Below are 56849 nucleotides of genomic sequence, written 5' to 3' on the forward strand. Positions count from 1 at the left end.
GTTCCTGTCCGGTCCCGAGGTTCCCGATCAGCAGGATCAGCGCGACCCCGAGTTCGTGGTGCGCCTGCTCGCCGAGGAGGAGCGCCTACTGCACCGCGAGGTGCCCGCCCCGAGGCTCTCCGAGCAGCAGCGTGTGCGGCGGCGCAAGCTCACCGCGATGGAGGACGCCGGGATGCCGGGCTATCCGCCATCGGTGCCGCGGACGGCCTCACTCGCCGAGGTGCGCGAGCGACTGACCGGGCTGGCCGCCGATTCCGCCACGGGGACGCAGGTCTCGGTGACCGGGCGGATCCGCGGCATCCGCGACTACGGCGGCGTCACCTTCGTCGATCTGCACGAGGGCGGTGCGCGGCTGCAGGTGATCGCCGAACGCGGGCGCACCCCGGACGATCGGCGCGCCTTCTGGCGGGAGTCGATCGACATGGGCGATCTGGTGTCGGTGACCGGGGAGATGGTCACCTCGCACATCGGTGAACTGTCGGTGCTGCTGCAGGATTGGGCGATGGCCGGCAAGTGCCTGTCACCGGTACCCAAACCCCGTGTCCGCCTGGGCGAGGAGACCAGGGCCCGCAACCGCTCGCTCGACCTCATGACCGATGAGGGCGCGGTCGATCTGCTCTACCGTCGCTCGCGCGCCGTCGCGTCGATGCGGTCCACCTTCGCGGGGCACGGCTTCACCGAGGTCGAGACGCCGATGTTGCAATCGGTGCACGGCGGCGCCGCGGCGCGCCCGTTCACCACCCACATCAACGCCTACGACATGGATCTGTACCTGCGCATCGCCCCCGAGCTGTACCTCAAGCGGTTGGCCGTGGGCGGGATGGGGAAGATCTTCGAGATCAACCGGAACTTCCGCAACGAGGGCGCCGATGCCACCCACAATCCGGAGTTCACCTCGCTCGAGGCGTATCAGGCGTACGGCGATTACACGACGATGCGCACCCTGACCCGCGAGGTGATCCTCGCCGCCGCCGTCGCGGTGAACGGGCGCCCGGTGGCGATCCGGCCCGACGGCGAGGGCGGCACCCGCGAAGTGGATCTCACCGCCGAGTGGCCCGTGACCACGGTGCACGAGGCCGTCTCCCGCGCGACGGGTACCTCGGTGACTCCCGACACCGAGGTCGAGGAGCTCGAGGCACTGTGCCGCCACTGGCACGTGGCGACCCCGACCGGGGCGTCGGCGGGCAAGCTCGTGATGGAGCTGTACGAGGGGCTGGTCGAGAAGCAGACCGAATTTCCCACGTTCTACTGCGATTTCCCGATCGAGGTCTCACCGCTGGCCCGCAAGCATCGCCGGGACCCCCGGCTGACGGAGCAGTGGGACCTGGTGGGTTTCGGCGCCGAACTGGGCACCGCGTACACCGAGCTGACCGACCCGATCGACCAGCGCGAGCGGCTCACCCAGCAGTCCATGGCCGCGGCGGCGGGCGATCCCGAGGCGATGGAGCTCGACGAGTCCTTCCTCGACGCGCTCTCCTACGCGATGCCGCCCACCGGCGGCCTCGGCATCGGCGTGGACCGCATCATCATGCTGCTCGCCGGCGTGAACATCCGTGCCACCCTGGCCTTCCCGTTCATCAAACCCCAGGACCGCTGATCCGGGTCGCGCTCGATCTGCGCACCGGCGAATTTCGTGTGATGCTCTAACTATGTCGAGACGAGCAGTGGTCACCGGTGGCGGAACGGGAATCGGAAGGGCCATCGCACAGCGGCTGGCCGAGGACGGCGACCACGTTCTCATCGTCGGGCGCAGGCAGCAGGTGCTCGCCGATACCGCCGCGGCCATCAACGCCGCAGTCGGTGCCGAGCTGGTCTCGGTCGTCGCCGCGGACCTCACCACGCCCGAGGGCGCCGAGGCGCTGGCGGGCGCCGCCACGCAGCAGGGCACCGTGGACGTCCTGGTCAACAACGTGGGCGGCAACCCCCGGCGCTCCCCCACGACGCTCACCGAGCTGGCCGATCTCTACACGGAGGCCTTCCGGCTCAACGTGATCACCGCGGTACTGACCACCGAGGCACTGCGACCGCACCTCACCCGGCCGGGCGCGCGGATCGTCTCGATCAGCTCGATCGCCGGTCTCCGCGGTCCGGGGGCCTACGGGGCGGCCAAGGCGGCGCTGCACGGCTGGTCGCTGGGCCTGGCAACCGAGGTCGCGGCCGAGGGCATCACCGTCAACGTGGTGGCCCCGGGGTTCGTGCCCGACACCGAGTTCTGGTCCGAGCGGCTCACCACCGAACTGGCGGAGAGCCGCATCGCGCAGATCCCCGCGGGCCGTCCCGGCACCCCCGCCGAGGTGGCAGCCGCAGTCTCCTACCTCGCCGCGCCCGACGCGGGCTGGACCACCGGCCAGATCCTCCAGGTCAACGGCGGTACGCTGCTCGGCCGCGGCTGATGTCAGTCGACGGTGATCTCGGGCCTCCCCGAGGGGATGGAGATCACCGCGCGGCGGTGCAGCGGCAGTCCACGGCTGGCGATCGAATCGGCCACGCGGAACTCCGCACGCCACTGATCCCGGGACAGCCGGTTGAGCACGTAGCCGCGCTGCGCGTTACCGAATTTCACGTGCGGTGAGGCCGCCTTGATGGCCTTATCGGCCTCGTCACTGTCTTTTCCGTCCTTGCCCGAGGCGATCGAGGTGCCCGCCAGTTCCACGCCGACCGTGGGAGCCTCACGCGTGTAGGTGGACTTCAGCTCCGAGACCACGTTGCGATGGATGTCCCCGACGATCGAGACCAGGTTGGAGACCCGGCGCTGCGCGGCCCCGTCGAGGATCCGGGACCGCGATGCCTCGTAGCCGCTCCAGCCGTCCATCGAGACGATCCGCCGACCGTCCGTGTTCCGCGCGAGATCGGCGATCGTGGTCTGATGCGCGAGCACGTTCCACTGTGCGCCGCCCGTGGCGAGACCGTCGAGGATCCACTTCTCCTGCGCCGCGCCCGTGATCGTGCGCGCGGGATCGGCCGTCGCCGCATCCTGCGGGCTCGCCTTGTCGTCATTCGCCTGATCGCTGCGGTACTGCCGAGTGTCGAGCACGCTGAACCGGGCCAGATCGCCGAAGTCGAAGCGCCGGTACATCCGGATGTCCGGACCGTCCGGACGCAGGGCGGCGCGCACCGGCATGTTCTCCCACCAGGCCTTGAAGGCAGCCGCGCGACGCACGATGAACTCCGACGGCGATTGCCCCTTCTCCGGAATCCCCGCGGCCCAGTTGTTCTCGACCTCGTGGTCGTCGTACGCGCAGATGAACGGTGCCGCTCGGTGCGCGGCCTGCAGGTCGGGATCGAGTTTGTAGAGCGCGTAGCGGTCGCGGTAATCGGCCAGCGTGGTCATCTCGGTCCAGGCCGACTGGGGCACCTCCGTGGTGGGCCGGCGCACCGTCGCGGGCTTGATCTCGTACTCGTAGACGTAATCGCCGAGGTGGAAGACCACATCGGGCGCCGCGGCGGCCAGATCGGCGAAGGCGTTGAAGTAGCCGTCGGTCCAGGCCTGGCAGGAGACGACGGCGAAGGACAAGGCGCTCACCCGGGCCCCGGCCGCGGGCGCCGTTCGGGTCCGGCCGATCGGCGAGACATCGGGACCGCTGCGGAATCGGTAGTAGTAATCGGTGGCCGAACGCAGGCCCCGCACGTCGACGTGCACGCTGTGGCCGTCCTGCGGCACGGCGGCGGTCTCGCCGCGCTGGATCACCGAGCGGAAACCGCGGTCCGCGGCGATCTCCCACTGGACGGCGACCGGCCGGTCGGGCATGCCGCCACCGGGCTGCAACGGACTGCGTGCGAGTCGTGTCCACAGCACCACGCCGTCGGGCAGCGGATCGCCCGAGGCGACCCCCAGCGTGAACGGGTCACCCGACTCGAGCGGCTGCGCTGCGGCGATGGGCCCGCCCATCAGCTGCGGGGTGAAGGCGACTCCGCCCACCAGGCCCATCCAGGTCATGAACCGGCGGCGGGAGGTACCCGCGGCGAGGCTGCGGTCGGGCAGGACATCGAACGTGGCTGATCGTTGCGACATGGGTACTGGTGTTACCGGGCCAATGTGACCCGGGCGACACCCCGAGGTGGCCGCCGCGACCCGGGGAGGTGAAGGACCGATGAACCGCACCCGGAGGTCAAACGCCGACGGCCCGCCCCCGAGTTCCGGGAGCGGGCCGTCGGTGAAGAACTCTTAGCGGCGCAGGCCGAGACGCTCGATGAGCGTGCGGTAGCGGTTGATGTCGACCGAGGCGACGTACTTCAGCAGACGGCGACGACGGCCGACGAGCAGCAGCAGGCCGCGACGGCTGTGGTGATCGTGCTTGTGGGTCTTGAGGTGCTCGGTGAGGTCGACGATGCGCTTGGTCAGCATCGCGACCTGGGCCTCGGGAGAACCGGTGTCGGTCTCGTGCAGGCCGTACTCGGCGAGGATGGACTTCTTCTGCTCAGTGGTGAGCGCCATGGATCGGCTCCTTGTTTCAGTATCGCGTCGCTACATCCGTGCCGCCGCCGCGAACCACAGCAGGCACGATCAACCAACTTACCAGAGGTCAGGCGATTCCCAGAATCGTCCGGGTCCTGTCGACATCGCCGCTCATGGCTTCGAGCAGCTCGTCGATCGAATCGAAGCGCACCATGCCGCGCACGCGCTCCACGAAGTCGACCGCCACGTGCTGGCCGTAGAGGTCGGCGGAGGTGTCGAGCACGAAAGCCTCGACGGTGCGCGTGCGCCCCGAGAAGGTGGGGTTGCTGCCCACCGACACGGCGGCGGGGTACCGCTCCCCCGGCGTCACCTGGCCCACGACCGGGCCGGCGCCGAGCACCGTGAACCACGCCGCGTACACGCCGTCCGCGGGGATCGCGGCGAACATCGGCGGCGCGACATTGGCGGTCGGGAAACCCAGCTCCCGGCCGCGGCCGTCGCCGCGCACGACGACGCCCTCGACGCGGTGCGGGCGCCCGAGCGCCTCCGCGGCGGCGGCCACATCGCCCGCGTCGACACAGGACCGGATGTAGGTCGACGAGAAGGTCACGGCGTGCTCGGTGAGCAGCGGCACCGAATCCACTGAGAAGCCGAATTTGCGGCCCAGCGTGGTGAGCATCTCGACGTTGCCGAGGGCGCGGTATCCGAAGGTGAAGTTGTCGCCCACCACCACGGCGGCGGCGTGCAGGCGCTCGACCAGAACGGAATGCACGAAATCCTCGGCCGGCTGCGCCATGACGGTGGCGGTGAAGGGCATCACGCAGAAGACGTCGATGCCGAGCTCCTCGGCGAGTTCGGCGCGCCGCGTGAGCGTGGTCAGTTGCGGCGGATGCGATCCGGGCCGCACCACTTCGGCGGGATGGGGGTCGAAGGTCATGAGCACGGCCGGCAGGCCGCGGGCATGCGCCTCCGCGGTCGCCCGTGCGATCAATTGGGCGTGTCCGCGGTGTACACCGTCGAACACGCCGATCGTCACCACACAGCGTCCCCAGTCCGCGGGAACGTCATCGAGCCCTCGCCAGCGAAGCACGCACTCACCCTATCGGACCGCCTATGGTGGACGCGTGAGTAAGCCTCCCCTGTCTGATTCGCGGCCCGCCCCCGCCCGGCCCGTGAGCGAGCTGTCCGCGGTCACACAGGACTACCTGAAGCAGATCTGGACCGCTCAGGAGTGGTCCGATGTGAAGGTCAGCACGAAGTCGCTCTCCGATGCGCTCGGCGTCTCCGCCTCCACCGCGTCCGAGGCCATCCGCAAACTCGCCGATCAAGGTCTGGTCAATCACGCCAAGTACGGCGCGGTGACCCTGACCGATGCCGGCCGGGCGGCGGCCACCGCGATGGTGCGGCGCCACCGGCTCCTGGAGACCTTCCTGGTGTCGGAACTGGGCTACGGCTGGGACGAGGTGCACGACGAGGCCGAGGTCCTCGAGCACGCCGTCTCCGAGCGGTTCCTGGCCCGGCTCGACGAGCGGCTCGGCTTCCCCGAGCGCGATCCGCACGGCGATCCGATCCCCCAACCCGACGGCACCGTCCCCACGCCCGACGCCCGGCTGCTCTCGGAGCTCGGCGCGGGGCAGACGTGCACCGTGGCCCGGATCTCCGACGCCGACCCGGAGATGCTGCGCTACTTCCAAGAGGTGGGCATCGCGCCCGACGCACGCATCGACGTGGTGGAACTACGCAAGTTCCTCGGGACGATCGCGGTTACCGTCAACGACGGTGCGCCCCTCGACCTGGGAGATGTGGCCGCCCAGTCGATCTGGGTCCGGGACTGACCAGGCGCCGCGCCGGGCGTACGCCCAGCCGGCGGCGCGCAGCACCATGAGGAGCGTGACCGCGTTGTGCGCGTACTTCGGCGCGGCACGGTGCGCATGCCTCCACCATGAAATCAACTGACCCGACAATCAATCGTTGATTCGTTCCCACACGCCGCGGGCGATCGCGGCGACCGCCTCCAACTCCACCAGCGGGACGCCCTCGCGGGCCGCCTCGGCGAGCCCGTTGAGCGAACTCATCGTGAATCGGGCCAACGCCTGCGGATCGACATCGGCGGGCAACTCGCCGGCGGCGACGTCGCGCCGGATGCGGTCCGTCAGTCGCGCGACGTTGGCCGATCGCATCGCGATCATCCATCCGGCGACACCCTCGTCCGCGGTTCCCGCGTCGCCACTGACGACCAGACAGCCCCGCGGCAGCCCGTCGCGGGTGTACCGCGCCGGCCCCTCGGTGAGCAGCCGGATCGCGGCGTCCCGCGCCGTCGCCCCCTCCGCGAGCGCGAGGTCGATGAATCCGCCGTACCGACGGTCGTACTCCCCGACCGCCTCCTCGAACAGGCTGCGCTTGTCACCGAAGGCGCGATACAGGCTGGGCGCCTCCACCCCCAGCCGCTCCGTGAGGTCGCGCACCGAGGTCGCCTCGTAGCCGCGTTCCCAGAACAGCTTCGCGGCCGCATCCAGCGCCGCATCCCGATCGAAGGAACGCGGTCGCCCGCGGGTCGAGGTAGCCATGCAAGACATTCTATAGCGATCGCTACGTAATCTGCTACGGTACTTCCGTAACGATCACTACGTTATTGGAGGAGCGACATGGAACAGGACCTGACCGGCAAGTCAGCGCTGGTCACCGGCGGCGGGCGCGGGATCGGCAGGGCGATCGCGGAGAACCTCGGCGCCCGCGGCGCGCGGGTCGCCGTGCACTACGGCAGCAACGCCGACGCCGCCCGGGAGACCGTGGAGCGGATCGAGGCCGGGGGCGGCGCCGCGGTGGCCATCGCGGCCGAACTGGGAACGACGGGAGACGCCGAGACGCTGTGGACCGAGTACGACGCCCACTTCGACGGCGTCGACATCCTGATCAACAACGCCGGCATCCTCGGCGGGCGGCTCCCGTTCCAGGACGTCACGGTGGACGCCTTCGATCTGGTGCACGCGGTGAATGCCCGCGCCCCCTTCTTCGTGACGCAGCGCGGCCTCCCGCGCCTGCGCGACGGCGGCCGGATCGTGAACATCTCCACGCGCTTCACCCACGGCTCGTACAACCCCTCCCTCCTGCCCTACGCGATGTCGAAGGCCGCGGTCGACGCACTCACCTACGCCCTGGCCAAAGAACTCGCTCCCCGATCGATCACCGTCAACGCCGTGGGTCCGGGCGGCACCGCGACCGAGATGAACGCCGCCCGGCTCGCCACCGAGGAGGGACGCGCCGCCATGGCAGCCGACTCACCCCTCGGCCGAATCGGACAGCCCGCGGACGTGGCGGGCATCGTCGGCTTCCTGGTATCCGACGCCGCCGCCTGGGTGACGGGACAGTGGATCGACGCCAGCGGAGGGTCGCTGCTCTGATGCCCCTCGCCATCGTGATCCTCGGATTCGGCATCTTCGCCCAGGGAACCTCGGAGATGATGCTCGCCGGGCTGCTGCCCGAGCTCGCCGTCGACCTCGGAATATCCATTCCCCGTGCGGGACTCCTGATCTCGGGCTTCGCCGTCGGCATGATGGTGGGCGCACCGGTGCTGGCGCTGGCCACCCTGCGCTGGCCCAAGCGGCGCGCGCTGCTGGTGTTCACCGCGGTCTTCGCCGTCACCCACCTGATCAGCGCCGCCACGGACTCGTTCGCGGTGCTCCTCGCGATGCGCTTCGCGGGCGCCTTCGTCTACGCGGGCTTCTGGGCGGTGGCCGCCACCACCGCGATGGCGCTGGTCCCCGCGGACCGGCGCGGGCGGGCGATGAGCGTGATCGCGGGCGGGCTCACCGTGGCCACCGTGATCGGCCTGCCCGCGGGAACCGTGCTCGGACAGCACGCGGGATGGCGGGCGACCTTCCTGGCCGTCGCGGTCGCCACCGCGGTGGCGGGAATCGCGGTGGCCGTGACGGTGCCGCGGGACGTCGGCGGTGGCGCGTCGGCGCGCCCCCGGGAGGAGATCCGGGGACTGCGCGTCCCCCGGCTGTGGCTCTCCTACGCCATCACTGCGACGTCCGTGGCGGCACTGTTGATCTCGTTCGGCTACCTCGGCGCGATGCTCATCGACACCACCCGGCTCGCACCGAGCACCGTCCCGCTGGTGCTGGCGCTGTACGGGGTCGGTGCGGTCGGGGGCATCGCGCTCGGCGGACGCATCGCGGACCGGCACCCGATGTCGACCCTGGTCGCGGGTACCGCGGCCCTGGCGATCGTCTCGCTAGTCCTGGCGGCGGCTCTCCCCCAGGCGATTCCGACTGCGATCGCGGCCGGGGCGCTCGGCGCCGCGGGCTTCGTGACCAACCCGGTGTTGAACTCGAGGATCTTCGGATTGGCTCCCGGCGCACCGGCCCTGGCGCCCGCCTTCACCGCCGCCGCCTTCAACGTGGGCATCGCCTTCGGTCCCTGGTTCGGTGGCGCCCTACTCGATCAGGGACTGGGCTACCGCGCACTGCCGGTCGCCGGTGCCGTCCTCGCGGCGGTTGCCGTGGCGCTGGTCCTGGCGGATGCGCGGATGCAGCGTCAGAGGTTCTTGAGCGCCTCGCGTGTGGACAGCCCGCTCAGCACGTCCTCGTGTTCGGCCACGTAATCGCGGACCCATGCGGGATCGGTCTTGGCGTGCTCACGCAGCGCCCACCCGATCGCCTTGCGGAGGAAGAACTCCGATTCGGACAGGGCCGGTTCGATCACCTCGGTCAGCAGCGCGGTGTCGAGCCGGTCCTTGCGGCCGAGCTGCGAGATGATCGCCAGCCGGCGCAGCCACAGGTTCTCGCCCCGGCTCCACAACCGCACGGCATCGGCGGTCCGGTCGGGGTACTCGTCGTGCAGATCAGCGATGTGGCGGGCCACCTCGTCCACGTGATCCCACCAGGCCCCGGTGACCGCGATGTGCTCGTGCAGCGGCAGCAGATCGAACCGGCCCTTGGTGAGCCGCCCACGGAGCAGGTGCTGAGCGGCGTAGCGCTCCTCGCGGTAGGCGGCGCCGTCCCACAGGTCGTTCACGGTGCCGAGCAGATCGTCGAGATCGGTCGGTGTGTGCTCGCGCCGGGCCGCGGAGGTGATCGAGCGTGCCAGCGGCGCCGGAACACCGAGGAAGGGCATCGTCGATTTCATGTAGGCCTGCATCTTCGGCGCCCGTTCGGGATCGGCGGCGGCGCGCAGGTCCGCCCGGATCGCCTCGGCCAGTGCGGTCATCGCTCTCCCCCGCTGTTCGATCCGCGCCACCGCAGCGGCGCCTCGTCGTACTCCTCGGCGATGTGCGCGGCCATCCCCACGGTGCGACCGTACTGGAACAGCACCTCGCCCGTCTGCGGCGGCAGTTCCAGCGTCAACGCGACGACCGCACCCGCGAGATCGATGTTGATGCGGCGGTCCACCCGCTCCGCCACCGCGGCGAGCGCCGCGAGCGCGGGTGCCTCCGGCCGCTGGGCGCGCACCAGGTCGAGCACCACGGTCGCCCGCGGATCGTGATCGGTGTACACGATGTGCCCGAACCCGGGGACGGCTCCGCCACCGGCCGATTCGGCGATCACCTCGTCCACGTCGTCACCACGCAGCACCCTCTCCAGCAGCCGGTACGCCGCGAGCGGGGCACCGCCGTGCAGCGGTCCGGACATGGCGCCGTAGCCGGCCACGAGGGCGTCGAGCAGGCCGGCCCGGGCGGAGGCCGCGACCCGGGCCGCCGTGGTGGAGGCGGCGAGACCGTTGTCGATGAGACAGGTCGCGAGTGCATCGATCCACGGATGATCGAGCCGCACCTCCGGGACCAGGTCCGCGAGTACGGGGAGCAACCCCAGCGCCCGCTCAGCCACCGAGGAGCGGTCCGCCCGCAGCGGATCGTGTGCGGCGAGTAGCGCCACGGCGAGTGGGATGCGCCGCTCCAGGCTCACGGCCCGCGCGACGTCGAGCGCCACGTCCGGCGGTGGGTGCGCCACCGCGGTCTGCAGCACGAAGCGGGAGGCGCCGCCGAAATCCATCGCCGTGCACACGGATTCGATCGACCGTCCGCGCAGGAACAACCGATCGTCGCGCAACGCCGAGACCCGGGTGGTCACGGCCCGGAACCGCAGTAGCCGCTCGGCCTCGCGCCGGCCGTCGTGTTTGGCGGCGGCCAGCGAATCGATCTGCGTCCGATCGAACAGCGACTCCGCCTGCCCCGGCATCCGGCGCGAGACGAGCACGCCGCGGCTCACGTAGGAGTACAGCGTGCCGCGCTTCACCCCGAGCCGCTGCGCGGCCTCCGTCGTGGTGATCCAGGTGTCCACAGGGTTGATTCAATCAACATTGCAGACATTGATCAACATCGCCAGACTCGGGGCATGACCAGTGCGATCACCGCCCCGCGCGGACTCAAGAACGTCGTCGTGGCCGACACCGAACTCGGTGACGTCCGCGGTGAACAGGGCTTCTTCCACTACCGCGACCGCGACGCCACCGTGCTCGCCCGCACCCGCCCGTTCGAGGACGTCTGGCAGCTCATGCTCGACGGCGCACTCCCCACCCCCGAGCAGTCCGCCGTCTTCGCCCGCCGCATCGGCGAGCTGCGTGCGATCCCCGGCGGCACCGTGGACCTGCTGCGCGCCACGGTCACCGAGGGCGCCGACCCGCTGCGCGCCCTGCGGATCGCCCTCTCCGCGCTCGGCCTCGACGATCGCCCGATGCTCGACCTCCCGGAGGAGGCCCGGCGGGAGGCGGCGCTGCGCTACGCGGCGGCCTTCCCCACCATCCTGGCGGCGGCGCACCGTCTGGCGAACGGACTGGACGTGCTCGACCCCGATCCGGAGGCGGCACACGCGGCCGACTACCTGCGGATGGCCACCGGCGCAGCGAATCCGAGGGATGTGGCCGCCGTGCAGACCTATCTCGTGGCCACGATCGACCACGGCTTCAACGCCTCGACCTTCGCCGGACGCGTGATCGCCTCCGCCGGATCGGATATGGCCTCCTGCCTACTGGGGGCGGTCGGCGCCTTCCTCGGCCCCCTGCACGGCGGCGCGCCGAGCCGCGCTCTCGCCGCACTCGACGCGATCGGCGACCCGTCGAACACCCGCGCCTGGGTGCGCGAACGGATCGCGAACGAGGAGAAGATCATGGGTTTCGGGCACGCCGTGTACCGCACGCACGACCCGCGCTCGGAACTGCTCAAGCAGGTCGCGATGGGTTACGACAGCGCGCTGGTGCGGCGGGCCACCGCGGTGGAGCGCGAGATCGAATCGGCCATCAACGAACTCAAGCCGGGCCGCAGGCTATACGCGAACGTCGAGTACTACGCGGGGGTCGTGATGAGCGAGGCCGGCCTGCCGCCGTCGATGTTCACCCCCACCTTCGCAGTGGCCCGCGTGGTCGGCTGGACCGCGAACATCCTCGAACAGGCCCGCGACGGCAAGATCATCCGGCCGTCCGCGCGCTACGTGGGCCCCGCACCGATCCCGGGCGTGTGATTCAGGCGGCGGGCCGCACCACGAAGACCGAGCTCGCCCGCTTGCCGGACTCCTCGAGCAGTGCGATGGCCCGTCCGCCGGGCGCCACGGCGGCGTACACGCCGGGCATCCCGATCGGTTCGAGCCACCGCCCCAGCGAGAGGTCGACGGCCTGCTCCTCGGTGATCTCACGCACCGCGAAACCCGTTGCCACGGCGGCGTCGATGTCGTACGACAGGCGCGGCTGCTCGAAGAGATCGTCGATCGTGATCGCCTGGTCCAGCCCGAAGGGCCCGACGCGGGTGCGGCGCAGCGCGGTCAGGTGGCCACCCACGCCGAGCGCCGCGCCGAGGTCCCGGGCCAGCGCCCGCACGTAGGTGCCCGATGAGCACTCCACGTGCACATCGACATCGAGGAAATCGCCGTCGCGCCGGAAGGCCGACGCCGAGAACTCGTCGACCCGCACCGGGCGCGCCTTGAGCTGCACGTCCGCTCCCTCCCGGACCAACTGGTGCGCCCGCTTACCGTCGACCTTGATGGCGCTCACGGAGGACGGCACCTGCTCGATATCGCCGGTGAGCGGCACCATGGCGGCCAGGACCTCGGCCTCCGAGATCCCGGACGCCGCGGCGCCGCCGGTGATCTCGCCCTCGGCGTCGTCGGTCGAGGTACTGGCCCCGAGCCGGACGGTGGCGGAGTAGGCCTTGGTGGTGAGCGCGAGGTGGCCGAGCAGTTTCGTGGCACGTTCGATGCCGATCACCAGCACGCCCGTCGCCATCGGATCGAGTGTGCCCGCGTGGCCCACCTTCCGGGTGCCCATTGCGCGGCGGCAGCGCGCAACCACGTCGTGACTGGTGAGGCCCGCCGGCTTGTCGACGATGATCAGTCCGGCGCCGTCCGGTTCGAGATAGGCCACCTCACACCACCGCGATCGAGGTCACGATGAGGCCGTCGACGATGCGCCACCGGCCGTCGAAGGAGGCGACCGGAGCCCCGCCGTCCGTCGCCTTCCCGTCGATCAGGATCCGCGAGTGGAACGTTCCCTCGGCGGCGTCGTCGGTCCGCGCACCGAGCTCGAAGGTGATCTCCGCGTCCTCGAAACCCAGCCACCGGCCCGTGATCGGGTTCCAGGCCTTGTACGTGGCCTCCTTGGCGCAGAACAGGAGCCGGTCCCAGTGCAGGCCGTCCTCGGGGCGGGCGGCGAGCACCTCGCGCTCGGACTCGACCGACACCGAGGGCAGCACCTTGTCCGGGAGCGGTAGGTGCGGCTCAGCGTCGATCCCGATGGTGCGCACCCCCATCCGGTAGCCCACCACCGCGCCGCGGTAGCCGTCGCAATGGGTGAGCGCGCCGACCACATTGCGCGGCCAGTCGACACCGCCGCCCTCGCCCTTGACCAGCACGGCATCGCCGATGCCCAACTCGCCCAGCGCGTCCCGCGCCAGATAACGCACCGTCGCGTACTCGGCCTGACGCTTGGGGACCGCCTTGGCGATCTGCGCGGCCTCCCGCGGATGCAGCGGGGCGTCCACATCGGAGTGGGACTCCCGTGCCACCACTCCCCGCGGCATCATCGACTGCAGGATCACTTCTTCCCCTCCCGGGCCTCGCGCGCCGCCCGGCGCTCCGCCACGCGCTGCCGCGCCGCATCGCGCATGTTCGCCACTCGTTCCCGTGCCTTCGCCGCCTCCGCCGGATCCACGGTGAAGTGCACGCCGTACTCGCCCAGCGATTCCTCGGTGTAACCGGGGGCGGGCAAAATCTGCCGCAGGAAGGGCTCGGGCAGCCCGCGCTGCTTCCACTCCCGCGGATAGCCCACCGACACCTCCTCGAACCGCACCCCGTCGTACCAGGTGGTGCGCGGAATGTGCAGGTGCCCGTACACCGCCGCCTCGGCGTTGTACCGCACGTGCCAATCCGCGGTCTCGACCGTGCCGCACCACAGCGCGAAGTCCGGATAGAACAGCACCTCGGTGGGCTCGCGGCGCAGCGGCCAGTGGTTGATCAGCACCGTCTTCGTGTCCGCGGGCAGCGCGGCCAGCCGGCGACGCGTGTACTCCAGTCGCGCCCGGCACCAGGCGTCGCGGGTGGCGTAGGGCTCGGCCGAGAGCAGGAACTCGTCGGTGGCCACCACGTTGTTCTCGCGCGCCGCGGCCAGCGCCTGCAGCGCGGTCTTATCGGCGTCGCGGAAGGTGTAGTCGTAGAGCAAGAACATCGGCACCAGCGTCACGGGTCCGAGCTCGGGATCGTCGAAAACGGGGTACGGGTCCTCCGGCGTGAGCACGCCGTGGCTGCGGCACAGGTCCACGAGATGGTCGTAGCGGGCCTCGCCGAAGACCTGCATAGGGTCCTTCGCGGTGGTGTAGAGCTCGTGGTTGCCGGGCACCCAGATGACCTTCGCGAACCGCGGGGCCACGGCGGCCAGCACCTCGTCGAGCGCATCCGTGCGCTCGCAGATGTCACCCGCCAGGATCAGCCAGTCGTCCGGCGACTCCGGCTGGATCCGCTCGACGATCACCTCGTTGCCGCGATGCCCGACGTGCAGGTCACTGATCGCAAAGAGCTTCGCCACCCCTCCACGCTACCGGCCGGTGCGTCGCGCCACCGACGCCGCACGGCGATGCGATCCCAAGAATTTAGGCAAGGTAACCCTAATGTCCGAATGCTAGGGTCTCGATCCATGACCACCGCACCGCGGCCCACGCGCCGCCGTTTCCTCGCCGCCTCGCTCGCCGTCGCGACCGCCGCCACCCTCGTCGCCTGCGGCTCGAGCGATACCGGCACAGCGGCGCCCACACGCACCGTCGACCACGCGATGGGCCGGACGAAGGTGCCCGAGAACCCCACGCGGATCGTGGTCATCGACTCACCGCACCTGGACGCGCTGGTCTCGCTCGGCATCAAGCCCGTGGGCGCCTCGGAGTCCGCCGCGAAGGCGGGCTTCCCCGGCTACCTCCGCGACAAGCTCGACGGCACCGAATCCGTGGGCCTGACCACGAGCCCCGATCTCGAGGCCATCGCCAAGCTCAAGCCCGATCTGATCATCGGCTCGAAGGTGCGCCACGAGAAGATCTACCCGCAGCTCAGCGCCATCGCCCCCACCGTCTACTCGGTGGACACCGGGACGAACTGGAAGGAGCAGGCCACCATCACCGCACTCGCGGTGAACCGGACGGACCAGATGAACACGCAGCTGGCCGACCTCGACGCCCGCGCCGCGGAGGTGGGCAAGCAGGTGGGCGCCCCCGGCACCTCCGTCTCCATCGTCCGGTTCCGCGCCTCCGGATTCCGGCTCTACGGTCCCGACACGTTCTCGGGCTCCGTGCTCACCTCGATGGGCTTCACCATCCCGCCGAAGCAGTGGAACGAGTACTCGATGATCGAGACCTCGCTGGAGAACTTCGGGGAGATCAACGGCGATTCGATCTTCTACACCCTCGGCGCCAACGCCGCACCGTCCGCGCAGACCGTCACCCAGCGCTGGGGCGCCCTGCCCGCCGTGGCCGCGAACCGCGCGCACGCGGTCGAGGACGAGACGTGGATGGTGGGCATCGGCGTGATCGGCGCCGGCCGGATCATCGACGACGTGCAGCGCGTCGCCACACCGAAGGCGTGACCACCCGCCGCGCCGCTCAGTAGTCTCGGAGGCGATGACCGCTACCGCAACCGAAGAACTCGGCGCGTACCCGCGCAAACCGCCCGTCCTGTGGACCGATTGGGCCATGGTCGGCCTCGCCGTCGTCTCCGTCGCCCTGATCGCGTGGATCAGCTTCTTCGACGTGGCGAAATCCACCGAGACCACCATCTTCATCGTCGACGGCGTGATCTGCGCGATCTTCGCCGCCGAGTTCCTGTGGCGGTGGCGGCGCGTGGGCTGGCACCACAAGTTCCTGCTCCACAACTGGTACGAGGTGCTCGGCATGGTGCCGGCGTTCGTGCTCACGGCGCCGTGGTTCCGCGCCTTCCGCCTGCTGCGCATCATCGTGGCGCTGGCCCGGCTGGCCCGCGCGATCGACCGGGTCTACGGCGACCGGATCACCGCCGCCGTGGTCAACCGCGCCACGGGCACCGTGGTGGAGGCGGTGAAGCGCCCGATCACCGTCGCGGTGCTCGACGAGGTGGCCGACGTGCTGCGGACCGGCAACTACACCGCCAACATCGCCGCGGCCCTCGAGGAGAACCGCGGCGAGATGGACGAGATGATCCTGGAGACGGTCAAGAACGACCCGCAGACCAAGCGGGTCAAGTACATCCCGTTCCACGACGACATCATCCGGCTGATCACCGACACCGTCTTCCGGATGGTCTTCCAGGTGCTCAAGGATCCGCGCACCGACGAGCTGGTCTCCGACGTGCTTCGGGAGAACATCGACCAGATGCGGGCGGCGGTGCAGCGCAAAGACGATCAGGACAAGCGGGCCGCGGCGACGGCGCAGCTCACTGCCGGAGCCGGTACAGGATCTCCGCATGCCCCTGCAGGAAGGCCTTCTCGTCCAGGCGCTTCCGGCGCATCCACCCCGTGACCTCGGAATTGCACTTGCTGGCGTTGCACGAGCGGCACGCGGGCACCACGTTCTCGCGGGTGTAGCGGCCCCCGCGGGAGATGGGCAGTACGCAGTCCTTCTGGAAGGGCCCCGGCGCCCCGCAGTAGGCGCAGGCACCCCACAGTTCGACGAGCAGACTCCAGTCCTGCGGGGTCAGATCGTTGTCGGCGGCGGCCACGCGGCGCGCTCGGCGCCGCGCGATCACGGCCTTGCGGCTGCGGCTCTTGGGTGGCATCGGCGGTAACGCTACCCCCGGACCTGATGGAAAACCTGCACGGATCGGGTAGCACCGATACGGTACTAAACATGCCGACCTACGAATTCCGGTGCCGCAGTTGCGGACCGTTCGACGCGGTCTTCTCGATGCGCGATGTCCCCGATGCCACGGCGTGTCGCTGCGGCGAACAGTCGCCCCGCGGCATCACCGCACCACGACTGGGCGCGGGCGCCTCGGGCGCGATGCGCCTGCTCGACGCCACCAAGGCCACCGCCGAACGGCCCGCAGTGGTCAGCAGCCCGGGCCCGCGGTCCGGCGGCGGCGCACCGTCGAACCCGCGGCACGCAGCGCTCCCCCGTCCCTGAAACACCCACCGAAGAGAGGCTCGTCCCATGCCAGAGGTCGTCTTCCCGCTCGATTCCTCGAAGAAGTTCACCGACCAGGAGAAGGTGGGCCACAACCGGTGGCACTACGCCATCCCGCCCGCCGTGACCGTGAAGCCGGGAGACACCTTCCGGGTGCACTGCCGGGAGTGGTTCGACGGTGCCATTCACAACGACGACTCCGCCGAGGACATCCTCAACGCGCCGCTGTCGACCGTGCACACACTGTCGGGGCCGATCGCCGTGGAGGGCGCGAAGCCGGGTGACCTGCTGATCGTGGACATCGTGGACGTGGGCCCGATCCCGCAGGAGGACAGCGGCCCGCTGGCCGGCCAGGGCTGGGGCTACACCGGCATCTTCGCCAAGGAGAACGGCGGCGGCTTCCTCACCGATCAGTTCCCCGACGCCTACAAGGCCGTCTGGGACTTCACCGGCCACACCGCCACCTCGCGGCACATCCCGCACGTGAGCTTCACCGGGATCGTCCATCCCGGTCTGATGGGCACCGCACCGTCGAAGGACCTCCTGGCCCGCTGGAACGCCCGTGAGGCCGCGCTGATCGCGACCGACCCCGACCGCGTGCCGCCGCTCGCGCTCCCGCCCGAGCCGAACGACGCGATCCTCGGCACCCTCACCGGCGACGCCTTCACCGCGGCCGCCGCGGAGGGCGCGCGCACCGCGCCGCCGCGCGAGAACGGCGGCAACCAGGACATCAAGAACCTCACCCGCGGCACCCGCGTCTTCTACCCGGTGTTCGTGGACGGCGCGAACCTCTCGGTGGGCGATCTGCACTTCAGCCAGGGCGACGGCGAGATCACCTTCTGCGGCGCCATCGAGATGGGCGGTTTCATCGACCTGCACGTCGACATCATCTCCGGCGGCATGGAGACCTACGGCGTCAGCGAGAACGCGATCTTCCTGCCCGGCGGCGACGTGGGCCCGCGGTACGAGCAGTTCCTCGCCTTCTCCGGCACCTCGGTGACCCTGGACGGCGAGCAGCGCTACCTGGACTCGCACCTGTCGTACCAGCGCGCCTGCCTGCACGCGATCGACTACCTCACCAAGTTCGGCTACAGCCCGGAGCAGGCCTACCTACTGCTGGGAGCGGCACCGATCGAGGGACGCCTCTCCGGCGTCGTCGACATCCCGAACTCCTGTGCCACCGTGTACATCCCGACGTCGATCTTCGACTTCGACGTGACCCCCGGCAAGGACGGCCCCACCCGGATCGATCCGGGCCAGGGCGCCCCCCGCGCCTCCCGCTAGCGCGGGAGCTGCGTGGGGAACCCGGGCGGCAGCGTGATCGTGGGCGGCACGCCCGGGGGCAGCTGGATCCCCGACGGCAGCACGATGGTGCGCGGGATCGTGGGCTGCTGCGGCTGCGTGGTCTGCGGCACCGGGGTCTGGGTGGTCTCCGTGGCCGTCGGGTACGGCGTCTGCGGATAGGTCGTCTGCCACGGCGTGCTGCCGCCCTGCGTGGGTGCCGGCGCAGGGGCGGCGGTCGTCGTGGTCGCGGAGGCCGACGACGACCCGGACGCGGACGACGAGGCCGAGACGGTGGCCGGCGCCGACGGGTTGACGGTGAAGGACGGCATCGACCCGCCGTCCGAGGGGGAACAGGCCACCACGGCACCCGCTCCGGCCACCGCGGCCGCGACGGCGAGCAGCCGGCGGACGCCGGACGTGCCGAAGTTCACAGTGTTCATCATGTGTGACATACGAACGTATTTCCGGCGTCATTGCAAGCCAGCCGCTCAGGCCGGTGCGCCCACCCGCTCCCACGCGGTCCCGGAGAACCGGACCACCACCGTCAGGCAGCGCAGGGCCATGAAGGCCGCGAGCCCCGACCAGATGCCCGCCAGGCCCCACCCGAAGGCGTACGACAGCCAGATCAGCGGCAGGAAGCCGATCAGCGCCGAGGCCATCGTGGCGGTGCGCAGGAAGGCCGCGTCCGACGCACCGAGCAGCACACCGTCGAGGGCGAACACCACCCCCGCCACCGGGATCATCGCCACCAGGAACCACCACGGCACCCGCAGCGCGTCCAGCACCGCCGGATCGGTCGTGAAGACCCGCGGCAGCACCCCGCTCGACGCCGCCAGTGCCGCCGCGATGACCACCGCGAACCCCGTGGACCACACCGTGACCCGCCACCCGAGCCGTCGCGCACCGATCCGGTCCTTCGCACCCAGCGCCGCACCGACGAGGGTCTGCGCCGCGATCGCCAGCGAATCCAGCACCAGCGCCACGAAATTCCACAGCTGCATCGCGATCTGGTGCGCACCCACGTACTGCGCACCCGCGCGGGCCGCCACGGCGCCCGCCGAGATGAAGCAGATCTGGAACGAGAGGCTGCGCACGATCAGGTCGCGGCCCAGCACCAACTGCGCGCGCACGATCGCCGGCCGCAGCCGCAGGGACGGCGCGGCACGCGCCACCGCCCCGAGGAAGAGAACTCCGCTCACCGTCTGTCCCGCCAGGTTGGCCCACGCGGAGCCCACCAGTCCCAGCTCCGGAGCGCCCGCGAGGCCGTGCACCAGCACCGGGCACAGCACCGTCGACAGCCCGAGCCCCACCAGCACGAAGACCAACGGCGGCCGGGGCCGTTGCACGCCGCGGAGCCACCCGTTGCCCGCCATGGTCAAAAGGATCAAGGGGATGCCGAAGGAGGCCACCCGCAGCCAGGACTCCGCGGCCGCGGCGATGTCCTCGCGGCCGGCGATCGCCCGCGTCACCGGTCCGGCGAAGATCTGCACGGCCAGCAGCAGCAGGCCGCCGACCGTGAGCGCCAGCCACGTGGCCTGCACTCCCTCGGTGACGGCACCGTCGGTGTCGCCGGCGCCGTACCGCCGCGCCGACCGCGAGGTGGTGCCGTAGGACAGGAAGGTGAGCTGGGTGGACACCGTGGCCAGGATCAGTCCGCCCACGGCGAGTCCGGCGAGCGGCAACGCGCCGAGGCGCCCGATGATGGCGGTGTCCCACAACAGGTACAGGGGCTCGGCGGCCAGCACGCCGAGCGCGGGCAGGGCCTGGCCGACGATGCGTCGCCCGAGACCGCGGGTCGAGGTGGTGGCGGCCTCGGTCACACGCGCTCGAGGAAGGCGCGCACCACCTCGTCGGCCGTGCCGCGAGTGGTGTATCCGGCGGCCAGACGGTGCCCGCCACCGCCGACCTCGCGGGCGAAGGCGGAGACGTCGACGAGGCTGCGGGCGCGGAGCGAGGCCGACCACACGCCCGGCTCCCCCTCCTTGAACAGCGCGGCGACCTCGCAGTCGTCGGCGGTGCGCAGCAGGTCGATGAGGGATTCGGCGGCATCCCAGCGCAGGTCGCCGCGGTCGGCGGCCGAACACACCGCGTACACCGCGCCGAGCCCGCCGAAGGCGTCGAGTGCGGCCCGTGCCGAACCGAGCACCGCCGCCGCCATCGTGAACCAGGCGCGGGGGTGGGTGTCGAGCAGCTCGCGGGCCAGCTCGCGGCCCTCCGCCCCCGCCTCGAGGAGTCGGGCGGCCATGACGTGCCCGGTGTGCGTGGACCAGCGGAACGAGCCGGTGTCCGTCACCAGGCCGGCGTACAGGCAGTCGGCGGTCGGCGCGTCGATCGGCACGCCCAGCGCGTCGGCCACGGCGAGCACCAGCTCGGTGGTGCTGTTCGCCGCGGGGTCCACCAGGTTCACAGTCCCGAAGCCGTTGTTGGTGGCGTGATGGTCGATCACCACGCGGACCGGTGCCGCGAGGAAGGACTCCTCCAGATCGCCGAGCCGCTCGGAGCTGGCGCAGTCGACCGCCACGGCCACCTCGGCATCGAGCGGGGCACGGAAGGCGTCGTCGGTGATCAGCCGGGTGATCCCCGACGGCAGCGACGGGCCGGGGTGGGTCACGGAGACCTCGGCGCCGAGCGCCCGCAGGATCCGGGCCAGTCCCAGTCCGGATCCGATGGTGTCCGCGTCGGGCCGGACGTGGCAGTACACGGCCACCCGGCGCGCACCATCGAGCGCGGCAGCGACGGCCGCGAGGCCCGAAGTCACCTGTCCGCCTCGTCCTCGTCCGCCGGGAGATCGGCGTCGTCGTCGTGCTTGTAGGGATCGGCCTCGCCGGCCGGCGTCGCGTTCGCGGCCGCAGCGGCCACCCGCTCGTCCTGCTCGCGGGCCTTGGCGAGCAGCGCCTCCATGGTGGCCACGGCCTCCGGGACGGTGTCCGGTTCGAACCGCAGCGTGGGGGTGAACCGCACGCCGGTGCCGGCCCCGACCTTGGTGCGCAGCTGGCCGCGGGCCTTCTCCAGGCCGGCCGCCGCGGACTCGTAATCGGGTTCGGTATCGAGGGTCGGACCCATCACCGTGTAGTACACGGTGGCGTCGTGCAGATCGTTCGTCACCCGCGCGTCGGTCACGGTGACGAAGTCCAGGCGCGGGTCCTTGATGTCGTGTTCGATGGCGGTCGCGACGATCGTCGCGATCCGCTTGGCGAGCCTCGCCGCCCGGGCCGGATCAGCCATCGATCAATCCCTCACTCTCTCGAACTTGCATGCTGCGCGATTGAGCGAGCATATACACACCTTGTTACACGACTGAGACACAGTGCATCCTCAGTCCTCCGGACCGAACAACCGGCGGCGCACCGACAGCAGCTCCACTTCGGGATGCCCCGCGGCGGAGCGCTCACACCGGTCCAGGATCTCGACGACGTGCGCGTGATCGGGGCCGACGACGCCGACCCCGATCACCGCACGGCGGTGCAGGTCGTGGTGGCCCACCTCGGCCGCGCTGACGGAGAATCTCCGCAGCTCGGCGAGGATGGGCTTGACCACCGACCGCTTCTGCTTGAGCGAGTGCACGTCCCCGAGCAGCAGATCTATCTCGAGGGCGCCGATGAACACCGCGGTACCCGTCAGGCGCGCGGCTTCTCGACCAGCTCGTAGGTCTCGATCACGTCGCCGACCTTGATGTCGGAGTACGAGAGCGTCAGACCGCATTCGTAGCCCTCGCGGACCTCCGTCGCATCGTCCTTCTCGCGCTTGAGCGAGGTGACGATGAGGTTCTCGGCCACCACGGTCGAGTCACGCAGCAGGCGTGCCTTCGCGTTGCGGCGCATGATCCCGGACTGCACCAGGCAGCCCGCGATGTTGCCCACCTTGGACGACTTGAAGATGGCGCGGATCTCGGCCTGGCCGAGCTCCTTCTCCTCGTAGACCGGCTTGAGCATGCCCTTGAGCGCGGCCTCGACCTCGTCGATCGCCTGGTAGATCACCGAGTAGTACCGGATCTCCACGCCCTCGCGGTTGGCGAGCTCGGTGGCCTTGCCCTCGGCACGCACGTTGAAGGCGATGATGATCGCGTTCGACGCCGACGCCAGGTTGACGTTGGTCTCGGTGACGCCACCGACGCCGCGGTCGATGACGCGCAGCTGCACCTCGTCGTCGATCTCGATGCCGAGGAGGGCCTCTTCGAGGGCCTCGACGGTGCCGGAGTTGTCGCCCTTGAGGATGAGGTTGAGCTGGCTCGTCTCCTTGAGCGCGGCATCCAGATCCTCGAGCGAGACGCGCTTGCGCGACTTCGCGGCCAGCGCGTTGCGCTTGCGCGCCGCACGCCGGTCGGCGATCTGCCGGGCGATCCGGTCCTCGTCGACCACGAGCAGATTGTCACCTGCGCCGGGCACCGACGTGAAGCCGATGACCTGGGCCGGACGCGACGGGGTCGCCTCCGTGATGTCGTCGCCGTTCTCGTCGACCATGCGCCGGACGCGACCGTAGGCGTCGCCCGCCACGATCGAATCGCCGACCCGCAGGGTGCCGCGCTGGATGAGCACGGTGGCCACGGGGCCACGGCCGCGGTCGAGGTGGGCCTCGATGGCCACACCCTGCGCGTCCATGTCCGGGTTCGCCCGCAGGTCCAGCGAGGCATCGGCGGTCAGCAGCACTGCTTCGAGCAGCGCCTCGACGTTCGTACCCTGCTTGGCCGAGATGTCGACGAACATGGTGTCGCCGCCGTACTCCTCGGGAATGAGGCCGTACTCGGTGAGCTGTCCGCGGATCTTCTCGGGCTGCGCGCCCTCCTTGTCGATCTTGTTCACCGCCACCACGATCGGCACATCGGCCGCCTGCGCGTGGTTGATGGCCTCCACCGTCTGCGGCATGACGCCGTCGTCGGCCGCGACCACGAGGATCGCGAGGTCGGTGGCCTTGGCACCGCGGGCACGCATGGCGGTGAACGCCTCGTGACCCGGGGTATCGATGAACGTGATCAGACGCTCGTTGCCGTCGAGCTCGGTGAGCACCTGGTAGGCACCGATGTGCTGCGTGATGCCGCCGGCCTCGCCCTCGCGGACGTTCGCCTTGCGGATCGTGTCGAGCAGTCGGGTCTTACCGTGATCGACGTGGCCCATGACGGTGACCACCGGCGGACGCTGCTCGAGATCGTCCTCGTCGCCCTCGTCCTCGCCGTAGGTGAGGTCGAAGCTGTCGAGCAGCTCGCGATCCTCGTCCTCGGGGCTGACGACCTGGACGACGTAGTTCATCTCCTCGCCCAGCAGCACGAGGGTCTCCTCGTTCACCGACTGGGTCGCGGTGACCATCTCGCCCAGGTTGAACAGCGCCTGGACCAGCGATGCGGGGTTCGCGTCGATCTTCTCGGCGAAGTCGCTCAGCGAGGCGCCGCGAGCGAGACGGATGGTCTCGCCCTGACCACGCGGAAGCCGAACGCCACCGGCGATCGGAGCCTGCATGTTCTCGTATTCGGCGCGTTTCGCGCGCTTGCTCTTCCGGCCACGACGCGGTGCGCCACCGGGACGGCCGAAGGCACCGGCGGTCCCGCCGGGACGGCCACGACCGCCACCACCGGGACGTCCCCGGAATCCACCCGCGGGTGCACCGGTTCCGGTACCACCGCCGGGTCCACCGCGGTAGCCGCCGCCACCGCCGCCGGGACGACCGCCGGGCCCACCACGACCACCGGGGCCGGGACGGCCCTGAGCGGCCGGACGCGCAGCGCGCGAGGGCATGGCGCCGGGGTTCGGACGGGGAGGCATGCTGCCGGGGGTGGGACGGGGCCCACCGGGACCGGCCGCCGGGCGACCACCCTGGGGACGGGGGCCACCCTGGCCGGGAGCCGGACGCGCGCCACCCTGAGGACGCGGACCACCCTGGCCGGGAGCCGGACGGGCGCCGCCCTGCGGACGCGGACCACCGGGGCCCGGCTGCGGACGCGGCGCACGCTCGACGGGAGCCTGCGACGAGAAGGGGTTGTTGCCGACGCGCGGGGTGCGCGGGCCGGGCTTCGGGCCCGCCGGACGCGGACCGGGACGCGACGGCGCGGCCGGACGATCCTCGGTCGACGGTGCGGGCGCGCTCGCAGCGGGGGGCCGCGGGTGCGGCCGGTGCTGCGGGCTCGGGTGCCGGCTCCGCCGCAGGTGCGGCGGGGCGGGGACCCGGACGGGCCGACGCGGGCTTGGGGGCCGCATCGGACGACGGGGCGGGGGTGCTCGCGGCCGCGGGGCCGGGCTTCTTCGCCGGGGCCGCGGGCCCCGGCTTCGCGGCGCCGTCGGACTTGGATCCGTACGACTCGCGCAGGCGTCGCGCGACGGGTGCTTCCACCGTCGACGACGCGGACTTCACGAACTCGCCCTGCTCACTGAGCCGTGCGAGAACTTCCTTGCTGGTGACACCGAGCTCTTTAGCCAACTCGTGCACACGGGCCTTGCCTGCCACTACTCTCCTCATCTGCGAGGTCGAGGGCACTGGAAAGGTCCCGCCGACCTCGGTTAGTTACACCGATTGCCGTTCATCGCTGGTGCTTCACGGTTTGCTCATGTCTTCAGCTCGATTCCTTCGATTCTTCCGTACGGCGGTCACTGCAAGACCTGCCGTCTTCAGACCGTTGTCAATACTAGCGCGTCGGGGCAAATCGTTTCGCCGCGCGGTCGCCGGCGGCCCGCAACCAGCGCGCCGGATCGGCGAGTGACTCCTCCGCGGTACCCGCGAGATCCGTCAACGAAAGCGTGTGAACTGGCGTTATCCCGGTCTGCGGGGCGATCGCGACCTGCCCGGCGACCACGACGACGGGGGTAGCCGCGGCCCGGCACCGGTCGACGATCCGCCCGACGACCTTGCCGGTGAGGGAGGTGGCGTCGAATCTCCCCTCCCCGGTCACCACGATGTCGGCGGTCGGCAGGTTCTGTGCGAGCCCGGTCAGCTCGGCGATCCGGTCCGCCCCCGACGTCGCGGTGGCGCCCCAGCACAGGAGACCGAACCCGACTCCACCGGCAGCGCCGGCGCCCTGGGCACCGACGAGCGCGGGATCGCATCCCGCGGCGGCGAGCGCGGCCGCCCAGGAGCGGAGCCCGTCGTCGAGCTCGCGCACCTGGGTGGAATCCGCGCCCTTCTGCGGTCCGTAGACCTGCGCGGCCCCGTCGGGGCCGTACAGCGGGATGTCCGTGTCGACGAGGAGTTCGACGCCGCCCGGAGGCAGGGAACGCAGATGGGTCAGATCGACGGCGGCGACGTCGCGCACCGTCGCCCCCGTCCCGAGCGCACAGCCGCACCGGTCGAAGGCACGCAACCCGAGGGCGCGCAGCGCCCCGAAACCGCCGTCCGTGCTCGCCGATCCGCCCAGCCCGATGCGGATGCGGGTGGCGCCCTCGTCGAGTGCGGCGGCGATGACCTCGCCCAGGCCGTCGGTGGTCGCGGTCATCGGCATGAGCTGCTGGACGAGGGCGATCCCCGAGGATTCGGCCAGCTCGATCACCGTGTCACCGCCGCGCGCACGGGTCCAGCGCGCCCGCACGGGACGCCCATCGGGGCCGGTGACCTCGGAGGATCGGTTCAGCCACTGCGGGGCCGCGGCGATGGTGGCGACGGTCCCCTCGCCACCATCGGCCTGCGGCAGGGCGATCACCTCGTCATCCGGCCGGACGCCGAGCCAGCCGTCGCGAAGGGCCGACGCCGCCTGCTCGGCATCGATGGATCCCTTGAACGAGTCCGGCGCGATGACGACTCTCACGCGCCGACGGCGAGACCCGGCAGCACCAGGTCGCGGTAGCGTCGCTTCATCGTCTCGACCACGGTGGCGGGGTCGGCGTCCCAGATCTCCCGATTGAAGATCTCGACCTCGATGTCGCCGCGATATCCCGCCGCCGTCACCTGCTCGGTGAGCGGGCCGAAGTCGATCACACCGTCGCCCATCATCCCGCGTGAGAGCAGCGGATCGGCGGCGATCGGTACGAGCCAATCGCACACCTGGTAACTGCTGATCCGTCCCTGCCGTCCCGCTTCGGCGATCTGATCGGCGACATCCGGATCCCACCACACGTGGAAGGCGTCCACGACGACGCCGACGTTCGCGGCCGGATGCGGTGCCGCGAGGGCGAGCGCCTGGCCGAGCGTCGAGATCACCGCCCGATCGGCGCAGTACATGGGGTGCAGGGGTTCGAGCGCGAGGCGCACGCCGCGCTCGGCCGCATGCGGCACGAGCTCGGCGATGCGGTCCGCGAGGCGCTGTCTCGCCGAACGGAGATCGCGGTCGGGCATACCGCCCGCCACGATGATCAGTTCGGGAGCGCCGACCGCGGCCGCCTCGTCGAGGGCGCGCCGATTGTCGTCGAGCGCGGCATCGTCGTGGTCGGTGAGGAACCCGCCGCGACACAGGCTGGAGACGCGTATCGCGTTGTCGTGCAGGATCTTCACCGCCTCGTCGATGCCGGCCTCCGCGAGCCGGTCCCGCCACAGTCCCACCGCGGGGAGTCCGGCGGCGGCCGCGCCCTCCACCGCTTCGCGCAGGGTCCAGGATTCGGTGGTCCGGGTGTTCAACGACAACCGATCGAAATCCGTCATGCCGAGACTCCGTTCAGATCGAGGTAGCCGCGCATTCGGTGCGCCGCGAGACCCGGGTCCCGCAGGAGTCCGGCCCGGTCCGCGAGCACGAAGACCTTCGACAGATGCTCCACCGACCGGCCGCTGGCCAGCCCGTTGACCATGGCGAAGCCCGGCTGCTGGCCGTTGAGCCAGGACAGGAACGCGATCCCGGTCTTGTAGTAGTAGGTGGGCGCTTCGAACACCACCCGCCCGAGCTCGCGAGTGGATTCCAGGATCGCGCCGGCGCGGTCCACGTCCCCCGCATCGAGCGCCTGCAGAGCGGTGGATGCGGCGGGATAGATCGCCGCGAAGATCCCGAGCAGCGCGTCGGAGTGTCCGCGCTCGTCGCCCACGATCAGTTCCGGGTAGTTGAAATCGTCTCCCGTGTAGAGCCGAACGCCCGGCGGGAGCGCACGGCGGAGGGCGATCTCGTGCTGCGCGTCGAGGAGGGACACCTTGACGCCGTCGATCACCGCGGCGTGCTCGCCGATCAATTGCAGGAAGGTATCGGTGGCGGTGCCGAGATCGGTACTGCCCCAGTAGCCCCTGAGGGCGGGGTCGAAGACGTCGCCCAGCCAGTGCAGGATCACGGGGCGATCCACCTCGCGGAGCACGGTCCGGTACACCGCCAGGTAGTCCTCGGCGGACCGGGCGACGGCCGCGAGCGCACGAGATGCCATGAGCACCACCTGCGCTCCCGCGCCGGCCACCACATCGACCTGCTCCCGATAGGCGTCGCCGATCGCGCTGAGGCCGGCCGCGCCCGATGGGAGGACGCCGAGATCGAGCTGATCGGTGCCGGCGCCGCAGGCGATCCGCCCGCCCGCCGCATTCGCCTCGGCGGCGCTGCGCCGGACGAGTTCGGCGGTGGCGGTCCAGCTCATCCCCATACCGCGCTGCGCGGTGTCCATCGCGTCCGCCACCCCGAGTCCGTACGACCACAGTTCACGCCGGTAGGCCAGCGTGGCGTCCCAATCCAGATCGGCCGGGGCACCGGGGGTGTTATCGGCGGTGACACGCGGGATGACGTGTGCCGCAGCGAAGGCGATCCGTGAGGTGATCGGAGCGGTCGGACGATGCCACGGCCCGGGCTCCCCCAGGCGGTGCGCGTGCAGTCGACCGTCGATGGGGAGGACCAGATCAGCGCCGGGCCCCGCCGTGACGCTCACAGCGCGATCTCCGGCACCTCGAGGCGCATCCCGCACTCGGAACTCTGCAAGCCGAGTTCGGCGAGTTGCACCCCGCGTGCGGCCGACAACAGGCCGAAACGGTGGGGCCGCTCGGCGATCACATCGCGCAGGAACTCCTCCCACTGCAGCTTGAAGCCGTTGTCCAGGTCCGCGTTCGCCGGAACGTCGAGCCATTGATCGCGGAACGGTTCGGTGACCGGCAGATCGGGATTCCACACCGGTTTCGGGGTGCTCGACCGGTGTTGCGCGACGCAGTTGCGCAGTCCCGCGACCGCGGAGCCGTGCGTCCCGTCGACCTGGAACTCGACGAGCTCGTCGCGACGGACGCGCACCGTCCACGCCGAGTTGATCTGCGCGATGATCCCGCCATCGATCTCGAAGATGCCGTAGGCGGCGTCGTCGGCGGTGGCGGCGTACTCGCGACCGTTCTCATCCCATCGCACCGGGATCTGCGTGACCGCTTTCGCCGTGACCGATCGGACCGGACCGAGAATGCCCTCCATCACGTAGTTCCAGTGACAGAACATGTCCACGGTGATGCCACCGCCGTCCTCGGCGCGGTAGTTCCAGCTCGGCCGTTGCGCGGGCTGCCCGTCGCCCTCGAACACCCAGTAGCCGAAGTCGCCCCTCATCGAAAGGATGCGGCCGAAGAACCCCTCGTCGACGAGGCGGCGGAGCTTCACCAGGCCGGGCAGATAGAGCTTGTCGTGCACCACGCCCGCGACGACGCCGGCGTTCTGCGCCAGTCGGGCGAGCTCGATCGCCTCCTCCAGCGTCTCGGCGGTGGGCTTCTCCGTGTAGATGTGCTTGCCCGCCTTGATCGCCGCGGTCAGCGCGGCGGCGCGCCGCGAGGTGACCTGGGCGTCGAAGTACACGTCGATGGCGGGGTCGGCGATCACGGCCGCGGCATCGGTGGTCCAGGTCGGAACCTCGTGCAGCGCGGCGAGCTCGGCCAGCCGGTCGGCGTTGCGTCCCACCAGGATCGGTTCGACGTCGACCAGCGTGCCATCGTCGAGCCGCAGCCCGGTCTCCCGGAGCGGCAGGATCGATCGGACCAGATGCTGCCGGTACCCCATGCGGCCCGTGACGCCGTTCATGGCGATCCGGAGCGTGCGGCGCGGTGCGGTGGACTTGTTCGTCATATGGGTGTGCCCCGTCTTCGGGCGCGGTCGTCACAGGACGCCGCGCGTGCGTTCGGTTGCACTTCGGAATGCGCTTTCCCAGCGTATGGTAGAACCGCCGCGGGAGTCAAGCGGCACAATCGACCAGGCACTAACCGAGACGGAGGCGAGATGGCGGTCACCCTGCAGCACGTCGCAGATCGCGCCGGCGTCTCCCAGGCGACCGCCTCCAGGGTGCTCAACGGCTCGAGTCGCACACCGCGCGAGGACGTCGCCGACCGCGTCCGCACCGCAGCGCGAGAACTCGGCTACGTCGCCAACGCCCAGGCCCAGGCCCTGGCCCGATCATCGACCGGACTGCTCGGGCTCATCGTGCACGACATCGCCGACCCGTACTTCTCGTCGATCGCACAGGGCGTGCAGCGCGCCTCCCGGACAGCGGCCAAAGAGGTGCTCCTCGCGAGCACCGACCGGGACTTCACCATCGAACGCGACGCCGTGAGCACACTCATCGCACACCGCGCGGATGCGATCATCCTCGCCGGCTCCCGCCAGAGCGGCGACCTGGACCGCGATCTCGAGGAACTGTTCGCCCAGTATCAGGCGAACGGCGGGAGGGTCGTGGTGATCGGCCAGCCGCTCGCATCGGGAGGGGCCGTCGAGCCCGAGAACAGGCTCGGAGCAAGCGAACTGGCCGACGCCCTGGTCGAGGCGGGACATCGCGACTTCGCCGTGATCGGTGGCCCCGCGGCCATCCGCACCGCGGTCGACCGGCGGAACGGATTCGTGGAGACCCTCGGCAACCACGCGATCACCCCGCTCGTCGAGGTCTCGGGCGACTTCACCCGCGACGGCGGCTACTCGGCCGCACGCCGCCTCGCCGATGCCCTGCACCTCGAACCGGATTCGGGCCGCGCACCGATCTGCGTCTTCGCCGTGACCGACGTCATGGCGATCGGGGCCATCGCGGCGTGGCGAGAACAGGGACTCCGCGTTCCCGACGACATCTGCATCGCGGGCTTCGACGACATCCCCACGCTGCGCGACCACACCCCGAGCCTGAGCACCGTCGCCCTCCCCCTGGAGCAGATCGGTTACCGCGCCGTCGAACTCGCGCTGCGAACGGACACGAACGACGGCGACCTCCGGGAACGTTTCACCGGATCCGTGGTCCTGCGGGACAGCACACGACTCCCTCGCTGAGCGAACGGGCCCGATTCGCCCAATTCGTTGACAGTGTGGGCTACGTCACGTTATCGTCGAGACGCTTCGGAAAGCGCATTCCCACACGGGCGATGATCCCCGGATGATCGTTCCCGGCACTTCGAACAAGAGGAACTGCCCATGGCCGTATCCGCGCCGGCAGAACCGCTTCGCACCGCGAAACCGGTTCCCCATCGATCGAGACCCTCCTTCATCCAGCGTTCGACCATCGCCACCCTCTGGCGTCCGCTGGCACTGATCGTCGGCCTCCTCATCGCCTGGTGGGCCGTCACCAAGGCCGAACTGGTCGCGCCGTACATCCTCCCCTCGCCCGCGGATACCTGGCGCGTCGCACGCGACAATGCCTCCTACCTGGCCGAGAACACGTGGGTGACGACGTGGGAGACGGTGATCGGCTTCATCATCGCCGCGATCGTCGGCGTGACCGTCGCGGTGGTCATGGTCTACTCACCGAACATCGAGAAGACCCTGTACCCGCTCATCCTCTTCGCACAGGTGGTCCCGAAGATCGCCATCGCCCCCCTGTTCATCGTGTGGCTCGGTTTCGGCCCCACGCCCAAGATCCTGGTCGCCGTCCTCATGGCCTTCTTCCCCATCGCGATATCCGGTCTCGCCGGCCTGCGATCCGTCGACCCGGAGATCCTGGAGCTCACCTCCACGATGGGCGCGAGCCGCCTGAAGACCTTCGCGAAGGTCCGGTTCCCCGCCTCGCTCCCCCAGCTCATGTCCGGCCTCAAGGTCGCGGCGACCCTCGCCGTGACCGGCGCCGTCGTCGGCGAGTTCGTGGGATCCAACGAAGGCCTGGGGTACGTGATCCTCCAGGCGAACGGAAACGTCGACACCGCAATGCTGTTCGCGGCTCTCATCATCATGTCCGGCCTCGGCATCGTGCTCTTCGCGATCATCGAGATCGCCGAGAAGATGCTCATCCCGTGGCATTCCTCGCGCCGCGCGGCCTCATCGACAACCCCCGGCGTCTGACGCGCCCACCATCCCAGGAGACACCATGAACCTCAACCGCCGGACGATGGCAGCAATCGCGGCCGCCGGAACCATCGCCATGACCCTGACCGCCTGTGGCGGATCCGGAGACGGAGCGAAGTCCGCTCCCGACTCGAAGGGGAACAAGGCGGCCACCCTGATGCTCAACTGGTATCCGTACGGTGAGCACGCCCCGTTCTACTACGGCGTACAGAAGGGGATCTTCGCCAAGCACGGCATCGATCTCACGATCGACGCCGGGCAGGGATCGACGAAGACCGCACAGGCCGTCGGCGCGAAACAGGCCGAATTCGGCTGGGCCGACACCCCCGCCGTGCTGAGCAACATCGACAAGGGGGTCAAGATCAAGAGCGTCTCGGTCTTCCTCCAGACCACGCCGTCGGCAGTACAGGTCTTCGCGGACTCGGGCATCAACACCCCCAAGGACCTGATCGGCAAGACCATCGCAGTCTCCGCCGGTGACGCACCGACCACGACCTTCCCGATCTACCTCGACAAGGTGGGGATCGCCAAGGATCAGGTGACCCAGCAGAGCCTCGACGCGGCCGGCAAGATGTCCGCGATGCTGTCCGGCCGGGTCGACGGTCTCATCGGCTTCGCCCACGACCAGGGCCCCACCATCGCCGCCAAGAGCGGACGAGAGGTGCGGTACCTCAAGTACTCCGACGCGGGCCTGAACTACTACAGCAACGGACTGATCACCGCCACCGACACCATCAGCGGCTCGCGTGAACTGGTGCAGTCGATGGTGGACGCCGTCCGCGAGTCCTTCTCCGCCGCGATCGCCGAACCCGATGCGGCCGTCGATTCGATGGCGGGCAAGGATCCGCAACTCCCGGCCCGCGACGTCCTGCTCGCACAGTGGCGCCAGACCGTGCCGCTCCTGAACACGCCCGCTACCGCGGGCAAGGGCCCCGGCCTCAACGCCGAGGAGGATTGGAAGACCACGCTGTCCACGCTCAACCAGGCGGGTCTGCTGAAGTCCGCGAACGCCCCGGATACCTACTGGGACTCGTCGTTCACCCCGAAGGACAAGTAGGAGAAGCGATGTCGATGTCCCTTGCACAGGAACGCACGGAGATGGCGCCCGCAGCCATCTCCGTCTCCGACCTCACCGTCACCTTCTCCTCCAAGCGCGGAACCACCACCGCCCTCGAAGGCATCGACATGACCGTGGCCGACGGCGAGTTCGTCACCATCGCCGGACCCTCCGGCTGCGGAAAGTCGACGCTGCTGAAGGTGATCGCGGGGCTCACCGACTCGTCGCAGGGCGAGGTCCGGCTGCGCGGCAAGGTGGTCTCCGGTCCACAACGCGAGATCGGCTACGTCTTCCAGCGCGCGGCATTGCTCGAATGGCGCAACGTCCGGAAGAACATCCTGCTGCAGGCCGAGATGCGGGGTATGCCGAAGCAGGACGCCGCGCAGCGATGCGACCATCTCCTCGAGATGACCGGGCTCACCGGCTTCGCCAACGCCATGCCCTACGAACTGTCGGGCGGTATGCAGCAGCGGGTCTCGCTGTGCCGGGCGCTGATGCACGAGCCCAAGGTCCTGCTCATGGACGAGCCCTTCGGCGCTCTCGACGCCCTGACCAGGGAGAAGATGAACGTCGAATTGCACCGGATCTGGCGCGAGACCGGGACCACCGTGGTGCTGGTGACGCACTCGGTCGCTGAAGCGGTGTATCTGGCCAATCGCGTCGTCGTGATGAGCCCGCGGCCGGGACGCATCGTCGAGGAGCTCGCAGTGGATCTCCCGGCCGAACGCGACTACTCCGAGACGATGGAACGTTCCGAGTTCATCCACATCGCGAACCGGGTCCGCGAGCTACTGGGCAGCAGCTCCGCCGCCGACTGACAGCATCGAGTCGTCGAGCGGGCCGGATACCCGCAGCGCCCGCCGGAACGCGTTCCGGCGGCGCGCCTGCTCGACGCACTCGGGCGCATCGTGCAGCCAGGCACCGCGCCCCGGCAGCCGCCGCGCACCGTCGACCACGACCCGCAGCGCACCGTCGTCCCCCGCGACCGCGACCGTGCGGATCAACTCCGCGGCGGGCGCCCTGCGGCGGCACCCGATGCAGGTGCGGACCGGTTCACTCACTCGGGGCTGCCAGTCTCCGCATCCGAACGGATGTCGATCCGCCAGCCGGTGAGCCGGGCGGCGAGGCGGGCGTTCTGCCCCTCCTTGCCGATGGCGAGCGAGAGCTTGAAGTCGGGGACCACCACGCGGGCGGCCTTCTCCTTCGGGTCGACGATGGTGACGGACACCACCGACGACGGGGACAGCGCGTTGCCCACGAAGACCGCGGGATCGTCGTCGTAGGCGATGATGTCGATCTTCTCGCCGTCGAGATCGCTCATCACGTTCCGCACGCGCTGCCCCATCGGGCCGATGCAGGCGCCCTTGGCGTTGAGTCCCGGCACCGAGGTGCGCACGGCGATCTTCGACCGGTGGCCGGCCTCGCGGGCCACGGAGGTGATCTCGACGCTGCCGTCGGCGATCTCCGGGACCTCCAGCGCGAACAGCTTCTTCACCAGGTTCGGGTGCGTCCGCGACAGGGTGATCTGGGTGCCGCGCTGACCGCGGCTCACGCCCACGACGTAGAACTTCATCCGGTCGCCGTGCTCGTAGGTCTCGCCGGGCACCTGCTCGGCGGGCGGGAGCAGGCCCTCGTGGCCCTCGCGCTCGCTGCCGATCCGCACCACCACGAAGCCGCGGGCCGCGGCGCGGGCGTCCGCCTGCACCACACCGGAGACGACCTCACCCTCGTACACGGCGAATTCACCGAACGTGCGGTCGTTCTCCGCGTCGCGCAGACGCTGGGTGATCAACTGGCGCGCGGAATCGGCGGCGATGCGGCCGAATCCCTCAGGGGTGTCGTCCCATTCGGTGATGATGTTGCCGTCGGCGTCGAGCTCCTGCGCGAGCACCTTCACCTCGCCCGTGCGCCGGTCCACATCGATCCGCGCGTGCGGCTGGTGGCCGTCGGTGTGCTTGTACGCCGTGAGCAGTGCCACCTGGATCGCATCGATCACGGTGTCGACGGAGATGTCCTTCTCCGCCTCGATGGCCCGCAGGGTCGCCATGTCGATGTTCATTTAGCCCTCTTCTCCGGCGTCGTGCCCGGTCTCATCTGTTGTCAGGTCGGTCGGCTCGGCACCGGGAATCACGCGGCCCGGGGTGATTCCGGACAGCTCCAGCTCCCGCGGATTCGGCTTGCGGAACTCCACCCGTGCCGCGGCGGCGGCCACCTCGTCCAGCGCGATATCGCGTGTGGTCGGTTCCGACTTCCGCTCCCCCGGAACGACGACGGTCACCGTCGACTCGTCGTCGGAGAGCGCGCCGATCCGGACCAGAAGGTTGGTGCCGTCGGTGAGCTCGATCGCCGCCTGCCGCCCGCGGGCGCGCCGCCAGTGCCGCGGCTGCGTGAGCGGGCGCTCGGCACCGGGCGTGGTGACCTCCAGGGTGAAGGCCTGTCCGCCGAAGACATCGTCGGCGCCGTCGACCGCCTCCGACAGGGTGCGCGCGACATCCGCGAGGAGATCGAGGGTGGGTCCGGAGTCGTTGTCGACCACCACGGCGATGACCGATTTGGGGCCGGCGTTGGTGATGCGGAGATTCTCGAGATCGAGTCCCGCCTCGTCCAGGTGAGGTGCGATGACGGTGCGGACCGCCGATTCGTCGTATGCCATACGCGCCTCCCTGTGAAATTGTCACGGGGCACATCGCCCCGTGCCGAACGCTCCGATCAGTGTACCCGCGTTACGACGCGCCGCGACCACGGTCCGGCCGGTCCCCTTAGACTCGTGCACCGTGCGTCCCGAACCCGAGCAACCCCTTCGCGGCACCGTCGACCGGCGGACCGCACTGACGTCCGCGCTCCTCGCCGGCGGCGCCCTGCTGGGTGCATCGGCCCTCGCCGGCTGCGCGCCCGAGGAGAAGGCCGACGACCCGCAGGCGACGCGCCTGGAGGCGGCCGCCCTCGCCGCGCAGGCCGACGCCGACGCCGCCCGCGGGCTGGCGGTACTCGACGGTGCGGTGGGTCCGCAGATGCGGCTCATCGCCGATCAGCGCTCGCAGCACGCCACCGCACTGTCCGACGAGCTGTCGCGCTACCTGCGGCGGCCCACCTCGGTGTCCCCGCCCACCTCGTCCGCGGCGCCCGCCCCCGGCGGCACCCTGAACCGGCAGACCTTCGCCGCACAGCTCGCCCGCTCGGCGAAGGACGCCGGCGATGCCGCGGTCGCCGCATCGGGCTACCAGGCCGCACTCCTGGGTTCGGTGGCCGCCGCGACCCGCGTGCACGCGGAGGTGGTGCTCGGATGACCCCCGCGCAGGAAGCGGCCGTCGCCGCCCTCCAGGCCGAATACGCGGCCGTGTACCTGTACGGCGTGGTGGACGCCTACGCCTCCCCCGCCCGTCGCGGCGAGATCGCCAAGTACGCCGCGGAGCACCGCGCGCAGCGCGATTCGCTGGTCAGCGCGCTCGGCGGTGCCGGCGTGCAAGTCCCCGTCGCCGCTCCCGCGTACACGCCGCCGGAGCCCGTGACCGATCCCGTGAGTGCCGCGAAGGTGGCCGCCGCCGTCGAGGACGACAGTGCGGCCGCCTACCGCAGCCTGCTCTCCAAGGGCGACAGCGACGGCCTGCGGCACCTGGGTGTGACGGGGCTGGGTGCCGCGGCGGTCCGCGGCGCACGGTGGCGGGTGGCGCTCGGCGTGACACCGGTGACGGGGCCGTTCCCGGGCATCCGCAGCTAGTCGGGGGCGACCTTTACACTTGCGGACATGACTTCTAACGATCCGCAACAGCCCGGCACGGGGGAGAACGATCCGACGGTGATCGCGCCGCAGGCCGACGGGTCGGCGGGTGCCTCGCCGGCAGGCGATGCCGACGCCCCCACCACCGCGTATCCGACGCAGCCGGACCCGTACCCGTACTCGGCCCCGGCCGATCCGTACGCACTGCCCGACCCCTACGCCGCGCAGCCGAACCCGTACCAGGCGCAGCCGAACCCGTACGCGCCGCAGGGCGAGCCGTACGCCGCGCAGAACCCGTACCAGGCTCCCGCGGACCCGTACGGCGCGCAGCACCCGTACCAGGCCCCCACGGACCCGTACGCCGCGCAGAACCCCTACCAGGCCCCCGCGGATCCGTACGCGCAGCCGGGGCAGCAGTACGGCGCGCTCCCCCAGTACCCCGCCTACCCGGGCCCGAACGGCCCGGGCGTGGGTTACCCCGCCTACGGCCAGCCCGCCCAGAGCGGCACGAACGGCCTGGCCATCGCCTCGCTGGTCTGCGGCATCCTGTCGATCCCGTCGGCCTGCGTGTGGGGGCTCGGCATCCTGTTCGGCATCGCCGCGATCATCATGGGCATCATCGCCATGAAGCAGACGAAGCAGACCGGTCAGGACGGCAACGGCATGGCCCTCGCCGGCCTCATCACCGGTGTGGTCGGGCTGCTGCTGAGCATCGTGCTCCTGGTGCTGATCATCATCGGCCTGTCGATCGATCCCTCGTCGAGCGATTACCTGCTCAGCCTCCTGCGCTGACACCGACCGACGAAGGCCCGCACCGTTCCCGGTGCGGGCCTTCGTCGTCCGAGGTTCGGCACGGGGACACCCCGCGAGCACATCGTCCGGCTATTCCAGTGCCGTGCCGTCCCCTATTCCGGGGTGCCCCTTGTCCGTGGGCGGCACGGGGTCCGGCTCGTCGGAGTGACCGACGACGGTGATTTCGATGAGTCCGAGTTCCGGCTCTCCTTCCCCTTCGGGAAGTGAAGCGACACCGTCGACGACGACCCACCCCCGACCTCCACTGGCTCGCAGTCGCACGTTGTCGACGCGACCTTGGCGCGCTTCACCGCCCAGCACCCGTGCTGCGACGGCGAAGATCCGCTGCACATCATCGGGATGCGGAGTGTCGCGGTCATCGACCTGCCCTTTCCATTGCACCCCGGTCAGTGGGTGCGTAATCCACTGAAGGACACGAACCTTGCGAACGTCGACGAGGAGAAGGTGACGGTTCGGGGCGATCGCCCGCAGTGTGCGCAGCGCTGCATTTCCCGCGACCTGCATGGATACATCGTCTCGAGCGGTTTCGAAGACGATTCCCCGCCACAGATCGCGGCGTGCACCATCCGCGACGAGGACGATGCGGCCGGCACGGTCGGTCTCGGTGAATCGACACGCACCAGCCCACCGACCGGTGGTCGGCGAGATGAGGACCTCTTTGATCAGCGACAGATCATTCTCGACCTGAACGTATTCGAAGATCTCAGCGGAGGTGATCGGCCGCCGGGGGACGTCCTCACCGGCCAGAACGGTGTCTCCGCGCGCCCAGAGCTTCCGCTCGGTGTTGTCCCATTCGAATCCGATGGTCGCCGGCGGACCTTCACCGGAGGCCACGTGAGAAGCCGGTCGAACTGTGACCCAGACGCCCAGGAGGCGGTGCCGCGGGCCGATGACCGGGATCGCCACCAGCCGGCTACCGGGGTTGCCGGCCAGTTCGCGCACCGTCGGGCCGCTGGCCCGCGGCTCGCCGGTGAGGGCGGCTTCGCGGATCTCTTCGATGACCGCCAGGACCTGCGCCCACGCTTGGCGGGTTCCTGCCGCACCGGCGAACGCACGTTCGCCCGATATCCACGCGCGCGGCACGGGCCCTTCTGCGATCACCGTCGGAGCGGCGTGCAGCAATTCGATCAGGTACCACGGGGTCGGCCTCTGGCGCCGTCGGCCCACATCCGGTCCAGACATGGCGATGGGACCTCCTGTGCACCGCGGACTGGTCCTTGTCTGTGCGTCATACTAACCATGTCGCCAGCGACGGCTTGATGGATCGGCGAACGCTTGTGGCCACGCCACCAGCGCGGTCGATGGGCTCCACAAACCCTGGGAGGAACGATCAAGAGCGGGGTGAACAAGGCCGGTACTGTTGCCGCACTCGCTGCAGTCGCGGGTGCAACCTGGGTTCTGCTCGGCTCCCGCGCCCCCCGGCCCGCAGGCACTCTCACCGGCCGTGTCACGCGCAGCAGTGCGAAGGTCGCAGGGCGCCGTCGACGCTGGCTCGTGTATCGGCCCGCATCGTATGCGGCGGGCGCCCCTGTGCTTCTGGTCTTACACGGGTCCGGCGAGACGGGTACGACCTTTCGGCGAGCAACCGGGCGACGATTCGATGAACTCGCCGATCGACAGGGCTTCATCGTCGTCTATCCGGATGGCTGGCGCAGAAACTGGAACGAGACGCGGCTGGCGGGTCGATTCGCAGCGAAGAAGAAGCACATCGACGACACCCGATTCCTCACCGAGCTCGCCGACTCGGTCGCCGGGACCGGCGCGCCCATATGGATCACGGGCTTCAGCAGCGGTGCCGCGGCCGCGCTGCGGGTCGCGCTCGAAGCCAGCGACCGTATCGAGGCGATCGCCCCAGTGGGTGCCAGTGTCCCCACCGCCGACAACTGGCAGACCGACCTGGAGGTTCCCGCGACCCTCGCCCGTCGGGTTCGAGCTCTGTTGGTGCTCGGGGACCGGGACCCCGTCAACCCACTCAACGGCGGAAGCGCCGGCCTCTTCGACGGCAAGGTCGGCAACCGCGGGTCAGTACTGTCCGGAGTCGACAGCGCGGCATGGCTCGCCGCGCACGACTTCGACGCCATCCTCCACGTCGTCCAGGGGAACGGTCACCACTACACGGTGCCGGGCCGTCGCGGCCCCCGACTGTTCGGTCCGACGGCGTCGGGCGTCGACATCGCCGCGGACGTCGTCGCCTACTTCCGCGGGGATGCTTCGCCTCGGCAGTGACGGCGCGATTCGCGGCGCCCGCCGGTGGACGGTCACTTCGCATGCGCAAGCATTTGCTACGGTGGGGTCGGCGCTCCCCTCGGGGAGGACGTTCCCGCATTCTGAGTTCTTCGGGTGTGGTCGCTCAGGTCTTATCGGATTCGGATAAGACCTCACACGAGTGACCGCACAACCGAACGGGAACAGGATCAACGAATGCGCCACCCAGCTCAGCGTCTCTCGACCGACCACCACACACAGGTCACCAGCCCCTCGCAGATGCATCGATCGCACTGTTCGGCGCTACCGACGCGAGCCTCGACCGGTTCCTCCAGCAGCGGCGTCCTCGCGGCAGTGGTCATGCCCTTCGCAGCCGGAGTGGCTTCAGGCGTGATCACGGACGATGGATCCGCACCGAATACCTGTGCTCCGCGCGGTGGGGGCGACGCAGCGGCACGGGGCAGCGGCGGCAGGTTGCAGAGCGGGTAACCCTGCGCTCCCTGCCGCCGGCTGCGCCGCACGATCAGCGCGCAGCGGCGGCGATCTCCGCGGCGGCGTCGGCGACGGGGATCTCGCGGGCCTCGCCGGTCAGACGATCCCGGAGCTCGACGACACCGTCGGCCCAGCCCCGGCCGACCACGACGACCGTCGGGACGCCGAGCAGCTCGGAGTCCTTGAACTTGATACCGGGCGAGGCCTTGCGGTCGTCGAGCAGCACCTGCAGCCCCTGCGCGTCGAGAGCACCGGCCAGTTCCTCGGCACCCGCCCAGGCGCCCTCGTCCTTGTTCGCGATCACCACGTGCACGTCGAACGGGGCGACGCCCTTGGGCCAGCGCAGGCCCTTGTCGTCGTGCTGCTGCTCGGCGATCACGGCGACGAGCCGCGAGACGCCGACGCCGTAGGAGCCCTGGGTGAGGCGCACGGGCTTGCCGTTCTCGCCGAGGACGTCGACCTCGAAGGCGTCGGTGTACTTGCGGCCCAGCTGGAAGATGTGGCCGATCTCGATGCCGCGCGCCGAGACCAGCGTGCCCTTGCCGTCGGGCGAGGCGTCGCCGTCGCGGACCTCGGCGGCCTCGATGGTGCCGTCCGGCGTGAAATCGCGTCCCGCGGTGAGGTTCACCACGTGCCGCCCCTTCGCATCGGCGCCGGTGATCCAGGCGGTACCGGTCACCACCCGCGGATCAACGAGGTAGCGGACCTCGTTCTCCAGCAGCGCCTTCGGGCCGATGTAGCCCTTCACCAGGAACGGGTACTTCGCGAAGTCGCCCTCTTCCAGCAGCGCCACTTCGGTGGGCTCCAGCGAGGCCTCGAGGCGCTTGAAGTCCACCTCGCGGTCGCCGGGCACACCGATGCCGAGCAGCTCCCAATCGCCACCGGGAGCGCGCGTCTTGACCATGACGTTCTTCAGCGTGTCGCCGGCGGTCACCTCACGACCGAGCACGGACGCACCGTCGGCACCGGCGTTGGCCCAGGCGACGAGCGTGTCGATGGTGGGCGCGTCCGGGGTGTCGTAGACCTGCGCGGCGGGGAGCCCGTCGAGCGGGATCGCCGCCGGCGCGGGCGTCACGACGGCCTCGACGTTGGCGGCGTAGTCCGACTCGGTCGAGTGCACGTAGGTGTCCTCGCCGACGGGGCTGACCGCCAGGAACTCCTCGGAGGCGCTGCCGCCCATGGCGCCGGACGTGGCGGAGACGATCACGTGCTCGACGTCGAGCCGGGCGAAGATCTTCTGGTACGCGGCGCGGTGCTTGGCGTACGCCTCGGACAGCCCCTCGTCGGTGGTGTCGAAGCTGTAGCTGTCCTTCATCACGAACTCGCGGCCGCGCAGGATGCCCGCGCGGGGCCGCTCCTCGTCGCGGTACTTGGTCTGGATCTGGTACAGGATGACCGGCAGGTCCTTGTACGAGTTGTACTCGCCCTTCACGGTGAGGGCGAAGATCTCCTCGTGGGTGGGGCCGAGCATCATGTCGGCGCCCTTGCGGTCCTTGAGGCGGAACAGTCCGTCGCCGTACTCGGTCCACCGGTTGGTGGTCTCGTAGGGCTCGCGGGGCAGCAGCGCGGGCAGCAGGATCTCCTGGCCGCCGATCGCGTTCATCTCCTCACGCACCACCTGCTCGACGTTGCGCAGCACCTTCAGGCCCAGCGGCAGCCACGAGTAGACACCGGGCGCGATGCGGCGCACGTATCCGGCGCGCACGAGCAGCTTGTGGCTGGGGACCTCGGCGTCGGCCGGGTCGTCGCGGAGGGTGCGCAGGAAGAGCTGGGAGAATCGGGTGATCACGAGGGCACAGCTTAGTGTGTCCGGTGTGTTGATCCTGCTTCCCCCATCGGAAACCAAGGCCGGCGGCGGCACGGGCTCGCCGCTCGACCTGGGCGTGCTGGCCTTCCCGTCGCTCACGCCGACCCGCGAGCGCCTCGTCGACGCCCTCGCCGCGGTCTCGCAGGACGACGATGCGGCCCGCGCCGCGCTGGGCCTGTCCCCCGGTCAGACCGATGAGCTCGAGCGCAACCGCACGCTGCGCACCGCGGCCACCCGCCCGGCGATCGAGCAGTACACCGGCGTGCTCTACGACGCGCTGGACGTGCGCGGGCTGACGAAGGCGCAGCGCGCGAACGCCGACGCCCGGCTGGCCGTGGGGTCCGCCCTGTTCGGCGTGGTCGGCGCGGTCGATCCCATCCCGGCGTACCGGCTCTCGTCCGGCTCGAAGCTGCCGGGCCTCGGCACGCTCGCCGCGCAGTGGAAGCCCGACCTCGCCGACGCGCTCGCGGCGGCCGACCGCGGGCTGGTGATCGATCTGCGTTCGGGCGGGTACGCGGCGCTCGGCAAGGTGCCGGGGGCCGTCACGGCCACGGTGGTCACGGAGCGGGCCGACGGCTCGCGGTCCGTGGTCTCGCACTTCAACAAGCACCACAAGGGCCTGCTCGCGCGGGCGCTCGTGATCAGCCGCAGTGAGCCCGGCGATGCCAAGGGCGTGGTGAAGGTGGCCGAGAAGGCGGGCCTGCGCGCCGAGCTCTCGGCGCCCACCGAGGTCACGATCGTCACCGCCGGCTGAGTCGCTACTCGTCGTCGTCGCGGCGGTGCCGGCGAGCACGCCGGATCCGGTCCGCCTGGGGCGACGGTGCGGGGCGGTGCATCCCGTCGTCGGGCAGCGAGTGCTTCCCGCCGTCCTGCGGCGGGGCGGGTGGCGGCTGCGGCGGACGCGGCATCGGGCGGCTGGGACGCTGCACGGGCCCGCTGGGGCGCTGCGGCGGCGGAACGGGCCGGTTCATCGGCTGGCTCGGTCGCGGTCCGACGGGGCGCTGCGGCGGAGCGGGCGGACGCTGCGGAGTGGGCGGACGCTGCGGAGCGGGCGGGCGGGGCAGATCGGCACTGTCCCGCTGGATCGGCCCGGACGGGCGCGCCAGCCCGGCGAGATCGTTCCCCGGCTGCGGCGGGCCGGACACCGGTCCGCTCGGGCGTGCGACCGGTCCGCTCGGGCGCGGCTGCTGCGCCGGGCGGCGCGGCGGGGCTGCCGGACGGGGCGGCGCCACCTGGACGGCCTGCGTGGGTGGCTCCGGGGTGTGCGGACGCTTGATCGCGCGGAAGCGATCGGTGAAGTACACGGGCTCGGGGTCGCCGGGCCGCTCGTTGTACGCCCGGTCGAAGTCCTCCCGCCGGATCGCGGCGAACGAGCCCGAGGTGACATCGCCCTCCAGCGGCTCCCAATCGTCGTCGGTGTCCTCGGTCTCGTCGAAGGCCTGCGCCGGGAACGAGGTGGAGTGGACCACACCGCCGGATTTGCTGGACGCCTCGGCCATCTGGCCCTCGGCGATCTCCGCGGGGGTGAACCGCATGAAGGGCACCACCACCAGGCCCGCGATGATCAGGATCACGGCGCACGAGATGAACGCCAGCCCGTAGCCCGAGGCCAGCGCACTGATCTGGTCCGAGGTGAGGTCGCTGTGCTTGAGATGTCCGGTGGTGGGGCCGCCCTCGGCCATGATCCGGGACGTGACGGCCACCTGCACCGAGGCGAGGCCCACGATGCCGCCGATGTTCTGTCCGACCTCGACCAGCGCCGACATGGGGCCGATCTCGGTGGGCCGGACACCGGCCAGCGCGCACAGGGGCAGCGGGACGATGGCGAAACCGACACCGATGCCGATGAGGAACACCGGGATCGCGATCTGCGGGAAGTAGGCGACGGTTTCCGGCGCCTTGCTCATGAGGGTGGGCACGTACAGGCACGGGAAGAAGACGACGAGCCCGCCGAAGGCCACCAGCCAGCGGGCCTGGATGTACTGCACGAGTTTCGTGCTGGCGGTGATCGAGATGCCCATGCCGAGCGCGAAGGGCAGGAGCGCGAGGCCGGACTGCAGCGGTGAGTAGCCGAGCACCAGCTGGAAGGTGAGCGAGACGTAGAAGCCCAGCGTGGGGATCAGGGCGCCGCACACCAGGATGCCGATCATCGCTGCGACGCGGTTGCGGTTGTTGAACAGCGAGAAGGGCAGGATCGGGTTCTTGGCGGTGCGTTCGACGATGAGGAAGGCGATCAGGCACACCGCGCTGAACCCGAGGGCCGCGTAGACCAGTGGGCTCTGCCAGTGCAGTTCGGGACCGGCGGTGAGGGCGTAGACGCCCGCGACGCAGCCCGCCACGGCCAGGATCGCGCCTTTGACGTCGAGGGCGTGCCGGCGTTCCGAGGTGGCCTCGTCGAGCGCGAAGTAGCCGCCGATCGCGCAGGCGAGGCCCACCGGCACGTTGATCCAGAAGACCAGTCGCCAGTCCCAGGTGGCCAGGAGGCCACCGGCCACGAGACCGGCCACCGATCCGAGGCCGGCCATGCCGCCGAAGATGCCGAAGGCCTGGTTGCGCGCCTTACCGGGAGCGAAGGTGGTCGCGATCAGCGCCAGCGCCGTCGGGCTCGCGATGGCCGCGAAGAAGCCCTGGCTGGCGCGCGCGGCGAGCAGGAAGGCCTCGCTGGTGGCGAATCCGGCCAGTCCCGACGCCACGGTGAAGCCGAGCACGCCGAGGATGAACATCTTCTTGCGGCCGAAGGTGTCGCCCAGACGCCCGCCGAGCAGCATGAACCCACCGAACGTGAGGGCGTAGGCGCCGAACACCCACACCTTCATCGCGTCGGTGAGGTTCAGCGCCTCCTGGATGACGGGCATCGCGACGAAGACGACCGTGCCGTCGAGGACGGCGAGGAAGTACATGCCCGAGAGGACGAAGATGGCGAGGCCGATGGCGCTGCCCTTGACGCGGTACGTCTGCGCCTGGGCACCGGGGGCCATCATCGAGGTCATGGGTTCCGAGGCTACCGGGTGATAGCAGGTGTGCGGAATGCAATCAGAGTGACGATTGGGTCACGAGTGACCAGCGGCCGCGTCAGTCGTCCTCGCGGCGATGCCGGCGAGCGCGGCTGACGCGATCCGCCTGCGCCGACGGCGCCGAATGGTGCATACCGTCCTCGGGCATCGCGTGCCGTCCCCCCTGCCGGGGTGCCGGCGGCACGAACTGGGGCTCGGGTGCCGGCGGCACGAACTGGGGCTCGGGTGCCGGGGCCTGCGGCGGACGCGCCATCGGCTGGCTCGGGCGCTGCACCGGGGCACTCGGTCGGTTCATCTGGCCGCTCGGGCGCCGGATCGGGGCGCTCGGGTGCTGCGGGGCCGACCCCGGGCGAGCGATCGGCCGACTCTGCCGGGGTGCGCCCGGGCGCTGCTGCTGCGGGTCCACCGGGTACTGCGCGCTCGGCGCGGGCCGCGGTGCGGGCGCCGGCCGCGGCGGGACGGCGGGACGCTGCAGATCGGCGCTTTCGCGGCGGATCGGGCCCGACGGTCGCGCGACTCCCGCGAGATCGTCGCCCGGCTGCGAGGTGCGGCGCGGCAGCGGATCACTCGGGTGCGAGTAGGCCTGCTGCGGCTGCGAGGGCCCGACGGGGCGCTGCGGCGGTGCCACGGGCACCTGTGCGGTCGGCGGCTGCGGCTCCTGCGGGCGCTTGATCGCGCGGAAGCGGTCGGTGAAGTACACCGGCTCGGGATCGCCCGGCTGCTCGTTGTAGGCGCGATCGAAGTCCTCGCGCCGGATCGCGGCGAACGATCCGGAGGTGACATCGCCCTCGAGCGGCTCCCAGTCGTCGTCGACGTCGTCCTCTTCGAAGGCCTGCGCCGGGAACGAGGTGGACGGGATCGAGCCGCCGGACTTGTTGGACTCCTGCGCCGCTTGCCCCTCGGCCACCTCTTCGGGGGTGAACCGCATGAAGGGCACCACCACCAGGCCGGCGAGGATGAGGATCGCCGCGCAGGCGATGAACGCCAGGCCGTACCCCGAGGCCAGCGCCTGGCGCTGCGACTCGGTGAGCAGGTCGTGGGTGATCTCACCGGTGGTGGGACCGCCCTCCTTCATGATCCGCGAGGTCACCAGCACCTGCACCGAGGCCAGGCCGATGATGCCGCCCAGGTTCTGGCACACCTCGACCAGCGCCGACATCGGACCGGTCTCGGAGGGACGCACGCCGGCGAGGGCGCAGACGGGCAGCGGGATCATGGCGAAGCCGACGCCGAGGCCGATGATGAAGACCGGGATGCCGATGTACGGGAAGTAGTCGACCGTGGCCGGGTCCCTGGTCATCAGCGTGGGCACGTACAGGCACGGCAGGAAGACGATGAGGCCGCCGATGGCCACCAGCCAGCGGGGCTGGAACTTCAGGGCCAGCTTGCCGGAGATCGGCGCGGAGATGCCCATGCCCACGGCGAACGGGACCAGCGCGAGGCCGGACTGCAGCGGCGTGTAGCCGAGCACCTGCTGGAAGGTCTGCGCCACGTAGAAGCCCAGGGTGGGGATCAGGGCGCCGCACACCAGGATGGCCACCATCGCGGCGACGCGGTTCTTGTTGCGGAACAGCGAGAAGGGCAGGATCGGGTTCTTCGCGGTGCGCTCGACCTGCAGGAAGACCGCAAGGCTCACCACGCAGACGACGGCGGCGATGTACACCGACGGGGACTGCCAGTGCACCTCCGGGCCCATCGTCAGCGCGTACACGCCGGCGACGCAGCCGGTGACGGCGAGAATCGCACCCTTGACGTCGAGCGCGTGCCGGCGCTCGGAGGTGGACTCCTCCAGCGAGACGATCGCGCCGATCACGCAGACGATGCCGATCGGGATGTTGATCCAGAAGACCAGGCGCCAGTCGATGGTGGCGAGCAGGCCGCCGGCGACGAGGCCCGCGACCGAGCCCAGTCCGGCCATGGCGCCGAAGATCGCGAAGGCCTGGTTGCGGGCCTTACCGGGGGCGAAGGTGGTGGCGATCAGCGCGAGCGCGGTGGGACAGGCGATGGCGGCGAAGAAGCCCTGTCCCGCGCGCGCGGCGAGCAGGAGGGCCTCGTTCGGTGCGAAGCCCGTGAGCAGGGAGGCGATGGTGAATCCGGAGACGCCGAAGATGAACATCTTCTTGCGGCCGAAGGTGTCGCCGAGCCTGCCGCCCAGCAGCATGAACCCGCCGAAGGTGAGGACGTAGGCCCCGAACACCCAGATCTTCGCGGCGTCCGAGAGGTGCATCGCGTCCTGGATGCTGGGCATCGCGATGAACACCACGGTGCCGTCCAGCACGGCGAGGAACATCATGCCGGACAGGACCACGATGGCGAGACCGAGAGCGCTTCCCTTGACGCGATACGTCTGCGCCGGGGCCCCGGGGGCCATCGTTGAGGTCATGGGGTCCGAGGCTACCGGTTGGTAGAACTCCGTCGGAAATCAATCATGGTGCTGTTTGAGGCTCATGTTGCGGAAGTGATAGCAATTGCGTGCGGTCTGCACCCATCATCCGCGCCTGTTTTCCCAGTCCAGGGGTCCGATCCGCGGGGCGATCCGGGAGCGTGACCGGCGCCCGTCACAATTGCGGCGACACGCCCGAAAGCTACCCGGCGGCTGGGTTTTCGGACGCGTCCGGTGCCGTGAAACCGGCGACGGGACCCACCACGAGCACGGCGGGCGGCTTCACTTCGGCGGCCGCGGCGTCGGCGGCGATCGTCGCGAGCGTGCCGCGCACGGTCCGTTGCCCGCCGGTGGTGGCGTTCTCGACCACGGCGGCGGGGGTGTCGGCGGACCGTCCGCCCGCGATCAGCGCGTCGGCGATCACGCCGAGCCGCTCGACCGCCATGAGCACCACGACGGTGCCGCGCAGCCGCCCCAGTGCGTCCCAGTCCACCAGGCTGTCGGGGTGGCCGGGCGGCACGTGGCCCGAGACCACGACGAACTCGTGCGTCACGCCACGGTGGGTCACCGGGATCCCGGCGGCCGACGGTGCGGCGATCGAGCTGGTGATGCCCGGAACCACGGTGACGGGGATGCCCTCGGCGGCGAGCGCCTCCAGTTCCTCGTAGCCGCGGCCGAAGACATAGGGGTCGCCGCCCTTGAGCCGCACCACGAACTTGCCCTCCCGGGCGCGGTCGATGAGCACCTGGTTGATCGCCTGCTGCGCCATCGCCCGGCCGTAGGGCACCTTGGCGGCGTCGATCACCTCGACGTTCGGGGCGAGTTCGGCCAGCAGCCGCGGCGGCGCGAGCCGGTCGGCGACCACCACATCGGCCACGGCCAGCAGCGCGCGCCCGCGCACGGTGATGAGGTCGGGATCGCCCGGTCCCCCGCCAACGAGGGCCACGCCCTCGGGTTTGCGGCTCGGGCGCGCGGCCTCGGTGCCGGTGAGGACGGCGCCGAGCGCGTTGCGCACGGCCGCGGACCGTCGGTGATCGCCGGCGGCCAGCACGCCCACCTGCAGCCCGTCGGTCGCCACGGTGGCGGGCGTGACGGCGGTGCCCTCCCGGGCCAGATCGGCGCGGACGCAGAAGGTGCGCTGCGCCTCGGCCTCGGCCACCACCCGGGCGTTGACGTCCGGATCGTCGGTGGCGGCGAGCGCGTACCAGGCGCCGGCCAGGTCGCCGGCGGCGTACTCGCGGCGGTGCCACGTGATGCCGGGCGTGGATTCCACGGCCGGGGTGGCCTCGGGCGCCACCACATGCACGTCTGCCCCCGCTGCGAGCAGCGGGGGCAGACGACGCTGAACCACGGTTCCGGCTCCGATCAGCACCACCTTGCGGCCACGCAGATCCAGTCCGACCAGGTAGGGATCGCGCGCGGGCGTGGCACTCGTCATTCCGGAAAGCCTAGCGAGCGGCTCCGGGAGTTACGCGCGGGGCTCGGCGTGCTTGGTGGGGGTGTGCACGATGTCGTAGTACACGGCCTTGTTGGAGGCGTCCGGGTACACGCGGTAGGTGAACTCGGAGTCGGTGAGCTTCACGATGTCGACCACGCGGCGGTACTGGACCTTGCCCGACTTGTCCTTGGCCACGATGGTGCGGGTCTTGCCGTCGGGCGAGACCGACCAGTCGCCCTGGCCCTTGGCGGTGTCGTCGAGGTTGTAGAGGGTGAAGGTGCCGTCCTTCTTGAAGTAGGCCCACCCGACGTAGTTCTTGACGTTGGCGTCGGTGAGCGCCACCTTCTCGCCCTGGGCGTTCTTCGCGCCGGTGGTCTCCCACGCGGTGGCGGCGAGGGTGGCGGCGGGGGTGCCGGCCTGGACCGGGGTGGGGCGGCTGGACGACGGTGCCGCACTGGGCTTGACCGACGCGCTCGGCTTGACCGACGCGCTGGGCTTGGCGGAGGCGCTGGGCTTGGCGGAGGAGGACGACGATCCGGCACCGGGCGCGGCGTAGGAACCGGCGGCGCAGGCGGAGGTGGTGACGAGGGCGGCGGCGACGGCGGTCACGGCGAGGGTCTTCACGGTCTTGTGCATGCACAGTTCATACCGCACCGGCCGGGCCGAGTCAGCATTGCCGATCGTGGTGAGACGAACTCCTCAGACCACGGCTCTGACCAGGCGTTCGGCGACCTCGGGGTATCCGGCAGGGTGCACGTGCAGATACGAGGAGTGCACGCCCGGTGCCACATGGCCGTCGACCGCGGCGGCGCCGTCACCGTCGCGCCAACCCCAGGCCGGCGTGCTCGACGCGGCGAGGTGCGTGCGGTGGAATTCGTGCCCGGTGACGCGCTCCCCCACCGTGAACAGCGGGCCGGCGGTGAGCGCGACGGCGTCGCGGTAGCCCAGCCGCAGCCGCGGGGTGAAGGTGGCGGCGCCCGGGACCACACCGCACATCGGCACGCCGTCGAGCGTCTCGGCCAGGTACAGCAGGCCCGCGCACTCGGCGTGCACCAGGCCACCGCCCGCGACCAGCGCGCGGATCTGCCCGCGCAACTCCGCGTTGGCGGCCAGTTTCTCGGCGTACACCTCGGGGAAGCCGCCGGGCAGGACGACCGCGGCGGTGGCCTCGGGTAGCGGATCGGTGAGTGGGTCGAACCGGCGGACGACCGCTCCCGCCGCGGCGAGCAGTTCCTCGTGTTCGGCGTAGCCGAAGCTGAACGCCGGACCGCCGGCGAGCGCCACCGTCGGGCTTCCGGCGCGGGTCACCTCGTCGGCCGGGTCCCAGGCGGGACCGTCGGGCACCCGCCGTGCGATCGCCCGGACCAGCGCGACGTCCACGTGCTGCGCGACGAGGTCGGTCATCGCGGCGACGGCGTCGAGCGCGGCGGCGCCGCGTTCGGCGGCGGGGATCAGCCCGAGGTGCCGAGATGGGACATCGAGTTCGGCGGCGCTGGGCACGGCGCCGACGGCCTCGATCCCCGCGTGCGCGCACGCGTCGCGGAGCACGCGCTCGTGGCGGGCGCTGGACACCCGGTTGAGGATCACGCCGGCCACGGACACCCCTGGCCGGTAGGTGGCGAAACCGGCGAGCAGCGCGGCGAGCGACTGGGAGTGGCCGCGCACGTCCACCACGAGGATCACCGGTGCGCCGAGTGATTCGGCGACATCGGCGGTCGAGCCGATGCCCTCGGCACGACCGTCGCCGGTGATGCGGCCGTCGAACAGCCCCATCACGCCCTCGATCACCGCGATATCGGCGTCCGCGGCGCCATGCCGGTACAGGGGCGCCACGCGGTGCTCGCCGCACAGCACGGGATCGAGGTTGCGGCCGGGGCGGCCGGTGGCGAGGGCGTGGTAGCCGGGGTCGATGTAGTCGGGCCCCACCTTGAACGGGGCGACGGTGCCGGTGCGGGCCAGCGCGCCCATCAGCCCGGTGGCGATGGTGGTCTTGCCGCTGCCCGAGGCCGGTGCCGCGATCACGACCGCGGGGGTCACCACACGGTCACCATTCGATGCCCCGCTGGCCCTTACGTCCCGCGTCCATGGGGTGCTTGATCTTGGTCATCTCGGTCACCAGGTCGGCGGCGTCGATGAGCGCCTGCGGTGCGTCGCGGCCGGTGATCACCACGTGCTGGTTGCCAGGGCGGTCGAGCAGGGTGGCGACGACCTCCTCGGTGTCGATCCAGCCCCACTTGAGCGGGTAGGTGAACTCGTCGAGCACGTAGAACCGGTGCTGCTGCGCCGAGAGCCGGCGGGAGATCTCCGCCCATCCGGCGCGGGCGGCCTCGGCGTGGTCCTGTTCGGCGTCGTCGTCGCGGCGCAGCCAGGACCAGCCCTGGCCCATCTTGTGCCATTCGACGGGGCCGCCGGCTCCGGTGCGCTCGTGCAGCTCGTTCAGCGCGAGCATGGTGGCCTCTTCGCCGACCTTCCACTTCGCGCTCTTGACGAACTGGAAGACGCCGATCGGAAAGCCCTGGTTCCAGGCGCGCATGGCCATGCCGAAGGCGGCCGTCGACTTCCCCTTGCCGGGGCCGGTGTGCACGGCGAGCACCGGCTGATTCCGACGCTGACGGGTGGTGAGGCCGTCCTGCGGCACCGATTCGACCTTGCCCTGGGGCACGAGGCGTCTCCTTCGATTCAGGCTGCGCGGGTGGCGTGCGCGAGACCGCGCGGGCCGAGTCCGTCAAGCGGGATCAGTTCTGCGCCTGCGGCGTTCGCTATGCGCGCGGCGAGTCCGAGGCGGACCATCGAGGTCTCGCAGTCCACCACGACGCTCGCGTGCCCGTCCGCGTGCAGGCCGGCGGCGGCGGCCACCGCGCGGGGCAGCGGATCGCGGCCGGCGGTGGCGCGGCCGTCGGTGAGGAGCACCACGAGCGGCCGGCGGGCGTCCGGTCGCAACGCCTCCCGGCGGAGCAGACGTCGCGCCTCGACGATGCCCTCGGCGAGCGGGGTCCGTCCGCCGGTGCGGGCGCGGGCCAGGCGGCCCACCGCCACGTCGACGGACCGGGTGGGCGGCACGAGCAGCGTGGCCTCGGCGCCGCGGAAGCCGATCACGGCCACCTTGTCGCGGCGCTGATAGGCATCCCGCAGGAGCGAGACGGCGGCCTCGCCGACCAGGGCGAGCCGGTCGCGGGCGGCCATCGAGCCGGACAGGTCCACGACGAAGACCACCAGGTTGCCCTCGGTGGCCTCGCGGATCGGCGAGCGCAGGTCGTCGCCGGCCAGGCGGAGCGGTCCGGTGGTGCGGCCGCGCGCGCCCTGCCGCAGGGCGGCGGCGCGCAGGGTGGCCACGAGATGCAGGCCGGTCCCGGTGCCGGCGGGTGCCGCCCGCACCACGCTGCCGCGGTCGGATCGCGCCTTGGAACGGCGACCGGTGGCGCCGCCGGTGCCGAGCCCCGGCACGGTGAGCTTGCCGACGGTGCGGTGCCGGCCGGTGGGGATCGGGGCGCCCTGCGGGGTTCCCCCGTCCGCATCGCCGACCGAATCGGCTGCCGGCGGAGGTGGATCCGAGGGCTCGCCACCGCCGTCGGGGCCGTCGGGATCGGGGTCCGGATCGGGGTCGCTGTCGGCGTCCTGGCGGGCGTCGTCGAAGGCCTGGTCGAGCTCGTGATCGTCGAGGCCCGGCTCGTCGAAGGGATCGCGGCGCTTGCGGTGCGGCAGGGCCAGCGCCGCGGCGATCCGCACGTCGTCCTCGGTGACCTCGTCGGCCCCGCGCCAGGCGGCGTGCGCTGTGGCGGCGCGGGCGATCACGAGGTCGGCGCGCATGCCGTCCACATCGAAGGCGGCGCAGACGGCGGCGATCCGGCGCAGTTCGGCATCGGGGAGCACCACCCGCGGGAGCCGGTCCCGGGCCGCGGAGATCCGTTGCGCGAGTGCGGCATCGTCGGCGGCGTACCGGGCGGCGAACTCCTCGGGATCGGCCTCGAAGGCGAGCCGGCGGCGCATCACCTCGACGCGGGTGTCCACCTCGCGGCTGGCGTGCACGTCCACGGCGAGCCCGAAGCGGTCCAGCAGCTGCGGCCGCAGCTCCCCCTCCTCCGGGTTCATGGTGCCCACCAGGACGAATCGCGCCGGGTACGACCGGGAGACGGCATCGCGCTCCACGCTGACCCTCCCCATCGCGGCTGCGTCGAGCAGGACGTCCACCAGGTGGTCCGAGAGCAGGTTCACCTCGTCCACGTAGAGGATGCCGCCGTCGGCGTCGGCCAGCAGGCCCGGCGTGAAGTCGACGGCGCCCTCACCGAGGGCGCGGTGCAGGTCCAGCGAGCCCACCACGCGGTCCTCGGTGGCGCCGATCGGCAGTTCCACCAGTCGGGCCGGCGATCCGTCTGGGCGGGGCGGCAGCAGCGGTGCGAGCGCCCGCGCCGCAGTGGATTTCGCGGTGCCCTTCTCGCCGCGCACGAGCACGCCGCCGACGGCGGGGGCGATGGCGCACAGGGCGAGAGCGAGGCGCAGCTCGTCGTGCCCCACGATCGCGCTGAACGGGTAGCGGTCAGACATCGGCGGCCCTCCTCATGGGGACGTGCGGGACGCCGTCCTCGACGAACTCGTCCCCGCACACGGCGAAGCCGTACTTGGCGTACATCGGCTCCAGGTGGGTCTGCGCATCGAGCAGTGCTGCGCGAGCGCCGGTCTCGGCGAGAGCGGCCGCCATGAGTCCGCCGATCAGGCCGCGTCCGCGGTGCGACGGTGCCGCGCACACCCGGCCGATCCGCACCACGCCGTTGCCCTCGTCGGTGACCCGGACGGTGGCGACCGCCGCATCGTCCTGCGCGAGCCACAGGTGCACGGTCGACGGGGCGAGGTCCCGGCCGTCCACGTCGAGCCACGGGCTCTGCTGTTCGGCGATGAAGACCTCGGCACGCAGCTTCAGCAACGCGTACAGGGTGCGCGCATCGAGCTCATCGCCGGTGGCGCGGAGCACGGATCAGCCCTGGGAATCTGCCCCGACGCCGGGCGCCAGCTGCAGCGTGCGGTCGGTCCAGTCCCACACCTGCTGGAACAGCGGCTTGTTGTCGTTGAGGGTGGTGCCGTAGGAGGGGATCATCTCCTGCAGCAAGGGCTTCCAGGCCTGCATGTGCTTGGGGAAGCACTTACCGAGCACGTCCAGCATGGCCGGCACGGCGGTCGATGCGCCCGGGGATGCACCCAGCAGGCCGGCGATCGACTCGTCCTTGGCGGCGATAACGGCGGTGCCGAATTCGAGGTTGCCGCCGCCGGGACCCTTGCGGATCACCTGGACGCGCTGGCCGGCGGTGATCAGGTCCCAATCACTGCCCTCGGCGCGGGGCACGAACTCCGAGAGCGTCTTCACGCGGTCGGCGGGCGACTGGGTCAGCTCGCCGATGAGGTACTTGGTCAGGCCCATCTCCTTCATGCCCACGGCGAGCATGGGGATGAGGTTGTTCGGCTTCACCGACATCGGGAGGTCGGTGTACTTGCCGGCCTTGAGGAACTTGGGCGAGAAGCCGGCGTAGGGACCGAACAGCAGGCCCTTGTTCCCGTCGATGACGCGGGTGTCCAGGTGCGGCACCGACATCGGCGGAGCGCCGACCGCGGCCTTGCCGTACACCTTGGCGGCGTGGTTGTCGATGAGCTCGGGGTTGTGGCAGCGGAAGAACTGTCCGGACACGGGGAAGCCGCCGAAGCCCTTGGCCTCCTTGATGCCCGACTTCTGCAGCAGCGGCAGCGCGCCGCCGCCGGCGCCGACGAAGACGAAACGCGCGTCGACGTGGGTGATCTCGAGGGTGCGCTGGTTCTTGACGGTGAGCCGCCAGCCGTCCTTGGTGCGCTTGAGGTTGGTGACCTTGGTGCCGAAGTGCACCGAGCCGCCCTTGCCGATGAAGTTGACCAGCTTCTTGGTGAGCGAGCCGAAGTCGACGTCGGTGCCGCCCTCGTACCAGTTCACGGCGACCGGATCGCCGAAGTTGCGGCCGGCGGCCATGATCGGGAGCCGCTCGCTGAAGGTGGCGGGGTCGGTGAAGTACTCCATGCCCTCGAACAGCGTCTGGCCGGACAGCGCGTCGTAGCGCTTGCGGAGGTACTCGACGTTGTCGGCGCCGTGCACGAAGCTGGCGTGCGGGATCGGGTTGATGAACTCGGAGGGCTTCTCGAGGATGCCGGCGTCCACGGCGTACGCCCAGAACTGGCGCGAGACCTGGAACTGCTCGTTGATCGCGATGGCCTTGCTGATGTCCACGGAGCCGTCGGCGGCCTGCGGCGTGTAGTTCAGCTCGCACAGCGCGGAGTGGCCGGTGCCCGCGTTGTTCCACGGATCGGACGACTCGGCGGCCGCGGCGTCGAGCGCCTCGAAGACCGAGACCGACCAGCTGGGCTCCAGCTTGCGGATCAGGGTGCCGAGCGTGGCGCTCATGATCCCGGCTCCCACGAGCGCGACGTCCGTGGTGATCACGTTACGGGCCATCAGGCTATTCACTCCTCGAGGTGTTTCGCATTCGAGGCCGGGTTGCCAGACCTCGCGTCTGGGCCAGAACCTTACTCCGCGGCGGCGGGCCCACGCGCGGCACGTCGGGTGGCCGCGCTCACTACAGTGATGGCGTGGCGACCACTGAGCTGACCTACTCCCCCGACATCCTCGGCGACGACTACGTCGCGCACACCTTCGACCTGGGGCCCGACCCGGACGGCGAGCCCGGTGGTGACATCGTGGCGACCCTGGTCAAGCATGTTGCAGGCCCGAAGGACCCACAACGCGCTGTGCTGTGGGTGCACGGCTTCTCGGACTACTTCTTCCAGACCGCGGTCGCCGAGTTCTTCGCCGATCGCGGTTACGCCTTCTACGCGCTCGACCTCCGCAAGTGCGGCAGGTCGCTGCGGGACGGGCAGTCGGCGCACTACGCCACCGACTTCAGCGTCTACGACACCGAGCTCGATCTGGCGGTGGCCGCGATCGAGGCCGAGCACCCGGGCCTGGGCGTCGTGGTGGCCGCGCACTCCACCGGCGGGCTCATCACCCCGCTGTGGCTCGATCGCCGCCGCCGCGCGGGACGCACCTCCCCGGTCATCGGCCTGGTGCTCGACAGCCCGTGGTTCGACCTGCAGGGCTCGGCGGTGCTGCGCGAGGTCGCGACACCGGTGGTCAAGCTCATCGGCAAGGCGGTGGGCACCCGCATCGTGCCGGTCGAGGCGGTGGGCGTCTACGGGCAGACCATCCACGCGAGCGAGCACGGCGAGTTCGACTTCGATGTGCGGATCAAGCCGATCGAGGGATTCCCCGTGCGGTTCGGGTGGCTGCGCGCGGTCCGGGTGGCGCACAGCCTGTTGCACCGCGGCCTCGATGTGGGCGTCCCGTCGCTCGTGCTGCGGTCCACGAAGAGCTTCGCGCCCAAGGAGTACAGCCCCGAGGCGGCCCGCGCCGATATCGTGCTGGACACCCGGCAGATCGCGAAGTGGTCGGGCGCCCTGGGTAATCGGCTGACCGTGGTGCCGATCCCCGAGGCCAAGCACGACGTCTTCCTGTCCGAGCAGCCGGCGCGCGATCTGGCGTATGCGGAGCTGCGCGGGTGGCTGGCGCGCGAGATCGAGGCGTGACGATGGGCGAGCAGATCTTCGACCTGGTGATCGTGGGGTCGGGCGCCGGGAACACGATTCCCGACGAGCGCTTCGACGACCGCTCGATCGCCATCGTCGACAAGGGCATGGATTACAACGGCGCCTACGGCGGCACCTGCCTCAACGTGGGCTGCATCCCCACCAAGATGTTCGTGTGGCCCGCCGATGTGGCCGACGAGGCGCGCGACGCGGGGCCCGTGGGCGTGGACGCCGAGATCACCGCGACGCACTGGCCGGCGATCCGCGACCGCGTCTTCGGCCGGATCGACCGGTACGCGGCGGGCGGGCTGCGGTACCGGGTGGACAAGTGCCCCAACATCACCGTCTTCCAGCAGGAGGCGTGGTTCCTGCCCGACTCGGGCGACGGCGTGCACCGCCTGGAGTTGGCGGACGGCACGGTGGTCGCGGGCCGGGAGGTGGTGCTCGCAGCCGGCTCACGCCCGGTGATCCCGCCGGTCTTCGCCGAGGGCACGGCCCCGTTCCACACCAACGACTCGATCATGCGGCTCGACGCGCTGCCGGGACGGGTGATCATCGTGGGCGGCGGCTACATCGCCGCGGAGTTCGCGCACGTCTTCGCCGGACTCGGCGCGGAGGTCACGGTGATCGCGCGCGGTCCGCGCCTGCTGCGCTCGCAGGACGAGTCGATCGCGGAGCTCTTCACCGAGGAGGTCTCGCAGCGCTGGGACGTGCGACTGTCGACCGAGGTGACGGCCACCCGCGCCGTGGGTGACGGCGTGGAGGTCGATCTCACCGACGGTTCGACGGTGGCGGGTGACGTCCTGCTGGTGGCCACCGGCCGCACCCCGAACGGGGACACGCTGGCCACATCGGCCATCGGGCTGGAGCTCGACGACGTGGGCCGCATCCCGGTGGACGAGCATCAGCGCACCCCGGTGCGCGGGGTGTGGGCGCTGGGCGATGTGAGCACGCCCTTCCCACTGCGACACGTGGCCAATCACGAGGCCCGGGT

Annotated in this window: 54 protein-coding genes and 1 pseudogene (2 of these 55 only partly in view); 21 read left to right on the forward strand and 34 right to left on the reverse strand. The window is 70.6% G+C overall.

All coding sequences use genetic code 11. The features are described from left to right. Both lysX and TTY48_RS19070 read left to right on the forward strand, forming a co-directional pair. A protein-coding gene (gene lysX / locus TTY48_RS19065) for a bifunctional lysylphosphatidylglycerol synthetase/lysine--tRNA ligase LysX (RefSeq protein WP_220659206.1) crosses the window boundary here: on the forward strand, positions 1–1597 show its end. It extends 1763 nt beyond the left edge of the window; only the last 1597 of its 3360 coding nucleotides appear in the window; its start codon lies off the left edge, out of view; it ends in the stop codon at positions 1595–1597. A 52-nt stretch (positions 1598–1649) separates the two neighbouring features. Beyond that, a complete protein-coding gene (locus TTY48_RS19070; protein ID WP_220659207.1) occupies positions 1650–2393 on the forward strand; it encodes an SDR family oxidoreductase in 744 nt (247 codons plus the stop codon). Positions 2394–2395: 2 nt separating this feature from the next. Here TTY48_RS19070 and TTY48_RS19075 read toward each other — a convergent pair whose 3' ends face one another. The 3 genes from TTY48_RS19075 to TTY48_RS19085 form a co-directional block, all read right to left on the reverse strand. After that, positions 2396–4012: an alkaline phosphatase gene (locus TTY48_RS19075; protein ID WP_220659208.1), complete on the reverse strand. Its 1617-nt coding sequence runs from the start codon at positions 4010–4012 to the stop codon at positions 2396–2398. 153 nt (positions 4013–4165) lie between these two features. Next, positions 4166–4435 carry a 30S ribosomal protein S15 gene (gene rpsO, locus TTY48_RS19080; protein WP_220659209.1) on the reverse strand — a complete coding sequence of 90 codons (270 nt, stop codon included), beginning with the start codon at positions 4433–4435 and terminating at the stop codon, positions 4166–4168. Positions 4436–4523: 88 nt separating this feature from the next. After that, positions 4524–5486 (reverse strand): bifunctional riboflavin kinase/FAD synthetase, encoded by a 963-nt coding sequence (locus tag TTY48_RS19085; RefSeq protein WP_220659210.1) that lies wholly within the window; start codon positions 5484–5486, stop codon positions 4524–4526. Between the two features lie 34 nt (positions 5487–5520). On the opposite strand from TTY48_RS19085, the gene TTY48_RS19090 reads away from it, so the two are divergent. After that, on the forward strand, positions 5521–6231 hold the full coding sequence (locus TTY48_RS19090; RefSeq protein WP_344184508.1) for a metal-dependent transcriptional regulator: 711 nt from the start codon (positions 5521–5523) through the stop codon (positions 6229–6231). Positions 6232–6360: 129 nt separating this feature from the next. Here TTY48_RS19090 and TTY48_RS19095 read toward each other — a convergent pair whose 3' ends face one another. Then, entirely contained in the window at positions 6361–6963 is a 603-nt protein-coding gene (locus tag TTY48_RS19095) for a TetR/AcrR family transcriptional regulator (protein WP_220659211.1), read from the reverse strand. Between the two features lie 78 nt (positions 6964–7041). On the opposite strand from TTY48_RS19095, the gene TTY48_RS19100 reads away from it, so the two are divergent. After that, positions 7042–7797 (forward strand): SDR family oxidoreductase, encoded by a 756-nt coding sequence (locus TTY48_RS19100; RefSeq protein WP_220659212.1) that lies wholly within the window; start codon positions 7042–7044, stop codon positions 7795–7797. Continuing rightward, on the forward strand, positions 7797–9002 hold the full coding sequence (locus TTY48_RS19105) for a Cmx/CmrA family chloramphenicol efflux MFS transporter (RefSeq protein ID WP_220659213.1): 1206 nt from the start codon (positions 7797–7799) through the stop codon (positions 9000–9002). Before TTY48_RS19100 ends, TTY48_RS19105 begins: the two co-directional genes overlap by 1 nt. On the opposite strand, the gene TTY48_RS19110 is transcribed toward TTY48_RS19105, so the two are convergent. Further along, on the reverse strand, positions 8936–9607 hold the full coding sequence (locus tag TTY48_RS19110; protein WP_220659214.1) for a DNA alkylation repair protein: 672 nt from the start codon (positions 9605–9607) through the stop codon (positions 8936–8938). The two genes, TTY48_RS19105 and TTY48_RS19110, sit on opposite strands and share 67 nt — an antisense overlap. Then, positions 9604–10677, reverse strand: a complete 1074-nt coding sequence (locus TTY48_RS19115) for a citrate/2-methylcitrate synthase (RefSeq protein ID WP_220659215.1) — start codon at positions 10675–10677, stop codon at positions 9604–9606. The genes TTY48_RS19110 and TTY48_RS19115 overlap by 4 nt, the downstream gene beginning before the upstream one ends. Before the next feature lie 54 nt (positions 10678–10731). Between TTY48_RS19115 and TTY48_RS19120 the strand changes: the two genes are divergently transcribed. Beyond that, positions 10732–11853 (forward strand): citrate/2-methylcitrate synthase, encoded by a 1122-nt coding sequence (locus tag TTY48_RS19120; protein ID WP_220659216.1) that lies wholly within the window; start codon positions 10732–10734, stop codon positions 11851–11853. Position 11854: 1 nt separating this feature from the next. Here TTY48_RS19120 and truB read toward each other — a convergent pair whose 3' ends face one another. Genes truB through TTY48_RS19135 form a run of 3 tightly spaced genes read right to left on the reverse strand, consistent with a single transcriptional unit; the run spans position 11855 to position 14404 of the window. Then, complete coding sequence (truB, locus tag TTY48_RS19125) at positions 11855–12748, reverse strand: tRNA pseudouridine(55) synthase TruB (RefSeq protein WP_220659217.1); 894 nt, start codon at positions 12746–12748, stop codon at positions 11855–11857. 1 nt (position 12749) lies between these two features. Beyond that, positions 12750–13418 (reverse strand): 4'-phosphopantetheinyl transferase, encoded by a 669-nt coding sequence (locus TTY48_RS19130; protein WP_220659634.1) that lies wholly within the window; start codon positions 13416–13418, stop codon positions 12750–12752. Beyond that, a complete protein-coding gene (locus TTY48_RS19135) occupies positions 13418–14404 on the reverse strand; it encodes a metallophosphoesterase (protein WP_220659218.1) in 987 nt (328 codons plus the stop codon). Before TTY48_RS19135 ends, TTY48_RS19130 begins: the two co-directional genes overlap by 1 nt. 108 nt (positions 14405–14512) lie before the next feature. Here TTY48_RS19135 and TTY48_RS19140 point away from each other — a divergent pair, with 108 nt between their 5' ends. Further along, complete coding sequence (locus TTY48_RS19140; protein WP_220659219.1) at positions 14513–15448, forward strand: ABC transporter substrate-binding protein; 936 nt, start codon at positions 14513–14515, stop codon at positions 15446–15448. 34 nt (positions 15449–15482) lie between these two features. After that, entirely contained in the window at positions 15483–16355 is an 873-nt protein-coding gene (locus tag TTY48_RS19145; protein ID WP_220659220.1) for an ion transporter, read from the forward strand. Here the strand turns inward: TTY48_RS19145 and TTY48_RS19150 are convergent. Further along, entirely contained in the window at positions 16270–16611 is a 342-nt protein-coding gene (locus tag TTY48_RS19150; protein WP_220659221.1) for an HNH endonuclease, read from the reverse strand. The genes TTY48_RS19145 and TTY48_RS19150 overlap by 86 nt on opposite strands. Positions 16612–16682: 71 nt before the next feature. Between TTY48_RS19150 and TTY48_RS19155 the strand changes: the two genes are divergently transcribed. After that, entirely contained in the window at positions 16683–16958 is a 276-nt protein-coding gene (locus TTY48_RS19155) for a zinc ribbon domain-containing protein (RefSeq protein ID WP_220659222.1), read from the forward strand. 27 nt (positions 16959–16985) lie between these two features. Continuing rightward, a complete protein-coding gene (gene fmdA, locus TTY48_RS19160; RefSeq protein WP_220659223.1) occupies positions 16986–18242 on the forward strand; it encodes a formamidase in 1257 nt (418 codons plus the stop codon). Here the strand turns inward: fmdA and TTY48_RS19165 are convergent. The 10 genes and pseudogenes from TTY48_RS19165 to TTY48_RS19210 all read right to left on the reverse strand — a co-directional run bounded on the left by TTY48_RS19165 (position 18239) and on the right by TTY48_RS19210 (position 29148). Further along, positions 18239–18685 (reverse strand): hypothetical protein, encoded by a 447-nt coding sequence (locus TTY48_RS19165; RefSeq protein ID WP_220659224.1) that lies wholly within the window; start codon positions 18683–18685, stop codon positions 18239–18241. The two genes, fmdA and TTY48_RS19165, sit on opposite strands and share 4 nt — an antisense overlap. Positions 18686–18730: 45 nt before the next feature. Continuing rightward, complete coding sequence (locus TTY48_RS19170; protein ID WP_220659225.1) at positions 18731–20062, reverse strand: MATE family efflux transporter; 1332 nt, start codon at positions 20060–20062, stop codon at positions 18731–18733. Next, positions 20059–21000: a bifunctional oligoribonuclease/PAP phosphatase NrnA gene (locus TTY48_RS19175; protein WP_220659226.1), complete on the reverse strand. Its 942-nt coding sequence runs from the start codon at positions 20998–21000 to the stop codon at positions 20059–20061. Before TTY48_RS19175 ends, TTY48_RS19170 begins: the two co-directional genes overlap by 4 nt. Continuing rightward, the gene (rbfA, locus tag TTY48_RS19180; protein WP_220659227.1) at positions 20997–21467 is read right to left on the reverse strand and encodes a 30S ribosome-binding factor RbfA; all 471 of its coding nucleotides are present in this window, start codon (positions 21465–21467) and stop codon (positions 20997–20999) included. The genes TTY48_RS19175 and rbfA overlap by 4 nt, the downstream gene beginning before the upstream one ends. A 90-nt stretch (positions 21468–21557) precedes the next feature. Beyond that, positions 21558–21848, reverse strand: coding sequence for a DUF503 domain-containing protein (locus TTY48_RS19185; protein ID WP_220659228.1), 291 nt, complete (start codon positions 21846–21848; stop codon positions 21558–21560). 11 nt (positions 21849–21859) lie between these two features. Continuing rightward, positions 21860–24674: pseudogene (gene infB / locus TTY48_RS19190) on the reverse strand (translation initiation factor IF-2). 178 nt (positions 24675–24852) lie between these two features. Beyond that, entirely contained in the window at positions 24853–25965 is a 1113-nt protein-coding gene (locus TTY48_RS19195; RefSeq protein ID WP_220659229.1) for a glycerate kinase, read from the reverse strand. After that, entirely contained in the window at positions 25962–26795 is an 834-nt protein-coding gene (locus TTY48_RS19200) for a sugar phosphate isomerase/epimerase (RefSeq protein WP_220659230.1), read from the reverse strand. Before TTY48_RS19200 ends, TTY48_RS19195 begins: the two co-directional genes overlap by 4 nt. Further along, positions 26792–27985: a dihydrodipicolinate synthase family protein gene (locus TTY48_RS19205; protein WP_220659231.1), complete on the reverse strand. Its 1194-nt coding sequence runs from the start codon at positions 27983–27985 to the stop codon at positions 26792–26794. The genes TTY48_RS19200 and TTY48_RS19205 overlap by 4 nt, the downstream gene beginning before the upstream one ends. Continuing rightward, positions 27982–29148, reverse strand: a complete 1167-nt coding sequence (locus tag TTY48_RS19210) for a Gfo/Idh/MocA family protein (protein ID WP_220659232.1) — start codon at positions 29146–29148, stop codon at positions 27982–27984. Before TTY48_RS19210 ends, TTY48_RS19205 begins: the two co-directional genes overlap by 4 nt. A 150-nt stretch (positions 29149–29298) precedes the next feature. On the opposite strand from TTY48_RS19210, the gene TTY48_RS19215 reads away from it, so the two are divergent. The 4 genes from TTY48_RS19215 to TTY48_RS19230 all read left to right on the forward strand — a co-directional run bounded on the left by TTY48_RS19215 (position 29299) and on the right by TTY48_RS19230 (position 33210). After that, positions 29299–30330: a LacI family DNA-binding transcriptional regulator gene (locus TTY48_RS19215; protein WP_220659233.1), complete on the forward strand. Its 1032-nt coding sequence runs from the start codon at positions 29299–29301 to the stop codon at positions 30328–30330. Between the two features lie 141 nt (positions 30331–30471). Then, positions 30472–31332 carry an ABC transporter permease gene (locus TTY48_RS19220; RefSeq protein WP_220659234.1) on the forward strand — a complete coding sequence of 287 codons (861 nt, stop codon included), beginning with the start codon at positions 30472–30474 and terminating at the stop codon, positions 31330–31332. Between the two features lie 25 nt (positions 31333–31357). Continuing rightward, positions 31358–32392, forward strand: coding sequence for an ABC transporter substrate-binding protein (locus TTY48_RS19225; protein WP_220659235.1), 1035 nt, complete (start codon positions 31358–31360; stop codon positions 32390–32392). A gap of 8 nt (positions 32393–32400) precedes the next feature. Continuing rightward, a complete protein-coding gene (locus TTY48_RS19230; protein ID WP_220659236.1) occupies positions 32401–33210 on the forward strand; it encodes an ABC transporter ATP-binding protein in 810 nt (269 codons plus the stop codon). Here the strand turns inward: TTY48_RS19230 and TTY48_RS19235 are convergent. From TTY48_RS19235 to rimP, 3 genes are read right to left on the reverse strand one after another with little or no spacing between them, the layout of a single operon-like run. After that, entirely contained in the window at positions 33181–33453 is a 273-nt protein-coding gene (locus tag TTY48_RS19235; protein ID WP_220659237.1) for a YlxR family protein, read from the reverse strand. The genes TTY48_RS19230 and TTY48_RS19235 overlap by 30 nt on opposite strands. After that, positions 33450–34451, reverse strand: coding sequence for a transcription termination factor NusA (nusA, locus tag TTY48_RS19240; RefSeq protein ID WP_220659238.1), 1002 nt, complete (start codon positions 34449–34451; stop codon positions 33450–33452). Before nusA ends, TTY48_RS19235 begins: the two co-directional genes overlap by 4 nt. Beyond that, the gene (rimP, locus tag TTY48_RS19245) at positions 34452–35045 is read right to left on the reverse strand and encodes a ribosome maturation factor RimP (protein WP_220659239.1); all 594 of its coding nucleotides are present in this window, start codon (positions 35043–35045) and stop codon (positions 34452–34454) included. Between the two features lie 121 nt (positions 35046–35166). Between rimP and TTY48_RS19250 the strand changes: the two genes are divergently transcribed. Genes TTY48_RS19250 through TTY48_RS19260 form a run of 3 tightly spaced genes read left to right on the forward strand, consistent with a single transcriptional unit; the run spans position 35167 to position 36902 of the window. Further along, positions 35167–35679 (forward strand): hypothetical protein, encoded by a 513-nt coding sequence (locus TTY48_RS19250; protein ID WP_220659240.1) that lies wholly within the window; start codon positions 35167–35169, stop codon positions 35677–35679. Further along, on the forward strand, positions 35676–36110 hold the full coding sequence (locus TTY48_RS19255) for a ferritin-like domain-containing protein (protein WP_220659241.1): 435 nt from the start codon (positions 35676–35678) through the stop codon (positions 36108–36110). Before TTY48_RS19250 ends, TTY48_RS19255 begins: the two co-directional genes overlap by 4 nt. 27 nt (positions 36111–36137) lie before the next feature. After that, the gene (locus TTY48_RS19260) at positions 36138–36902 is read left to right on the forward strand and encodes a DUF4190 domain-containing protein (RefSeq protein WP_220659242.1); all 765 of its coding nucleotides are present in this window, start codon (positions 36138–36140) and stop codon (positions 36900–36902) included. 90 nt (positions 36903–36992) lie between these two features. Here the strand turns inward: TTY48_RS19260 and TTY48_RS19265 are convergent, their stop codons facing one another. After that, positions 36993–38105, reverse strand: coding sequence for a GAF domain-containing protein (locus tag TTY48_RS19265; protein ID WP_220659243.1), 1113 nt, complete (start codon positions 38103–38105; stop codon positions 36993–36995). A gap of 312 nt (positions 38106–38417) precedes the next feature. On the opposite strand from TTY48_RS19265, the gene TTY48_RS19270 reads away from it, so the two are divergent. Further along, positions 38418–39149, forward strand: coding sequence for a PHB depolymerase family esterase (locus TTY48_RS19270; protein WP_220659244.1), 732 nt, complete (start codon positions 38418–38420; stop codon positions 39147–39149). A 502-nt stretch (positions 39150–39651) separates the two neighbouring features. On the opposite strand, the gene TTY48_RS19275 is transcribed toward TTY48_RS19270, so the two are convergent. Continuing rightward, positions 39652–41409, reverse strand: coding sequence for a proline--tRNA ligase (locus TTY48_RS19275; protein WP_220659245.1), 1758 nt, complete (start codon positions 41407–41409; stop codon positions 39652–39654). 25 nt (positions 41410–41434) lie between these two features. Between TTY48_RS19275 and yaaA the strand changes: the two genes are divergently transcribed. Further along, a complete protein-coding gene (gene yaaA / locus TTY48_RS19280) occupies positions 41435–42181 on the forward strand; it encodes a peroxide stress protein YaaA (protein WP_220659246.1) in 747 nt (248 codons plus the stop codon). Positions 42182–42185: 4 nt separating this feature from the next. Here yaaA and TTY48_RS19285 read toward each other — a convergent pair whose 3' ends face one another. The 9 genes from TTY48_RS19285 to mqo all read right to left on the reverse strand — a co-directional run bounded on the left by TTY48_RS19285 (position 42186) and on the right by mqo (position 54728). Further along, the gene (locus TTY48_RS19285; RefSeq protein ID WP_374758748.1) at positions 42186–44408 is read right to left on the reverse strand and encodes an MFS transporter; all 2223 of its coding nucleotides are present in this window, start codon (positions 44406–44408) and stop codon (positions 42186–42188) included. 91 nt (positions 44409–44499) lie between these two features. Next, positions 44500–46812: an MFS transporter gene (locus tag TTY48_RS19290; protein ID WP_220659636.1), complete on the reverse strand. Its 2313-nt coding sequence runs from the start codon at positions 46810–46812 to the stop codon at positions 44500–44502. 214 nt (positions 46813–47026) lie between these two features. Then, positions 47027–48262, reverse strand: a complete 1236-nt coding sequence (gene cobA, locus TTY48_RS19295; RefSeq protein ID WP_220659247.1) for a uroporphyrinogen-III C-methyltransferase — start codon at positions 48260–48262, stop codon at positions 47027–47029. Between the two features lie 30 nt (positions 48263–48292). Next, positions 48293–48898, reverse strand: a complete 606-nt coding sequence (locus TTY48_RS19300) for a DUF4822 domain-containing protein (RefSeq protein WP_220659248.1) — start codon at positions 48896–48898, stop codon at positions 48293–48295. A 63-nt stretch (positions 48899–48961) separates the two neighbouring features. Further along, entirely contained in the window at positions 48962–50302 is a 1341-nt protein-coding gene (locus TTY48_RS19305; RefSeq protein WP_220659249.1) for a cobyrinate a,c-diamide synthase, read from the reverse strand. Positions 50303–50306: 4 nt separating this feature from the next. Then, positions 50307–50924, reverse strand: a complete 618-nt coding sequence (gene cobO, locus TTY48_RS19310; protein WP_220659250.1) for a cob(I)yrinic acid a,c-diamide adenosyltransferase — start codon at positions 50922–50924, stop codon at positions 50307–50309. 17 nt (positions 50925–50941) lie between these two features. Then, positions 50942–52804, reverse strand: a complete 1863-nt coding sequence (locus tag TTY48_RS19315; RefSeq protein WP_220659251.1) for a VWA domain-containing protein — start codon at positions 52802–52804, stop codon at positions 50942–50944. Beyond that, a complete protein-coding gene (locus TTY48_RS19320) occupies positions 52797–53228 on the reverse strand; it encodes a GNAT family N-acetyltransferase (protein WP_220659252.1) in 432 nt (143 codons plus the stop codon). Before TTY48_RS19320 ends, TTY48_RS19315 begins: the two co-directional genes overlap by 8 nt. A gap of 3 nt (positions 53229–53231) precedes the next feature. Continuing rightward, positions 53232–54728: a malate dehydrogenase (quinone) gene (gene mqo, locus TTY48_RS19325; RefSeq protein ID WP_220659253.1), complete on the reverse strand. Its 1497-nt coding sequence runs from the start codon at positions 54726–54728 to the stop codon at positions 53232–53234. A gap of 134 nt (positions 54729–54862) precedes the next feature. Between mqo and TTY48_RS19330 the strand changes: the two genes are divergently transcribed. Then, a complete protein-coding gene (locus TTY48_RS19330; RefSeq protein ID WP_220659254.1) occupies positions 54863–55855 on the forward strand; it encodes an alpha/beta hydrolase in 993 nt (330 codons plus the stop codon). Positions 55856–55869: 14 nt separating this feature from the next. After that, positions 55870–56849, forward strand: partial view of a mycothione reductase gene (locus TTY48_RS19335; protein ID WP_220659637.1) — the 5' portion only. Its footprint extends 418 nt past the window's final position; the window shows 980 of its 1398 coding nt (coding positions 1–980); the start codon lies at positions 55870–55872; its stop codon lies beyond the right edge, outside the window.

The sequence above is a fragment of the Tsukamurella sp. TY48 genome, from assembly GCF_019656655.1.
GTDB lineage: Bacteria > Actinomycetota > Actinomycetes > Mycobacteriales > Mycobacteriaceae > Tsukamurella > Tsukamurella strandjordii.

Excerpts from the sequence above, each read along its gene's own strand:
- TTY48_RS19070 (WP_220659207.1), top strand. The coding sequence starts at position 1,650 with ATGTCGAGACGAGCAGTGGTCACCGGTGGCGGAACGGGAATCGGAAGG.
- TTY48_RS19075 (WP_220659208.1), bottom strand. The coding sequence starts at position 4,012 with ATGTCGCAACGATCAGCCACGTTCGATGTCCTGCCCGACCGCAGCCTC.
- rpsO (WP_220659209.1), bottom strand. The coding sequence starts at position 4,435 with ATGGCGCTCACCACTGAGCAGAAGAAGTCCATCCTCGCCGAGTACGGC.
- TTY48_RS19095 (WP_220659211.1), bottom strand. The coding sequence starts at position 6,963 with ATGGCTACCTCGACCCGCGGGCGACCGCGTTCCTTCGATCGGGATGCG.
- TTY48_RS19100 (WP_220659212.1), top strand. The coding sequence starts at position 7,042 with ATGGAACAGGACCTGACCGGCAAGTCAGCGCTGGTCACCGGCGGCGGG.
- TTY48_RS19105 (WP_220659213.1), top strand. The coding sequence starts at position 7,797 with ATGCCCCTCGCCATCGTGATCCTCGGATTCGGCATCTTCGCCCAGGGA.
- TTY48_RS19110 (WP_220659214.1), bottom strand. The coding sequence starts at position 9,607 with ATGACCGCACTGGCCGAGGCGATCCGGGCGGACCTGCGCGCCGCCGCC.
- TTY48_RS19120 (WP_220659216.1), top strand. The coding sequence starts at position 10,732 with ATGACCAGTGCGATCACCGCCCCGCGCGGACTCAAGAACGTCGTCGTG.
- TTY48_RS19140 (WP_220659219.1), top strand. The coding sequence starts at position 14,513 with ATGACCACCGCACCGCGGCCCACGCGCCGCCGTTTCCTCGCCGCCTCG.
- TTY48_RS19145 (WP_220659220.1), top strand. The coding sequence starts at position 15,483 with ATGACCGCTACCGCAACCGAAGAACTCGGCGCGTACCCGCGCAAACCG.
- TTY48_RS19150 (WP_220659221.1), bottom strand. The coding sequence starts at position 16,611 with ATGCCACCCAAGAGCCGCAGCCGCAAGGCCGTGATCGCGCGGCGCCGA.
- TTY48_RS19155 (WP_220659222.1), top strand. The coding sequence starts at position 16,683 with ATGCCGACCTACGAATTCCGGTGCCGCAGTTGCGGACCGTTCGACGCG.
- fmdA (WP_220659223.1), top strand. The coding sequence starts at position 16,986 with ATGCCAGAGGTCGTCTTCCCGCTCGATTCCTCGAAGAAGTTCACCGAC.
- TTY48_RS19165 (WP_220659224.1), bottom strand. The coding sequence starts at position 18,685 with ATGATGAACACTGTGAACTTCGGCACGTCCGGCGTCCGCCGGCTGCTC.
- rbfA (WP_220659227.1), bottom strand. The coding sequence starts at position 21,467 with ATGGCTGATCCGGCCCGGGCGGCGAGGCTCGCCAAGCGGATCGCGACG.
- TTY48_RS19200 (WP_220659230.1), bottom strand. The coding sequence starts at position 26,795 with ATGACGGATTTCGATCGGTTGTCGTTGAACACCCGGACCACCGAATCC.
- TTY48_RS19210 (WP_220659232.1), bottom strand. The coding sequence starts at position 29,148 with ATGACGAACAAGTCCACCGCACCGCGCCGCACGCTCCGGATCGCCATG.
- TTY48_RS19215 (WP_220659233.1), top strand. The coding sequence starts at position 29,299 with ATGGCGGTCACCCTGCAGCACGTCGCAGATCGCGCCGGCGTCTCCCAG.
- TTY48_RS19220 (WP_220659234.1), top strand. The coding sequence starts at position 30,472 with ATGGCCGTATCCGCGCCGGCAGAACCGCTTCGCACCGCGAAACCGGTT.
- TTY48_RS19225 (WP_220659235.1), top strand. The coding sequence starts at position 31,358 with ATGAACCTCAACCGCCGGACGATGGCAGCAATCGCGGCCGCCGGAACC.
- TTY48_RS19230 (WP_220659236.1), top strand. The coding sequence starts at position 32,401 with ATGTCGATGTCCCTTGCACAGGAACGCACGGAGATGGCGCCCGCAGCC.
- nusA (WP_220659238.1), bottom strand. The coding sequence starts at position 34,451 with ATGAACATCGACATGGCGACCCTGCGGGCCATCGAGGCGGAGAAGGAC.
- rimP (WP_220659239.1), bottom strand. The coding sequence starts at position 35,045 with ATGGCATACGACGAATCGGCGGTCCGCACCGTCATCGCACCTCACCTG.
- TTY48_RS19255 (WP_220659241.1), top strand. The coding sequence starts at position 35,676 with ATGACCCCCGCGCAGGAAGCGGCCGTCGCCGCCCTCCAGGCCGAATAC.
- TTY48_RS19260 (WP_220659242.1), top strand. The coding sequence starts at position 36,138 with ATGACTTCTAACGATCCGCAACAGCCCGGCACGGGGGAGAACGATCCG.
- TTY48_RS19265 (WP_220659243.1), bottom strand. The coding sequence starts at position 38,105 with ATGTCTGGACCGGATGTGGGCCGACGGCGCCAGAGGCCGACCCCGTGG.
- TTY48_RS19285 (WP_374758748.1), bottom strand. The coding sequence starts at position 44,408 with ATGATGGCCCCCGGTGCCCAGGCGCAGACGTACCGCGTCAAGGGCAGC.
- TTY48_RS19290 (WP_220659636.1), bottom strand. The coding sequence starts at position 46,812 with ATGGCCCCCGGGGCCCCGGCGCAGACGTATCGCGTCAAGGGAAGCGCT.
- cobA (WP_220659247.1), bottom strand. The coding sequence starts at position 48,262 with ATGACGAGTGCCACGCCCGCGCGCGATCCCTACCTGGTCGGACTGGAT.
- TTY48_RS19300 (WP_220659248.1), bottom strand. The coding sequence starts at position 48,898 with ATGCACAAGACCGTGAAGACCCTCGCCGTGACCGCCGTCGCCGCCGCC.
- TTY48_RS19315 (WP_220659251.1), bottom strand. The coding sequence starts at position 52,804 with ATGTCTGACCGCTACCCGTTCAGCGCGATCGTGGGGCACGACGAGCTG.
- mqo (WP_220659253.1), bottom strand. The coding sequence starts at position 54,728 with ATGGCCCGTAACGTGATCACCACGGACGTCGCGCTCGTGGGAGCCGGG.